The 57671-nt window shown below is 47.1% G+C and carries 47 protein-coding genes (2 of these 47 only partly in view); 16 read left to right on the top strand and 31 right to left on the bottom strand.

What is annotated here, in order from left to right:
* Positions 1 to 403, top strand: partial view of a phosphatase PAP2 family protein gene (locus MHI52_RS02985; RefSeq protein ID WP_036607365.1) — the 3' portion only. The gene continues 251 nt to the left of window position 1, outside the view; the window shows 403 of its 654 coding nt (coding positions 252-654); its start codon lies beyond the left edge, outside the window; its stop codon occupies positions 401 to 403.
* A 4-nt stretch (positions 404 to 407) separates the two neighbouring features.
* Here MHI52_RS02985 and MHI52_RS02980 read toward each other — a convergent pair whose 3' ends face one another.
* From MHI52_RS02980 to MHI52_RS02955, 6 genes are all read right to left on the bottom strand, one after another.
* The gene (locus MHI52_RS02980) at positions 408 to 1919 is read right to left on the bottom strand and encodes an HD domain-containing phosphohydrolase (protein WP_405158416.1); all 1512 of its coding nucleotides are present in this window, start codon (positions 1917 to 1919) and stop codon (positions 408 to 410) included.
* A 191-nt stretch (positions 1920 to 2110) separates the two neighbouring features.
* Positions 2111 to 3094, bottom strand: coding sequence for an anti-sigma factor domain-containing protein (locus MHI52_RS02975; RefSeq protein WP_405158415.1), 984 nt, complete (start codon positions 3092 to 3094; stop codon positions 2111 to 2113).
* On the bottom strand, positions 3091 to 3687 hold the full coding sequence (locus tag MHI52_RS02970; RefSeq protein ID WP_036607374.1) for an RNA polymerase sigma factor: 597 nt from the start codon (positions 3685 to 3687) through the stop codon (positions 3091 to 3093). The genes MHI52_RS02975 and MHI52_RS02970 overlap by 4 nt, the downstream gene beginning before the upstream one ends.
* A gap of 1139 nt (positions 3688 to 4826) precedes the next feature.
* Positions 4827 to 5138, bottom strand: coding sequence for a hypothetical protein (locus MHI52_RS02965; RefSeq protein ID WP_017690878.1), 312 nt, complete (start codon positions 5136 to 5138; stop codon positions 4827 to 4829).
* A 263-nt stretch (positions 5139 to 5401) separates the two neighbouring features.
* A complete protein-coding gene (locus MHI52_RS02960) occupies positions 5402 to 5509 on the bottom strand; it encodes a hypothetical protein (RefSeq protein ID WP_017690879.1) in 108 nt (35 codons plus the stop codon).
* A gap of 43 nt (positions 5510 to 5552) precedes the next feature.
* Positions 5553 to 5657: a hypothetical protein gene (locus tag MHI52_RS02955; protein WP_017690880.1), complete on the bottom strand. Its 105-nt coding sequence runs from the start codon at positions 5655 to 5657 to the stop codon at positions 5553 to 5555.
* Positions 5658 to 6100: 443 nt separating this feature from the next.
* Between MHI52_RS02955 and MHI52_RS02950 the strand changes: the two genes are divergently transcribed.
* The gene (locus MHI52_RS02950; RefSeq protein ID WP_405158414.1) at positions 6101 to 7225 is read left to right on the top strand and encodes a PsbP-related protein; all 1125 of its coding nucleotides are present in this window, start codon (positions 6101 to 6103) and stop codon (positions 7223 to 7225) included.
* A gap of 106 nt (positions 7226 to 7331) precedes the next feature.
* On the opposite strand, the gene MHI52_RS02945 is transcribed toward MHI52_RS02950, so the two are convergent.
* Positions 7332 to 7658, bottom strand: coding sequence for an MTH1187 family thiamine-binding protein (locus MHI52_RS02945; RefSeq protein ID WP_017690882.1), 327 nt, complete (start codon positions 7656 to 7658; stop codon positions 7332 to 7334).
* A gap of 773 nt (positions 7659 to 8431) precedes the next feature.
* On the opposite strand from MHI52_RS02945, the gene MHI52_RS02940 reads away from it, so the two are divergent.
* Together MHI52_RS02940 and MHI52_RS02935 are read left to right on the top strand one after the other, a co-directional pair.
* Positions 8432 to 10750 carry a ribonucleoside-diphosphate reductase subunit alpha gene (locus MHI52_RS02940; RefSeq protein ID WP_405158413.1) on the top strand — a complete coding sequence of 773 codons (2319 nt, stop codon included), beginning with the start codon at positions 8432 to 8434 and terminating at the stop codon, positions 10748 to 10750.
* A 407-nt stretch (positions 10751 to 11157) separates the two neighbouring features.
* On the top strand, positions 11158 to 12189 hold the full coding sequence (locus tag MHI52_RS02935) for a ribonucleotide-diphosphate reductase subunit beta (RefSeq protein WP_036607380.1): 1032 nt from the start codon (positions 11158 to 11160) through the stop codon (positions 12187 to 12189).
* 108 nt (positions 12190 to 12297) lie between these two features.
* On the opposite strand, the gene MHI52_RS02930 is transcribed toward MHI52_RS02935, so the two are convergent.
* Complete coding sequence (locus MHI52_RS02930; protein ID WP_405158412.1) at positions 12298 to 12702, bottom strand: DUF6516 family protein; 405 nt, start codon at positions 12700 to 12702, stop codon at positions 12298 to 12300.
* Positions 12677 to 13393, bottom strand: a complete 717-nt coding sequence (locus tag MHI52_RS02925; RefSeq protein WP_127547744.1) for a helix-turn-helix domain-containing protein — start codon at positions 13391 to 13393, stop codon at positions 12677 to 12679. Before MHI52_RS02925 ends, MHI52_RS02930 begins: the two co-directional genes overlap by 26 nt.
* Before the next feature lie 212 nt (positions 13394 to 13605).
* Here MHI52_RS02925 and MHI52_RS02920 point away from each other — a divergent pair, with 212 nt between their 5' ends.
* Positions 13606 to 14580, top strand: coding sequence for an SMI1/KNR4 family protein (locus MHI52_RS02920; RefSeq protein ID WP_405158411.1), 975 nt, complete (start codon positions 13606 to 13608; stop codon positions 14578 to 14580).
* 21 nt (positions 14581 to 14601) lie between these two features.
* A complete protein-coding gene (locus tag MHI52_RS02915) occupies positions 14602 to 15636 on the top strand; it encodes a phosphotransferase family protein (RefSeq protein ID WP_405158410.1) in 1035 nt (344 codons plus the stop codon).
* Between the two features lie 184 nt (positions 15637 to 15820).
* On the opposite strand, the gene MHI52_RS02910 is transcribed toward MHI52_RS02915, so the two are convergent.
* Positions 15821 to 17632: a S9 family peptidase gene (locus MHI52_RS02910; RefSeq protein ID WP_405158409.1), complete on the bottom strand. Its 1812-nt coding sequence runs from the start codon at positions 17630 to 17632 to the stop codon at positions 15821 to 15823.
* 141 nt (positions 17633 to 17773) lie between these two features.
* On the bottom strand, positions 17774 to 18193 hold the full coding sequence (fosB, locus tag MHI52_RS02905) for a metallothiol transferase FosB (RefSeq protein ID WP_036607427.1): 420 nt from the start codon (positions 18191 to 18193) through the stop codon (positions 17774 to 17776).
* A 155-nt stretch (positions 18194 to 18348) separates the two neighbouring features.
* Between fosB and MHI52_RS02900 the strand changes: the two genes are divergently transcribed.
* The 4 genes from MHI52_RS02900 (at position 18349) to MHI52_RS02885 (ending at position 24038) form a co-directional block, all read left to right on the top strand.
* Entirely contained in the window at positions 18349 to 19248 is a 900-nt protein-coding gene (locus MHI52_RS02900; protein ID WP_036607429.1) for a glucose 1-dehydrogenase, read from the top strand.
* Positions 19249 to 19372: 124 nt separating this feature from the next.
* Positions 19373 to 20983 (top strand): gamma-glutamyltransferase family protein, encoded by a 1611-nt coding sequence (locus MHI52_RS02895; protein WP_405159349.1) that lies wholly within the window; start codon positions 19373 to 19375, stop codon positions 20981 to 20983.
* A gap of 368 nt (positions 20984 to 21351) precedes the next feature.
* On the top strand, positions 21352 to 22359 hold the full coding sequence (locus MHI52_RS02890; protein ID WP_405158408.1) for a BMP family protein: 1008 nt from the start codon (positions 21352 to 21354) through the stop codon (positions 22357 to 22359).
* 26 nt (positions 22360 to 22385) lie between these two features.
* Positions 22386 to 24038, top strand: a complete 1653-nt coding sequence (locus MHI52_RS02885) for a methyl-accepting chemotaxis protein (RefSeq protein ID WP_405158407.1) — start codon at positions 22386 to 22388, stop codon at positions 24036 to 24038.
* 917 nt (positions 24039 to 24955) lie between these two features.
* Here MHI52_RS02885 and MHI52_RS02880 read toward each other — a convergent pair.
* The 10 genes from MHI52_RS02880 to MHI52_RS02835 form a co-directional block, all read right to left on the bottom strand.
* The gene (locus MHI52_RS02880) at positions 24956 to 26635 is read right to left on the bottom strand and encodes an NAD(P)H-hydrate dehydratase (protein WP_405158406.1); all 1680 of its coding nucleotides are present in this window, start codon (positions 26633 to 26635) and stop codon (positions 24956 to 24958) included.
* A gap of 203 nt (positions 26636 to 26838) precedes the next feature.
* A complete protein-coding gene (locus tag MHI52_RS02875) occupies positions 26839 to 27471 on the bottom strand; it encodes an NAD(P)-dependent oxidoreductase (protein WP_036607440.1) in 633 nt (210 codons plus the stop codon).
* A gap of 263 nt (positions 27472 to 27734) precedes the next feature.
* Positions 27735 to 29468 carry an alpha/beta hydrolase family protein gene (locus MHI52_RS02870; protein ID WP_405158405.1) on the bottom strand — a complete coding sequence of 578 codons (1734 nt, stop codon included), beginning with the start codon at positions 29466 to 29468 and terminating at the stop codon, positions 27735 to 27737.
* A 5-nt stretch (positions 29469 to 29473) separates the two neighbouring features.
* Positions 29474 to 30940 carry a lipopolysaccharide assembly protein LapB gene (locus MHI52_RS02865; RefSeq protein WP_127547760.1) on the bottom strand — a complete coding sequence of 489 codons (1467 nt, stop codon included), beginning with the start codon at positions 30938 to 30940 and terminating at the stop codon, positions 29474 to 29476.
* Positions 30937 to 31737, bottom strand: coding sequence for a hypothetical protein (locus MHI52_RS02860; RefSeq protein WP_405158404.1), 801 nt, complete (start codon positions 31735 to 31737; stop codon positions 30937 to 30939). The genes MHI52_RS02865 and MHI52_RS02860 overlap by 4 nt, the downstream gene beginning before the upstream one ends.
* Entirely contained in the window at positions 31715 to 34459 is a 2745-nt protein-coding gene (locus tag MHI52_RS02855; protein ID WP_405158403.1) for a lanthionine synthetase LanC family protein, read from the bottom strand. The genes MHI52_RS02860 and MHI52_RS02855 overlap by 23 nt, the downstream gene beginning before the upstream one ends.
* A gap of 117 nt (positions 34460 to 34576) precedes the next feature.
* The gene (locus MHI52_RS02850) at positions 34577 to 34714 is read right to left on the bottom strand and encodes a hypothetical protein (RefSeq protein ID WP_164783248.1); all 138 of its coding nucleotides are present in this window, start codon (positions 34712 to 34714) and stop codon (positions 34577 to 34579) included.
* Between the two features lie 185 nt (positions 34715 to 34899).
* Positions 34900 to 36171 (bottom strand): MFS transporter, encoded by a 1272-nt coding sequence (locus MHI52_RS02845; RefSeq protein WP_164783249.1) that lies wholly within the window; start codon positions 36169 to 36171, stop codon positions 34900 to 34902.
* Positions 36161 to 36538, bottom strand: coding sequence for a hypothetical protein (locus MHI52_RS02840; RefSeq protein WP_127547768.1), 378 nt, complete (start codon positions 36536 to 36538; stop codon positions 36161 to 36163). The genes MHI52_RS02845 and MHI52_RS02840 overlap by 11 nt, the downstream gene beginning before the upstream one ends.
* A 156-nt stretch (positions 36539 to 36694) precedes the next feature.
* Entirely contained in the window at positions 36695 to 37108 is a 414-nt protein-coding gene (locus MHI52_RS02835; protein ID WP_047840325.1) for a GNAT family N-acetyltransferase, read from the bottom strand.
* A 111-nt stretch (positions 37109 to 37219) separates the two neighbouring features.
* Here MHI52_RS02835 and MHI52_RS02830 point away from each other — a divergent pair, with 111 nt between their 5' ends.
* Positions 37220 to 38107, top strand: coding sequence for a hypothetical protein (locus MHI52_RS02830; protein ID WP_405158402.1), 888 nt, complete (start codon positions 37220 to 37222; stop codon positions 38105 to 38107).
* Between the two features lie 977 nt (positions 38108 to 39084).
* On the opposite strand, the gene MHI52_RS02825 is transcribed toward MHI52_RS02830, so the two are convergent.
* The gene (locus MHI52_RS02825; RefSeq protein ID WP_405158401.1) at positions 39085 to 41796 is read right to left on the bottom strand and encodes an S-layer homology domain-containing protein; all 2712 of its coding nucleotides are present in this window, start codon (positions 41794 to 41796) and stop codon (positions 39085 to 39087) included.
* Positions 41797 to 42160: 364 nt separating this feature from the next.
* Here MHI52_RS02825 and MHI52_RS02820 point away from each other — a divergent pair, with 364 nt between their 5' ends.
* Both MHI52_RS02820 and MHI52_RS02815 read left to right on the top strand, forming a co-directional pair.
* Positions 42161 to 44482 carry a helix-turn-helix domain-containing protein gene (locus MHI52_RS02820; RefSeq protein WP_405158400.1) on the top strand — a complete coding sequence of 774 codons (2322 nt, stop codon included), beginning with the start codon at positions 42161 to 42163 and terminating at the stop codon, positions 44480 to 44482.
* A gap of 242 nt (positions 44483 to 44724) precedes the next feature.
* Positions 44725 to 46365, top strand: a complete 1641-nt coding sequence (locus tag MHI52_RS02815) for an extracellular solute-binding protein (RefSeq protein ID WP_405158399.1) — start codon at positions 44725 to 44727, stop codon at positions 46363 to 46365.
* 94 nt (positions 46366 to 46459) lie between these two features.
* On the opposite strand, the gene MHI52_RS02810 is transcribed toward MHI52_RS02815, so the two are convergent.
* From MHI52_RS02810 to MHI52_RS02785, 6 genes are all read right to left on the bottom strand, one after another.
* Positions 46460 to 46699 carry a YezD family protein gene (locus MHI52_RS02810; protein ID WP_036607453.1) on the bottom strand — a complete coding sequence of 80 codons (240 nt, stop codon included), beginning with the start codon at positions 46697 to 46699 and terminating at the stop codon, positions 46460 to 46462.
* 156 nt (positions 46700 to 46855) lie between these two features.
* Entirely contained in the window at positions 46856 to 47731 is an 876-nt protein-coding gene (gene cysW, locus MHI52_RS02805; protein WP_036607456.1) for a sulfate ABC transporter permease subunit CysW, read from the bottom strand.
* Between the two features lie 67 nt (positions 47732 to 47798).
* Complete coding sequence (cysT, locus tag MHI52_RS02800; RefSeq protein ID WP_017690928.1) at positions 47799 to 48635, bottom strand: sulfate ABC transporter permease subunit CysT; 837 nt, start codon at positions 48633 to 48635, stop codon at positions 47799 to 47801.
* Between the two features lie 87 nt (positions 48636 to 48722).
* The gene (locus MHI52_RS02795; protein ID WP_036607530.1) at positions 48723 to 49802 is read right to left on the bottom strand and encodes a sulfate ABC transporter substrate-binding protein; all 1080 of its coding nucleotides are present in this window, start codon (positions 49800 to 49802) and stop codon (positions 48723 to 48725) included.
* 481 nt (positions 49803 to 50283) lie between these two features.
* On the bottom strand, positions 50284 to 52161 hold the full coding sequence (locus MHI52_RS02790) for a rhamnogalacturonan lyase (RefSeq protein WP_101314926.1): 1878 nt from the start codon (positions 52159 to 52161) through the stop codon (positions 50284 to 50286).
* Positions 52162 to 52484: 323 nt separating this feature from the next.
* Positions 52485 to 53540, bottom strand: coding sequence for a lactonase family protein (locus MHI52_RS02785; protein ID WP_339299003.1), 1056 nt, complete (start codon positions 53538 to 53540; stop codon positions 52485 to 52487).
* A gap of 235 nt (positions 53541 to 53775) precedes the next feature.
* Between MHI52_RS02785 and MHI52_RS02780 the strand changes: the two genes are divergently transcribed.
* Complete coding sequence (locus MHI52_RS02780; protein WP_405158398.1) at positions 53776 to 54636, top strand: AraC family transcriptional regulator; 861 nt, start codon at positions 53776 to 53778, stop codon at positions 54634 to 54636.
* 145 nt (positions 54637 to 54781) lie between these two features.
* Positions 54782 to 55465: an S-layer homology domain-containing protein gene (locus MHI52_RS02775; RefSeq protein WP_076254458.1), complete on the top strand. Its 684-nt coding sequence runs from the start codon at positions 54782 to 54784 to the stop codon at positions 55463 to 55465.
* A gap of 184 nt (positions 55466 to 55649) precedes the next feature.
* Here the strand turns inward: MHI52_RS02775 and MHI52_RS02770 are convergent, their stop codons facing one another.
* The 3 genes from MHI52_RS02770 to MHI52_RS02760 all read right to left on the bottom strand — a co-directional run bounded on the left by MHI52_RS02770 (position 55650) and on the right by MHI52_RS02760 (position 57004).
* A complete protein-coding gene (locus MHI52_RS02770) occupies positions 55650 to 56276 on the bottom strand; it encodes a nitroreductase family protein (protein ID WP_074093278.1) in 627 nt (208 codons plus the stop codon).
* A gap of 65 nt (positions 56277 to 56341) precedes the next feature.
* Positions 56342 to 56524, bottom strand: coding sequence for a hypothetical protein (locus MHI52_RS02765; protein ID WP_405158397.1), 183 nt, complete (start codon positions 56522 to 56524; stop codon positions 56342 to 56344).
* Between the two features lie 15 nt (positions 56525 to 56539).
* On the bottom strand, positions 56540 to 57004 hold the full coding sequence (locus MHI52_RS02760; RefSeq protein WP_340983602.1) for an Rrf2 family transcriptional regulator: 465 nt from the start codon (positions 57002 to 57004) through the stop codon (positions 56540 to 56542).
* A 430-nt stretch (positions 57005 to 57434) separates the two neighbouring features.
* On the opposite strand from MHI52_RS02760, the gene MHI52_RS02755 reads away from it, so the two are divergent.
* A protein-coding gene (locus MHI52_RS02755; RefSeq protein WP_340019057.1) for an MBL fold metallo-hydrolase crosses the window boundary here: on the top strand, positions 57435 to 57671 show its 5' portion. It continues 495 nt past the right edge of the window; the window shows 237 of its 732 coding nt (coding positions 1-237); the start codon lies at positions 57435 to 57437; its stop codon lies beyond the right edge, outside the window.

Raw genomic sequence — 57671 nt, 5'->3', positions numbered from 1 at the left:
ATCCATGAATATCTGTGTCTGGATATGTTATCTGATCTACTTCAACTTTCAGACCATGGTACCGCGCCCGGAACTGACGGGTACTGGCCTGGGAGCATCTGTTCTCGGATGGCTCTATAGCCAGGATCGTCCTTATAATTGTTTTCCAAGTATTCATTCTCTTCACTCTTATCTGGTTATGCGTGCTGTTCTCTCGGTTCCAAGTATCCGCAAACCCATCAAGATTTTGGTCGCCGCCGGGGCAGCAACTATTATAGTATCCACGCTAATGATCAAACAACATGTGATCTATGACGCCTTGGGTGCGGTCATACTCGGCGAGTGTGTTCTCACCATCATAACAGGCCTCGCTCTTCACCGGAGACGCAGAAAAGAATCGAAGTGGACAGAGGGGATCAGCTGATCCCTCACTTCGATGGTTTCTGAAGATGCTGTTGTCGTCTCCATTCATCAATAAACAAACCTGCAAAATAGGGGTCCCATTGGGTCCCTTTTCCTTCTTCCAAAATCGTTAGCGCTTTCTCATGACTCATCCCATTCCGGTATGGTCGATCAGACGTCATGGCATCAAAGGCATCCGCTACCGCAATGATGCGGCCAAATAGCGGAATCTCATCGCCTGCCATCCCATCCGGATACCCTTTGCCATCATATCTCTCATGGTGAGATCGTACACCAGGCAGAAAGTCAGCCATGGCATCAATGGGTTCTATCTGGAGCAGAATACTCTCTCCCTGCACGGGATGTGTACGAATAATCGCGAATTCCTCATCGCTTAGTTTTCCATCCTTCAGCAACACCTCATCAGGTATGCCGATTTTCCCGATATCATGGAGCAGGGCTGATTTGTACAATAAATCCGCCTGTTCCTCACTCATTCCGCTCAGCTTACCAATCATCAGCGAATACTCTGCCACACGCATGGAATGTCCTGCCGTGTACTTATCTCGGGCGTCTAAAGCAGCAGCCAGCGTAGAAAAATAACTTTGCAACAGCTGTCGATTGCGCTCCTGTCTCATCTCCAGCCGATTAATCATCATATTAAAGCCGGAGATCAGTGCCGAAAACTCATCCGCATATAGATCCGGGGCTCGTCTGCCAAGATCTCCCCCCTGAATTCGGTTCATCTCATGCGTCAGTTCAGCAACTGGATCACGAACATCACGAATCAACAGCCAACTTCCCACCAGCGCAAACCCCGCGCCCAGAACAACGATGAGAATTCCCCACAGTATGTACTCTTTCGCAAATTCACTGTCCATATACTGAAGTCTGATATATGTAGCCAGGAAAAATAGAAATAGAGGAAATAAGCCAATCAGTGCCGTACTTAGCTGAAATTTACGCTGGATCGATACCAGGATTCGCCCTCCCAGTGAAGGTTCCATCCCGTATTGGACTTTACCTCGATGTCGAATCTCAAGTAACAGGGGTCTAATCGCCCGCACCGTTAGGTAATACTCTATCAGCGCATGCATGATGGCAATCAGAAAGGCACACGCAGCGGCCACGACAGTATAGAAGTAAGGAAATTCAAGCCACCCTGTGGATATCATCCATATTGTTAATCCGGCTGCCGGAAGTGAGAAGCCAAGCATGTGCGGACCCATGATCCGATATATGGTCTGTCCCGGGAAACGATGAATTTTCTCATACATGTGGTTCAATTCGTCTCTCTCGTGATGCTCGGAAGTGAAAAATTGTCTTATGGGGCCAAGCTGTACCCACAGCGTAATTAATTCTGCAACCAGCATGAACAAGAGTGAAATCAGTACAATGAAGATGAGTCGAACAAATTGAATATTGGGTATTTGCAGAGTAGATACCATAACTACTGTACCGACAACAAAAACAGCTGCCAGTGAACCGATCAGATAATTGCGTATTAGGCGAAAGATAAATGAACGGTATGCTTCCAACTGAACCCCTCACTCTCTATGTGCAACCAGTTCTCCCTTGAGACACAGGGAGATTAAGGGTATTGCCTTCTATTTGTTTATCGGTTGCTCCAACTAAAAAAATTAATAAAATCCAATGGATGAGCATCAGAACTGGAAAACACAAAAAGGCTGCTCCACGACGGAGCAGCCTTTGGTGATATATCCTATATTTATCCTTTAATCTTGGCAGCCAGAATCATCGTACCGCGCGGCTCATCTCCCATTGCATCTGGTTCAAGCGTGATGGCAACCGTATCATAGTCGTTGGCCGAATCCAATGTGTAATATACCGCTCCCGTTCCGTCACGACTAAGGAAAGTACCCGCATTCTGAGGGGTATCTCCTTTGATCAACCAGACCTGAAAAGCCTCGTTGCCTTCCAGGTTCGGCAGGTTCTCAGCCTGCACAACCAGGTGAGTGCCTTTGCTGTCAATAACGATGGTTGCGAGACCCTGAGCTACAATGTCCTGCGTTGCAGGATTCAGCTTCACTGCCTCGCCAGTCTGCATGCCCTGTGCGGGCTTCAGAGCTGATGCCAGCTGCTCTTGCAGCTGTGCATTCTGCGCCTGTGCCTGCACCAGTTGCTCTTGCGTAGCCGACGAGCCCGCCGCTTGCTGCGTCAGCGAGTCGATCTGGCTCCGCAGCTGCGCCGTGTACACGCCCAGTAACAGTGCCGCGGCCGCAAGGCCGGCACTGGCTATGCGCCAGGCGCTGCTGCTGCGCGCACGCGCGCGCGCTTGTGGCTGCCATGGCTGTGCCTGGGCAGCCTCTTCCACCCGGGCCGCAGGCACCACCGTTACCGGCGGCAAGCCTGGCCCGGGCTGCGCCGCACGTTTGTGCTGCGGCGCAAGATCCTCCTGAAGCACCACGGGTGCTTCAGGCTCTGCAGGAGCAGCCGCTGGCTTCGCCTCGGCGCTCTCCTGCACATGTCCGAGCACGTTGCCCAGCACACGTGCTCGCATGCCTTGCGGCGGTGCTACAGGTTCCGCCGCAAGTGGCAGGAAGCCAGTCACTTCCTGCAATTCCCTTACCTCCTGGCGGCAAGGTTCGCAAGTTGCCATATGCGCTTCAAACGCCGCCACTTCCTCTGCTTCCAGTCCGCCCAGCACATACATCGGTGCCAGATCAGACCACTCCTCATGTCGTTCTATCATGGATGTATGCCCTCCCTTCCCGCGTCCGGATGCAATTCAGCATCGGCCAGCAACTTTTGGAGCTGTCGCATGGCAAGCCTGACACGGCTCTTTACTGTACCCAGCGGAATCCCGAATCGGCTGGATACTTCCTGCTGGGTTAATCCCGCATAATAAATCGATTCTATAACTTGTTGCTGATCACCGTTTAATTGGGACAACGCCTCTTTAATCCGGGTACCTTCCCATTTACGCTGCACTTCTTCTTCCGTGTTCGTATGTTCATCGGCATAGGCCGCCAGTGTCTCGTGTTCAACTGAAGTAGTCGCTGCCCCTTTTGATTTCCGCCTCAGCATGTCCACTGCAATGTTACGCGTAATCGCAAACATCCATGTGGTCAGCTTCCCCTGTGAGGCATCGTAACGTTCGGCATTATTCCAGACCCGCATAAAAAGTTCCTGAACGGTCTCTTCTGCCGTCATGGGATCACCAACGATCCGGTAGGCAAAAGAATACACCGCTCGCTCATAACGGTCATATAAAAGCTCCAGTGCGGAGGCATCACGTTCCGCGATCTGCCGCATTAACCTGCTGTCCTCCATCGATTCAGTCATGCGAGGGCCCCTTTCTGTTTCTTCCCTCTTATTATAACCTACGCAGAATCTTTTGAAGAGGATTACCCCTATGAAGAAATAGTTTGAAAAATTTTCTGTATCTTTTCAAACTAACCTTTCACTTTCCAACTTAAAAACAGTCCGAAAACATGCTGCTCTGGTCGCGCTTTCCTTTTTATTGCAAAAAATTACAACCTGTGGTATACTATAAGAGTTGTATTAAACAACCTCATATGATTTCTGTCTTCTTTAAACCCCGGAATATTTTCTTCATGCTGCGACCGCAGCGAACTATAAGCACAATTAACCTATGAAGATTGAAGAACCTGAATCACAATAACCCGGTAGTACAGAGTTTCACAAGATGTTCCCATTCACACTGGCGCGGTCATCGGAGCCGCAAGGACAAAAGAGAGGTAGGGCTTTTGTTGTTTTGGATATCACTTATTCTTGAGAAGATTGAAAACATACACAAAGCACCCGGAATTGGGTTCCGGGTGTTTATCCATGTCTACATATCCAATTTAGTAACATCTACAGACAATCGCCCCCACCACTGAGAAAAGTCTTCCTTTCACTTATCAGACTAACCAGATAAATTCGGCTCTGCTTTTAAAACTTTTTCGTTCTCCCACTGGCTACACTCCTGGATACTTCCTTCCTTACTTCTTACTTCTTACTTCTTACTTCTTACTTCTTACTTTTCCAATTGTGCAAATAACCCCGGCTTATAAAGCAAATGTTTACACTCACCAGACGCTAACGAATCCTGCACACCTTATATTGGGGATTTCTGTGCTATGTAAAATCTAACGAATCTCAGCCACGTTAATCCATGTCACTTCATGAATATAGGCTCCAAACATGCCCAGGTTCAGATAATAAGACGTCTACGATTCGTTAAACTTTTGAAATGGCAAAAATGCATGGAATAGCGTCTGTGGAGTTCGTTAAAGAAAGTAATCCCCACGCTCCTTCACTTCTAAATAACAAGGGACACCGCAGGATGAAATCCTACGCTGTCCCGCTCTGAATCATAGGTACGTTATGCCCCAACTTGGAACTCAAACTCGGAGTTTATTTGGAGCACCTATCGCAACGGTCCACGATCAGCAAAGTCTCCTTGCACTCACAAATCCTTAGATAAACATCGTTTTGGAGATGATGACCAGCAAGATGAACAGTACGAGGATCGTACCCATGGAACCCCAGCTTCCGCCGCCATGACCATAGGATACTCCACAACCCTGTTGATAACCATGCATCATTGGAGCCTGATTGGCATGGTGTCCGTATCCATAGCCATATCCCATTGGCATTGTTCCACAACCATATCCATACCCATGCATTTCATGACCTGTGTATTGGTATCCTTGCATATGCTCATAACCTCCCATATGTCCGTATACGTGTCCCTGTCCGTTCGGTGAATTCGGTTTTACTTCGCTCATTGTTCATTCCTCCTTAACATTTGCCTACACCCCTAAGCTATGTATTCAGCCTACCTCTGGACCGGGCTATTGCCCTCATTTTGACAAAATGGGCGTTTAGCCATGAGGTACCTTCCCCATTTTCGAAGCATACGCCATCCTTCCTTTTCTTGAATTCCACCAATTCTTCCGTTCAACCACAAGCTATCTTATATGCCTGGCTCTCCACCATGCTTGTCCTCTAGAAAAAAAACCCCACCGGTTGCCCGGCAGAGCTCGCCATATTATACCCAGAAAGATTTAGTGATGATTACGAGAAGAATGAACAGAACCAGGATTGCTCCAGTCGATGTCCAGCCGCCGTATCCTACGCCTTCAACTACGTTGCTCATGCAGAACCCTCCTTTACAAATATATTAGGGTCCAAGCGGTTTATTAGATCAAGAATGCTTTAGAGATGATGACCAACAAGATAAAGAGAACCAAGATCGCGCCAGTCGATGTCCATGCGCCGCCGTATCCACCTACTACTCCACTCATGTAAACCCCTCCTTTGATTTGAGGTACAGTTCACTATATGCACCAATCACACATGGGACCGGGCTCAGGTCGAAAAATGGGCTGTTTTTTTACCGACTATTCGTTAATTTCACCTACATAAAGGGTTAGTTCTTAAGTCGGAATGTTATGTTCATATATGTTTAAGTCATAAATAAATCCCACGGTTATATCAGCCCAATGTATGTACTATCGTTCAAAATGGATACCCATACGGTATATTATTAGCTTTTAACTTGTTAAATACAGATAAATTACCTTTTTAGTAATTATGAATACTGAAATATTTATTTATGTTATTATTTTACTAATAAAGTAGAAAGGAGTTTCTATCCTCACCACCTAAACTAGATTATCCCAAACGAAATGATGACCTTAGAAAAAATCCCAACCGATGGGAAGCACATTAGGAGAAATTAGACATAATGAAGAAACTTATTACGATTTTGGCATTAGCCACATTGCTTACTGCTTGTGGTAATTCAGAAACAAACACAACAACCAATAGCCAAACGACCGAAGCATCCAAGGCAACTGAAACTGTCTCAACAGAAGCAAAAGCTACGAAATACACTACATATAGTGGAGAAGGATTTTCTTTTGCATATCCTGAATCCTGGAAAAGCGTAGATACAAGTCAAATGAATGCTCCATCCATTAAAGCTGCTTTTTCAGACCAATCTTCGGCAGCCACATTTGCAGATAATATGAATCTGACGATTGAGGCCAGCTCAACCGGTTCAATTAATCCTGAAGAATACGCCAATAATATAGTGGATTATTACACACAAAGCGGTTCAAGCATCGGCATTTCCGATTATAAAAAAACCAGCTACACAAACAAGCCTTATAAAGAATATAGCGCTGGTGTCTTGGAAGGAGCCTATAAGCATTCCTCGGGTACAGATGTTATCCTTGTGCAGTATCTGATTCCGACCAATACAGAACTCTATACCATGACGTTGACCTACGCCAAGGATACTTATAATCAGGATGAGATCAAAGATATCCTTGATTCCCTAAGCATTACTACTTCTCTGGAGCAAACAGCACCAACTGCAACAACTGGAAATTCATCTGCCACAGCATCAGCAGCGGATTTCTTTAATGAGTTAACTCCGTACATTACAGAAGACACAGCCTTTATGGAGCAGGCATCTTATGATTTCTTTGGTAAACATAACGATGTATTCCCAGCCATTACGGCAGAACTAAGTAAAAAGGTACAGGGGCTCGTTGACTCCAATGTAACGACCCGTCATCTGAATAAAAATGTAGCCAACTATTACAATACTTTCGTACAAGTTAACGGGGAAGTCATTTCCGTTGAAGAAGATAGCTCTCTCGGAGCAACCTTCTCTATCGTTCATGTCATGGATGAGAACGGAAACGATATTATAGCGTTGTACCCTGCAACGACTGGAGATCTGCTTGACGGCGATTACGCTACTGTGATCGGTGCTCCAATTACCAACTTCTCTTTTGAAAATGTTGGCGGTGGTTACACCAACGCCACGTTGATTGGAGCCTCATTGGTAGTTGCAGATTAATTAAAATGTTAAATGAGTATACAAAAAGACCAGCTTAATGAACGTTAAGCTGGTCTTTTTGTCTTTCAGTTTATAGATGTCAGAAATTCACGTTAACTATAAACCATTAATTAGGTCTTGCCTGAAGTGACGTCAGTTTATCCTGAACCGATTGTAACTTCTGTATACTTGAGGCATCCGGTTTATCACGACGGTCGTCAATTTTGACGGATGTGGAAACACGCTGAGCTCCTGACAAAAACGGTGCTTCATGCAGAGCCGCAATTGCTGTAAAGATCTCGTTAAGCGGTCCCTCAATAATGGTGCTCATGGAAGTTAACTGATATGTAATGCCCCGTTGATGTTCCAATACCTTTTGCATGTCCGCCACATAACTGCTTAGACTGGTTGTACCCGTTCCGATTGGAATTACAGTCACTTCTGCTATTGCCATTTTGCTCCGCCTCCTCTGGGCCCCGTGAACAACCGCTGCCGCTAATTTTAGTCGATTTTTGACTATTTTTATTCTACCAGTTGAATGCGTTACAATTCAAACTGACGTGAAGACGTCATTCAAATTGTTCAAAATTTTTTTTTGATAAATCTTCAAATCTTCCAGTCCTTTTCCTTTGCGGATTCCTGGCTTAAATGGTATACTCGGAATTACGTTTTACTGTATCGGCCCACTTTACAAACACAATATGTTGGGTTACAGTATGTTGACAGCTACAAAATGTAGTAACACTAGATTTCTCCGCTTCTATTAGTCACCTTCTGCATTCTCGCGAAAAACAGGATGGAATCACCTCCAAAGGCACGTCCCTGTAGGTGTAAATCGCTTTCTCGAAACAGAGTTGACATGGAGGTTAACGGGGCTGTTTGGACTGCATCCGGTATCCTCAAACTACAGGCACATCTGCAATAGACCAAAGCTTACATAAGCACCCTTTTCTGTCGATATCCAGAACTTCTAAGACAGTAAGGAAGCCAGAGCATCCATGGGCATTTTCAGCCGCGAGGCGGGAGAATGCTTTTTATATGAGCATGTTCTGAATTGTGCTGTTTTGTGCTCCTAAAGTTGAGCGATTTAAGACATGAACTTGTCACCGCCGTTTCAGTCTGCCAAAAGCAACCTTTACCTTTTTCTCACCGTAAGACAACACTCAATTCTTTATATAAAGAATTTCTCCAATTTATCTCTTTAACATGCGAAAGCGAGGAATATTCATGCCACAAGTTGTGACCAAGCCGAACAACCGCCAGCTTGCCTTTGATGATATGCGCATCTCGGTATATGCCGACCGTACTCTGGAAGGACTGGAAATGCTGGACAAGGAACGTCTGGTACGTGGGGTAAACAGCAAGCTCCGCCGTGATGAAGTTACCGGAGACGAAATCAGCAACGCTTTTATCATGAGCGCACTGGAATTGGTAACTAAAGAGGAGCCTAATTGGAAATTTGCAGCGGCGCGCTCCCTGCTCACTTCCCTTTACAAAAAAGCGGCTACCAACCGCAGATACAAGTCTTACCCGGACGAGCCTTATGGCGCATTCCACCCTCTTCTTGTAGATCTCGTGAAGAAAGGTATCTACCGCGAAGAATTACTGGAATGTTACACCAAAGAACAGATCGACGAACTTGCTGAGTGCATTGACTACCGCAACGATCTGCTCTTCGATTATATCGGCTTGCTCACACTGGCAGAACGTTACCTCGCTCACGATTTTGACGGAAAAGTAATGGAATTGCCGCAAGAGCGTTACATGGTTATCGCCATGTTCCTAATGCACCAAGAGCCTGCCGAGAGACGTATGGATCTCGTCAAGGAAGCATACTGGGCCATGAGCAACATGTACATGACTGCAGCTACTCCTACGATGTCCAATGCAGGTAAAAAAGTAGCCGGTCAACTCTCCAGCTGCTTCATTGATACGGTGGACGACTCACTCGAAGGTATCTTCGATTCCAACACGGATGTAGCTCGTCTGAGCAAAATGGGTGGCGGCATCGGCGTTTACCTCGGCAAAGTCAGAGCTCGTGGTTCGGATATCCGTGGTCACCAAAATACAAGTTCCGGTGTAATCCCTTGGATTCGCCAACTAAACAATACAGCGGTCAGCGTAGACCAGCTCGGTACGCGTAAAGGTGCCATTGCCGTGTACCTGGACGTTTTCCACAAAGACATTCTGGCCTTCCTCGATCTGAAGCTGAACAACGGTGACGAGCGTATGCGTGCGCATGACGTATTCCATGGCATCTGTCTGCCTGACTTGTTCATGGAACGGGTGTCTAGCCGCGGCGAATGGAGCTTGTTCTGTCCACACGAAACAAAGAAAGTAATGGGCTGGAAGGACGAGAATGGTCGTGCACTCGGACTGGAAGATTTCTATGATGAGTCCTTTGGCGAAGGTGCGTTCCGTGATAAATACGAAGAAGCGGTGAATCACCCATTGCTGTCCCGGATTACAGTACAGGCGATTGACATCATGAAGCGTGTACTGAAATCCCAACTGGAGACAGGTACGCCATACATGTTCTACCGGGATACGGTTAACCGCTCGAATCCTAACCGTGCACACGGTATGGTATACTCCTCCAACCTGTGTACCGAAATTATGCAGAACCAGTCTGCCACTGTAATTGAAAAGGAAGAACTCGTAACCAAGGATGGACAAACTCGCATCGTGATTTCCAAAGTGCCTGGCGACTTTGTTGTCTGCAACCTGAATTCCATCCATCTGGCACGTGCTATACCTCATAATGTATTGGAGCGTCTCGTTCCAATTCAGGTGCGCATGCTGGACAACGTTATCGACATTAACAACATTGAAGTTCTACAAGCCCAATATACCAACAGTCAATATCGAGCAGTCGGTCTGGGAACGTTTGGACTTCACCACCTGCTTGCTCTCGAAGGCATTCATTGGGAGTCTGACGAAGCTGTAACGTATAACGATAATCTGTATGAAAAAATTAACTACCTGCTCGTGAAATCCAGTATGGAGCTGTCTAAAGAAAAAGGACATTATCCGAAATTCAAAGGTTCCGATTGGGAAAGTGGTCATTACTTCGACCAACGCGAGTACACATCAGGTGAGCGCGTAGGCGAGTTCGTGACAACCGAACAGTGGAAAGAACTTCAAGCCGAAGTACGACAAAACGGTGTACGTAATGCCTGGTTGTTCGCCATTGCACCTAACGGTTCCACGTCCATTATTGCCGGTTCAACGGCTAGTATTGATCCGCTCTATGAGCTGTTATCTTATGAAGAGAAAACAACTTACAAAATTGCCAATCCGGCTCCGGATCTGTCCGAAAAAACAAGCCCTTATTACCAAACAGCGTTCCAGGTGGACCAACATGCTTCCATTAATATGGCGGCTGCCCGTCAGCGCCACGTCGATCAGGGACAAAGTTTCAACTTCTATGTTCGACCAGATATTAAAGCAACAGAATTCCTGGAATTGCATCTGCACGCCTGGAGAGCCGGCATGAAATCAACTTATTATGTTCGTAGCCGTGCATTAACGATTGAAGAATCTTGATTTTTGCACAAGTTACGCTTTTATCCATGATAGAGAAGATTTACTAGATTCGAGGTGACCACCAGGGCATCCTGTTTTGATTGCAAAATGGCGTTGCCCTGGTTCTTTTTTACCTAAAACACGATCACAGCATCGCAAGATGTTGATATAGATGCCACATTATACAACCCTAATATATATAAAAGAATTAATGATTACACGATAACGAAGAGGACAGAACAAAGCTGAAGAAGCGGAGCTAAAAGCTTTCTGAAAGAAAGCTACTTCGGAAGCATACACTTCGCCTTTATCACCGGATTTTCCCCTTTAAAAGAGGGAATCAAAAAATCAGGGGATAACAGCGATCGGAAGGTTGTTCTGTCATCGTAGTTATACAGTGCAAATTCATTCAAGGAGTGAACGGAACAATGCAAGTACAGAAAATTTTTAACACCGAAGCCCCTAACCAATCAACCCGTATTATTGAAGGTGAATGCTCCGGTATCCTGAACTGGAACGACATTCGTATGCCTCATATGTACAAATTGTACAAAGTACTGCTACTTAACCACTGGATCGCAGACGAGATTCCAATGTCCAAAGATGCTTCCCAGTTTGCTCAACTGGACGAGGAAGAGCAACGTACGTTTAAAATCAACATCTCTCTGCTCGCGGTACTTGATTCTATGCAAACGATGTTTGTTGGTGACGTAAAACGTTACTTTACCGATTCTTCACTCGAAGCGATCTCGGCCATTATCGGACAACAGGAAGTCGTTCATAACCAATCCTACTCCTACGTTCTGTCTTCGATCGTATCTGATCGGGAGCAAAAGGAAATTTTTGAATATTGGAAACATGATCCAGTCCTGCTTGACCGTAACCGTTTCATCGCAGACATTTACCAAACATTCCGTGACGAGCCTTCTCCACAGACGTTCTTCCAGGCTATGGTCGCCGATCTGGTACTCGAAGGTATCTTCTTCTATAGTACGTTTGCGTTCTTCTACAACCTGGCCCGTGACCAGAAAATGATGGCAACCAGCCAGATGATCTCGTATATCCAGCGGGATGAAAACCAACACTGTTACTTCTTCGCTGAAGTGTACAAACAGTTGCTGGTGGACTTCCCTGAACTGAACACACCTGAGAACATGGACTACGTATACACAACCATCCATCGTGCTGTTGAGCTTGAAACCAACTGGGCACATTACACACTCAGCAACGTGCGCGGTATTGACCTGAACGAGTTGGAAGATTACATCAAGTACATCGCCAACAAACGTCTGCGTCTGATGGGTATGGAAAAAGCATATGAAGGTGTGGATGTAAACTGCATGCCTTGGATCAAACCATTCTCCGATGAAGCTCTGAATGCAACCAAAACAGACTTCTTCGAAGCTAAATCCCGTAACTACGGTAAAGTTGGCGACGATAACGGATTTGACGATTTGTAATAAAGAATAGATTATAAAAACAACACTCCCTGAACTGTGGCTATAATGCCTAAGTTCAGGGAGTGTTGTTTAATTCGTATGTACAAACATCATATTAGCGTTGAACTATTATAATTTAATAGAGATATTTCTTAATCTAATAAATTCAAGAATCGTATATAATTCTTGAAATTTTTCATTATTCAATCTTCTCTCATTTACCGTATGAATATGAAACGGGTCATACATCGTAATATTAGCAGGTGTTTCATCAGGATGATAATGAGCATGGAATTTCATAATCAACTCTTTTTGATCATCATACCAATCATACCAATATAACTCGATGAATCCCCCGTTTCGATCTATCTCCTCTACACAGTACATCTTCGATAAATCATTAAAGACAATTGTTTTACGAATAGTTCTAGCACTGCTTGGAAGACCCTGGGCACCATCTCGAATCTCCATCATAATATCTGAAAAATCATTCTCAATAAAACGAAAATTACTTTTCGGTATCTTTAAAGCCAAGACGCTGCCTCCCCAAATGGTGTTTCCAAACTTGTGCATCGGTTTCTTCTTCAGGTGTTAAGTTCAATTTAGTTCCGAGTGTCCGTTCGAATTCCCCTTTGTATTTATCTTCATATAAGGCAATTTGCCCTGTGTGGTAATCCAGGTCACTGACTTCTATTGTGGATTGGCGTTCTGCCTCTTCCTTTTTCCACATAGTCACAATCTCTTTAATCGTCGTTCTCTTACCTGATCCATATACATATGTAGTATCGTCTGGGATGAGATTATGTTTGTTGGACCCGGCTCTTTGAATCCCCATAAAACGGCCTTGATCAATCCAGTTAAAAATCGTCGTAATACTCACTCCAAAAAATACAGATAATTCTTTAGGAGTATAAGAATGTACAACTTCAATAGAAGGAATAGAAGGAACACCACTGTCTGTAATTCCTGTCGGTACATCCACTGCTTGACTTAACGCATGTTTGAGAAGAGTAACATACTTTTCTCTAAAAATATCAGCATCTTCAAAGATAGATTCATCCAGGTTACGAACAAATTCAGCATTATTTCTGACTGCAAGTGCCAGCACTTTGAACAGTAAAATACTATTATCCGAATTACTCAAGCTCTGAACTAACTCAGAAGCAATCTCATCCGTGTTCTGACTAAATATATTCTTCTCAACTCTTGTGATTCCCATATCCATCTCACCTCACACTCCTAGTATAGGATAGTAAAGTTTAACTTTCAACATCATACTTAAACAAAGTTAAACACAAATTAAACTTTATAGATCAAACTTAAAGTATACTTAAACAGTATGCTACGAAGAGCTTGATTTATACATTCTCCAACCAACACACACTTATTATATAATGAAAGAGATTCATACCCCTCCTACGGAAGTGAGGCCTATTCATGGAAAGAGAACTGCTGGATCAAATCAACTTGTGGCATGAGCAGGACCAATTCAGTCTCATTATTGAACATATTGAACGAATCCCCGTCTCAGAGCGGGATTATGATCTGATTGGTCAACTCGCCAGAGCCTATAACAATGACGCACGTTACCGCGAAGCCATTCAACATTTGTTGTCTGTCCAGGAGCGTGGAGTAAACGACCCGCTCTGGCAATACCGTTTGGGTTATGCATACTGTCATATAGCGAGTTATGAACAGGCATTACTGGCTTTTGAGAGAGCTGATGAACTTCTGCCCCATGATGAATCTACCCTTGAATTCCTTCGCGAGATTCGTCCCGAAGCGGACAAGATGCGTCAAGATCGCCAGCGTCATGAAGAGGAGCTTGCCGCATTCGAGCAGAGCGGTATACAGAACCATCTAAGAGCCGCTTCAGGGACTTATGATCCCGCAACGTTCTGGGTACAGAGTGATTATGCCCAGGAAAATCATGTATCAAAACCTTTTGATGAAGAAGAGATTTTGACTATTGAGAAGGAATTGGGTTACAAGTTGCCCGCTTCCTATATTCAACTGATGAATACGCAAAACGGCGGTATCCCTGCGCTCACTGTATTTCCCACCAAAGAAGCTACTTCCTGGGCTGAGGATCACATTGCCATTTCAAGCATTATGGGAATTGGACACGATAAAATATACGCACTCGCTGGTGAGCTGGGAAGTCGGTTCATGATCGAAGATTGGGGATACCCCGACCTGGGGATTGTGATCTGTGATTGTCCATCCGCTGGTCATGATGTTGTTATGCTGGATTATCGCTTCTGCGGCCCTGAAGGTGAACCCTGTGTAGTTCATGTCGATCAGGAAAATGATTATGAGATTACATATCTTGCGCCCAATTTTGAAGCTTTCATCCGTGGATTGGTCGATGAGGATACGTATGACCTGTCTGACGAAGAGAATGAGGATTAACACCCAGGAGGGTCTGGCCATATGACAACCCGTATATATTTTGGTTCCAATCAACTTGGCGAAGTGGCCGCAGTTTTATTACAGGATGCGCTGAATGAGCTTGACCTGGGAACTCTTGAAGATTATCGACGAACGGATAAAGGTGTTATGGGTCAGACACTGCTCATTCGCTCTTCCCGTGGAGAGTATATTCTAAAAGGCAATCCTTTATATGCAGGACAGTTACAGGAAGAAAAGTTCTTTGTAGAACAACTGGCAAAACATACGTCCATTCCTGTCCCTGATCCATATTTATTACATGAAGATACCCATCTGCTAGGCTGGAGTTATGCCATAATGCCACGCCTGCCCGGGAATCACCTGTATGATCCAGCATTCCAGGCTTCGCTGTCACAGCAAGATCAGGAAGAGATTGCCTGTATGTTTGCCCATACTTTGGCTGAACTGCACCGCTGGAAGGTGCCTGATGCCGGGGAATATGATCCTGTAGCACAGCAGATTGTTTCCTTTGCAGGCGATTATCTGGACTGGTTGTACGGAACCATTCGTCACTGGTTACATGATGCTGAACAGTACTCGGTGATTACGGATGAAGATGTTCAGTGGGTGGACGAGCAATTCAAAAATGCTGAACCGGCATTTCGGTCCAGAGCTGTTCCGTGTTTTGTTATGGGAGACTTCAAGGTCGAGAATATTCTGATTCAAAATCTGGACGACCGTTCTTCAGGGTGGCAGATTAGTGGTTTGTTCGATTTTACAACGGCCTATTTCGGAGACGGAACAGCAGACCTCACCAAAATATCCACCAGGTATGTTCGTGAGGGTCAACCAGAACTGGCCGCACAGTTCCTTCGCTGCTACCGGGATCTGGTCTGTGCAGCAAATGAGGAGAAATGCCAACACTTCCGCACACGTCTCCGCATGCATCTGCTCTATCAACGTATCTTGTGGTGGGGGGAAGCCAAAGCGACAGGACAAGTGACGTGGGCAGCCGACCTGCCTTTTGCACAGTGGGCGCAGCAGTCCATTAATTCGATTGTCGCATTGTTAGATTAGTAGATTAGTTAGTAGATTTGGACAGGTCGCTCAATGGATAGCGGCCTTCCAAACTAACATATGTATCGTTCCATACATAGCGCCCAACATGCGGGCGCACGTATAAAACCGCCAGAGATCATCCTTGATCTTTGGCGGTTTTCCTCATCTCACTATATTTAAGTCAACGATGGAATCTCTCAACTTAAGCTTGTGCAACGGGTGACTCCTGATGTTTCTGCAAAAACTCCAGCATCCGGCGGTACACAAGAATCTCGTTTGTTTTCCTGGAGAAGCCATGACCTTCATCATCCAAAACGATGTATTCCACATCAAGTCCCTTCGACTGGAGCGCGGCCACGATCTGATCGGATTCGGCCTTCACGACCCTTGGATCATTAGCACCCTGAATGACCAACATTGGGTTCACCATCTGATCGAGATACGTAATCGGTGAATCCTTCGTTAAACGTTCGCGGTCACGGACCGGATCACCCAGCCAGTTATCCATCATCGGTTTCCAGTCTTCCGGCACGGATTCCAGGAATGTGAACAAGTTACTTGGCCCAAAAATATCGACCGCTACCCGAAACAGTTCCGGATGGCGACCTGCCAATAACAGGGTCATATATCCCCCATAACTTCCACCTACCACAAACAACCGCTCTGGCGAGGTAATCCCCTGATCAAACAACCAGTTGATTCCGGCAACACAGTCCAGCCTTGGGCCTTCGCCCCAATCCCGCTCAACCAATTTAACGAATTCCGCACCATACCCGGTACTGCCCCGGAAGTTAGGTGCAAAGATATGATAGCCCTGAGCGAGCATCATCTGGAACATCGGCCGAAAAAACTTTGCTTCGGAAGATTGCGGCCCACCATGAGGCCAAAATACGGTGTAACCATTGGCCTGCTCTGGTTTTGCTTTGAACAAGAGAGCTTCAATCTCCAGTCCGTCGTAGGAGTTATACTGAATAACGTCAGGGTACACGAGATCACTTGGGTCCAGTCCGGTTACCCGATTGGCAGTCAGCGGCTCCCAGGACTCAGCACCTGCTATTTTGCGATAAATGTTATGCGGTTGGATCGCTCCACGTCCGAGGATATACACATTGCCAGCCTTTGTAACGTTCACCTGCTCTATCGTATCCAGCGGCATCTCTATGCGCCGAGGCTCATCGGCATTTTTGCCCAATACGTACATACGATTCTCCGGCCCTGTAAGTGTCCAGAAATATAAGGTCTCGGAAGCCTGATGCCAGCGGATAAACTCCACATCTTCCCCTTCGATTCTGCACAATAAGCGGAATTCGCGGGTATCGATACGGTATTCAGCCACATAGGCGTATGCGGAGTCATCATTGGTAATGAACAGAAGACGATTATCATCTGCAAAAATCAGATCAGATACCTGACTATAACGTTCTGAGACTGGCAGAATCACCATTTCTTCATTGTTACGATACAGATGCGCCGTCTGATACGTATTGGAGTACATTTTTAAAATGACATAACTCATCTCGTCAGGACTTACAGCAACCAGGCTGCTCGTAACCTCTTCTCCACTGTATAACAGTTCATCTTCCCCTGTCTCCAGATCGATGCGGCGTGAATTCAGATAATTCGGATTACCCGCGCTGGTAACAAAATAGAGACGTTGTCCATCCTCGGACAACTCAGCGAAATAACAGCGATCATTCGGTTCCGCCGGAACCACAGGCAGTGGAACACCACCCTCGGGTGGGAGTGCATATAGATGATAGTTCTCATCTCCATCCCGATCAAACGCGGTAAGAAGATGACGCCCCTGTGGGTCTGCTTTGATAAATTGACTGCTCTGATTCAAGTACGTTAAAGGATACGGGTATCCTCCAGGCAAATCCATCGCCCAAATATTCGGCTGACCGTTCAGATTGCTGTCCATGAACAAACGTTTCTCGTCTGCCGATACGGCAAAATGCGAAATACGGTACGTCTGAAAATATTGCTCGACATCCGGTTTAGGAAACTGAATCATGACAAACCTCCTTGGAATTGAACCAACGAATTTAACATTGGTAAATTAAGGTACCATTTGTCCATATTATAGGTAATGCCAATGTTTAGACAATAGATATGTGAGTTATAATTCCAGATTTTCTCGATTTGCACATGAAACTCACGTATAAAAGGTCATATGATCTTTGTCTTCGCGATAATAATCCAACCTTTGCTTCATCGTACCTGTATGCAGTTCAAACAAATGACCATCCGGGTCGGTAAAATAAACGGATAATGCATCCCGCGGATCTCTTGGCCTTCCGGGAAGAATGTCTGCCCCCGCTGCTCGCAGCTGCTGCACAGACGCGTCGAACTCCTCTTCTGTAACGGTAAATGCAATATGGGTATAGGTTCGTTCCGTATAGTTGCGAATAACATCCTCCTGATTCAGGGCAATCCAGAGACCGGCAAGCTCAAAATAAGCCAGTTTGCGTCCTTTTACCTGAATTTGGGCACCGAGAGCCTGCTCATAAAAGGTAATGGCCCGCTCCAGATTGGATACGGAAAAACACAAATGATTAATTCCTTGAATATTCATGTGGCTCCTGACACCTCCATCGATTTAAGGATCTATCCTTATTATGGTATATTCTGTGCAAAAAACAACCGCTCTGCTGTTTCCCCCCGCACCTTCTTCTGGGCGAATGCATAGGTTATCCGTATCAATGAACGTTCGAGGAGGATGTAAAGCGAATGAATCCTGTCTATCCTTTTTATGGTGAGAAAACGGTATGCAAGGAGCAAAAGCTGGCATTTCCACCCCAGCATCAGGACCAGCAACCTGGTCTGGAAACCCTGATGGTGCCTGAACCGATCAGTGAAGATCCTGCCTATATCGGTAGCTGCAAACTCCAAGGTAAAGTTGCCATTATTACGGGTGGTGACAGTGGAATCGGCCGGGCGGCCGCCATCGCTTTTGCCAAGGAAGGTGCGGATATCGTCATTGCTTATCTATATGAACGGACAGATGCCGAAAGGACTCGTGAACGGATCGAAGAACTGGGACAGCGTTGTCTCTTAATCGAGATTGATCTCCGCTTAAAGAAAAACTGTGAAGCCGTCATTCGCACAACCATGGAAACCTACGGGAAGATCGATATTCTGGTCAACAATCATGGCGTACAGTATGTGCAGCCAAGCATCGTTGATATTACAGAAGAACAGCTGTATCACACCTTTCAGACCAATGTGTTCGCTTATTTCTTTCTGATTCAGGCCGCTCTCCCCCATCTGTGCAGAGGTGCCTCCATTATCAATACGGCTTCCATTACAGCATATAAAGGCAACACCCAACTGATCGACTACTCTTCTACCAAAGGAGCCGTCGTATCGCTGACTCGTGTACTCGCCCAATCGCTCGCTGCACAGGGAATCCGTGTGAATTCCGTCGCCCCGGGACCCATCTGGACGCCGCTCATCCCTGCCAGCTTCTCCGCTGAGGATGTACAGGTATTTGGAACAGATACGCCCATGGGTCGAGCTGGTCAGCCTTACGAACTGGCGGCAGCCTACGTTTATCTCGCTTCCCGCGATTCATCCTACGTCACAGGTGAATGCATTCATGTAAATGGCGGCGATATGGTAACGACATAAACTGATGTCAGGTTGGATTTGGCAGGTGTGGCAGGATATCGGTTGTCCAGTTGCGAAGAGGGTTAGGAGTATGATCCGGTTATGCCGGAGCCTGACATCTAGCGACAAGGAGCTGAACAACCTGATGAACTTCGATCCACTCTACCAACCGTACCCCTCTTACCGCGTGCCTGTGTATGCGAAACAAGGCATGGTCGCCACGTCTCAGCCACTGGCTGCACAAGCCGGTCTGGATGTATTGAAAAAAGGCGGCAATGCCATCGATGCCGCCATTGCAACTGCGGCAGCACTCACGCTGCTGGAGCCAACGTCCAATGGCATTGGAGGCGATGCTTTTGCCCTCGTCTGGACCGAGGGCAAACTGCATGGCCTGAATGCCAGCGGCCCCGCGCCTCAGGGCATATCCATTGAGGCGCTTCAAGCGGCAGGCCATACGGAGATGCCGAAGCTTGGGGTTGTTCCGGTGACGGTGCCTGGCGCACCGGCGGGTTGGGCTGAGCTGAGCCGCCGTTTTGGGCGACTCACGCTGGCGGAAGCGCTGGAACCGGCCATCCGCTATGCGGAGGAAGGTTATCCGCTTGCGCCTGGGCTGGCCCGCCACTGGGCAAGGGCAGCCGAGATCTATGCACGCCAGGGTGATGCGGAGGCAGGGCGTGCGTGGTTTGAGACATTTGCTCCAGGCGGGCGTGTTCCCGCAGCTGGAGAGATGTGGCGCTCGCCGGATCACGCGGCGACTTTGCGCCAGATTGGCGAGAGCGAAGCGCGAGACTTTTACGAAGGAGAACTGGCAGAGCGCATTCATTCCTTTATGGCAGAGCACGGTGGTTATCTGACTCGCGAAGATCTGAAGGCTTTTCAGCCGGAGTGGGTTGATCCCATCTCCGTCTCCTATCGTGGTTACGATGTATGGGAGATTCCGCCGAATGGACAAGGATTGATTGCTCTCGCGGCGCTTAATCTGTTGAAAGGTTACGAGTTCGACGAGAAAGAATCTGTTCAAGCATATCATCAGCAACTTGAAGCCATGAAGCTGGCATTTGCCGATGGGGAGAAATATATTACTGAAGAACGCAAAATGGGTGTGACGGTGGAGGAACTGCTGTCCGAGGCATACGCGGAAGAACGGCGCAAACTCATTGGTGATACCGCACGAGCACCTGAGGCAGGTGATCCACGTGCAAGTGGAACGGTGTATCTGGCTACGGCTGATGGTGAAGGCAACATGGTTTCGTTTATCCAGAGTAACTATATGGGCTTCGGGTCTGGACTCGTTGTTCCGGGAACAGGCATTGCTTTGCAGAATCGCGGACATAATTTCTCACTGGACCCTAATCATGCCAACGCCCTGGAGCCAGGTAAACGAACCTATCACACGATCATTCCGGGGTTCCTCACCCGTGGCAGCGAAGCGGTTGGGCCATTCGGTGTCATGGGTGGTTTCATGCAACCGCAGGGTCATGTGCAGGTGGTCATGAATACAATCGATTATCACCTGAACCCACAGGCCGCTTTGGATTCTCCGCGCTGGCAGTGGACGAAGGGCAAAACAATTCTCGTGGAACCGGGTTTCCCGCAGCACATTGCACAGGCACTCGCCCGCAAAGGACATGATATTCAAGTGGCACTCGATCCATCCCAGTTTGGACGCGGTCAGATCATCTGGCGCAACCCGGACAATGGCGTATTATGCGGGGGTACGGAAACCCGAGCGGATGGCTCGATTGCGGCTTGGTAAAACTCGCGTAATTTTTATAATAGGATAATCACCTTATCATTCGTATAGGGTGAATTTTTAAGGCACAACAGAGATGATTCATGTCATCTCTGTTGTGCCTTTTTGGGACTTTTAACGTCAGTAAACAACATACTGTAGATATTTATGTACCCTTTTAACCAAAGAAATGTAAAAATAATGTGTAATTTATGAAAAATATTTATTTTTTCGTAAATTTTCACTACATACCATAAATCACAGTGCCTTTCTAACCGATATAGATAAAGGGAAATCCTCACCATACGTGTCATCATGTACACGTCATTCCCTGGAGCTAAGGAACCATGCAAAACAGAAAAATGCGACTACAGAAATGAGGGTACCAACACATGAAAACAAACAAGAACAGACGCGCAGGTCTAGGTCTCACCATAATGATGATCCTGACGGTACTGATCCTGGGGGCATGTTCAGCCAACAATACAACAACGGCAACAGACACAAGAACAAAGGTTGGGATCGTGCTTACGGAAGTGGGTCTGGGTGACCGTTCTTTTAATGATGCTGCTTTTGATGGACTGGTTCAGGCCAGAAATGAGAAAAGCATTGTCTTTGACTATCGTGAACCGGGCGACAATGCCGAAGCTGCATTTGAAGAGTTTGCGCAAGCCAAATTCGATCTGGTTATCGGCCTGAGTGATGCTGTCCAAGCGGATATGGAGAAAGTTGCAGCCAAATATCCTGACCAGCAGTTCCTCATGATTGACAGTCAGTCCGAACTGCCTAACATTGCCTCCATTTCATTCCGGGCGGAAGAAGGAAGTTATCTGGCAGGTGTTATTGCCGCTATGGCTTCAACGGAAGATCATGTTGGCTTCCTTGGTGGAATAGAGATACCGGTCCTTCGTAATTTCGAGCAGGGTTTTAAACAAGGTGTTCTGGCTGTCAAGCCGAATGCAACCGTTGATGTCGTCTACGCAGGGGACTTTGGCAATGCCGAGCTGGGTGAACAACTGGCTACAGAGATGATTCAGGAAAAGGGCGCTGACGTGATCTACGTTGCTGCCGGTCTCACAGGCGTAGGCGCACTGACGGAGATTCAGAAATTAGGGAAATACGCCATCGGTGTAGATACCGATCAATTCTTTTTGGCGGAAAAATCCATTCTTACGTCCATGCTGAAAAATGTGGATGTCTCTATCTATAATGCCGTTAACACGTTTGTTCAAAACAATCATACCTTCCCTCAAAAGGAAATCGTGGAGGGGCTGGCGGAGAACGCCGTGGGTCTGACTGCTCTACATAATATCACGCTCAGTGATGAACAACAGCAAACCTTCGAAGATCTGAAGGCAAAGATCTCTTCCGGTCAAATCAAAATTACGCTTGATCAATAACCCATCGGATACAAGGAGGTACGCACATGAAACTACAGGGAAAACTGATACTTAATGCTCTAATTTCACTACTTCTATGCCTTGTGCTAGTCGCTTATATCATCATGCAATTGCTCAACATGAATGCCAAAAATCAAAATCTGGTACCAGCCATGCTCAAGGTGAGTGAACTGAACGCCAATCAGATTCAGACCCAGCAAGCGCTGGATGTCTACTCATTCTCCATGACAGCAGGAAACCAGGACGCCGTGCTTCGCTTGCTGGATGAAGGCCAAACGATGATTCAGGAGCTTACGGACGGATTGCTCGAAACAGATCAGCAGTTACAACTTATTCAGTCCATCGAGACAAAATTAGAAGCTCTCAACCAGGGAGCCACCGAAGCGATGAGTGCGATGAACAGTGCGGAAGCGAAACGTTACAGCACTCGGGTTCGGGGCATACAGAATGATATCTATTCGTTAGATGAGATGACTCGGGATCGTTATGATCAATATACCGTCGATTTGGAACGTGACATTCAGCAAACGTGGCAAACCGCTCTGGTAGGAGCCATCGTATTGCTTGTCGCCGTGATGCTGTTTAATATGTATACTTCACGTCAGATCGCCAAGCGTATTCGAACACTCAAAGACGCTGCGGGACAAATTGCGGACGGTGACCTAACCGGACAATTACCGGAATCTCGGGGCAAAGATGAACTCGATGACCTGAGTCGCTCCTTCGGTATCATGACTTTTAATATCCGCGGCATTATTCAGTCGATTGGTGAAGCGGGTCATCGTGTCGATTTGATGGCGCAAGATATTGACCGTGGCAATGATACAGCCCAAGCGATCGTGCAGCAAGTATCCCGCACCACGGAGGAACTCTCGATTGGCAGTCAAAAGATTGCCGAGGATCTGAGTGAAACAGTGATGGTTGTGGACAAAATGCAGTCTACCTTCAATAGCAATCTGGAGGCCACTTCCCAATCGGTAATCGATGGTCGTGAAGTATTAACTACCGTTGAGGAAGGTAATAAGGCTGTAGCGGAGCAACTCCGCTTGGCCGAAGTGAATCGTATGGCGATGGCCGAGGTAGAACAAACGGTGCGGGAACTGGAAGAAAGCGCGGTTCGGATCACTACGATGACGGCATATGTATCGGAGATTGCCAAACAAACGACCATGCTCTCGTTAAATGCCTCCATAGAGGCTGCTCGCGCTGGAGAAGCTGGACGTGGCTTCGCTGTTGTTGCGGGCGAGGTGAATAAACTCGCCGAACAATCTGCGCAATCGGTCAAACATATCTATGCGGCTGTGGGCGAGATCACAACCTCCATGGACAAGGTGAAGAACTCTGTAGCACAAAGCATGCAGTTATTCGGCGAACAGGAACAAGCCACTGGCCAGACTCGCGAATCCTTCTCTGCTATTCGTGAAAGTGTGGAGCGCATTAGTACGGGTATCCATCAGCTTGCTGAGGACATGCAACAATCCAATGAACTCAGTACACAGGTGCAACAGGCCATCGAAAATATCAGTGCCATCACCGAGCAGTCGGCTGCCAGCAGTGAAGAGATCACCGCCTCCACGTCGGAACAACAACGTTCCTTCGCTGATGCAAGTATCAAGGTGAAGTCATTGCGTGATATTAGTGCAGAGATGCATCAGGAACTGCTGCGATTCCGGCTGTAAGCAGGATGCCGCGAGAACTTGGGCCAGACGTAGGTCGGATGTCGTTTAGATGCAGGTTAGATGCAGATTATAGGCATGTTATGGGCAGGTTATAGCCGAGCCAGGATCAGGTAGCATGAACATACAAACAAATAAAGGGGAGCCTCCGTCATGCATCATGACAGGGCTCCCCTTTTCAGTAACTAATCGTTGTTTCATCCAACCATTAATTCGTTTCAAAGATATGAAAGTATATAAATTGAACTAAACATTTACACGAAACGGAGAGGACAGAAAGAACCAGAAGAAGCGGAGCTAAAAGCTATCTGAAAGAAAGCTGCCTCGGAAGCATATACTTCGCCTAACAGCTTTTTGAAAGAAAGCCGTCTCGGAAGCATACGCTATCCCGGATTTCCTAATTTATAAAAAACTGGGGATAACAGCGATCGGAAGGTTGTTCTGTCACCGGAGTGTCCAGTGTAAATATTCTTTAGTTCAACTTATATAGATAATAAGACATCAGCGTTTCAGATCCAAACGTTTAACGAACCGTGCAAACCTTATTGGGCCATTAATTGCAGATTATAAAATCTAACGAATCTCAGGCATTCTATTCCCTAATTTAGTCCGGTTTTTCAGGTGTTTTATCTGAAATACACAGAAATAACGTGGATGAGGTTCGTTAGCTTTTGCTCCTCGATGTAAACCGTGGTATAAGGTGTATCAGGTTCGTTAGGGCACTGGGAATGGGTAGTGAGTACTGAGCAATGGACAATAGGCATCGGGCATTGATCATTTAGCATTGAGCAATGGACATCGGGCACTCATCTACTTTTGATGCGCTGGTGCGCTGATTCGTTGGATTACTTGCAGTTTGAAAATGAATCGGCATAGGTAGTAACCCAAAACCAAGAGCTTGTCCCACACCTGCCCCATCCTCACAGTGCGTCGATGATGTCTCCGGCCAGCAGGGACGATGGGTCACCGCGCAGCAGTGCTGCACGTTCAGCGGCCTGTCCGTGAAGATATACGCCGAACGTGGCGGCTTGCTCCGCGCTGAGCCCTTGGGCAAGCAGACCGGCGATGATGCCGGTCAATACGTCTCCGGCACCGCCAGTCGCCATGCCGGCGTGCCCGGTGGTGTTGATGTACGCCTCGCAGGATGGCGTTGCGATGACCGTTCGCGCTCCTTTGAGCACAAGGGTCACGCCCTGCTCGCGGGCGTATTTTGCAGCGTGCCCAATGCGGTCACGCTGCACCTCTTGGGTCGACATGCCCAGCAGTCGGCCCATCTCGCCAGGGTGCGGCGTCAGAATTGTCGCCGCACTTCGCTGGCCCCAGTCGCGAGGCCCATGTGGGCCAGCGTCTGCCAGCATGTTGAGGGCGTCCGCGTCGATGACGAGCGGACGATCCGTATGTTGCCACAGACGGCGCAGCCAGTCTGTGTCGCCCTGGAAGCGGCCAAGGCCTGGGCCGGTCGCGAGCACGTCGCGGCTCTCTGCGAGACGCAGCACGGCGTCGGCGGAAGCCGCGTTCCATTCGCCGCTGTCGCCATCGGAGGCGGCAGCGAGCATGAGCTCGGGCACGGTGCCGATGACATACGGCAGCAGTGCCGCGGGCAGCGCCCATGTAGCGAGCCCGCAGCCTGCGCGCAGCGCGGCCTTGGCCGAGAGCAGGCCAGCGCCGCTCATCGGCAGACTTCCTGCGGCCAGCAACACGTGGCCGTAAGTGCCCTTGTGGCCGTCCGGTGCCCGGAGACGGCCTATATCCACGCGCAGCGCACCGCGCAACACCTCGTCCGTCAGCAGACGGACCGAGGGGCCATGCTCTGGCGCAAGCCGCGCGGGAATGCCGATGGCGCGCACCACAATGCGCCCCGCGGCAGAAGCGCCCGGGTACTGCACCAGCCCGCGCTTAAGCAGCGCGAGACATACGGTCACCCGAGCTTGAATGCAGGGCTTGTACACCTCTCCGGTGTCGGCGTTCAGCCCGCTCGGCACATCCGCGGACACGACCGGCTTGCCGCTGTCGTTCGCCGCCTCAATCAACGCCGCGTAATCTCCCCGCGGCGCCCCCCGCGAGCCGGTGCCCAGCAGCGCATCCACGATGCCTGTGCACCGGCTGAAGTCCACGGCTTCGCGCCCGTGGACAAGAGCAGGGATGCCAAGCTTCGCGGCGGCATCCCGTTGCACTGCGGCTTCGCCCCGCAGTGCATCAGGGGCATCGGCGTAGACCAATGTCACGCCAAGCCCTGCTTCAACCAAATGGCGCGCGGCCACCAGCCCATCGCCGCCATTATTGCCCTTGCCGATCAGCATGTACCACTGCTGATCTCCCGGGCGCTCCATCACCAGCGCCGGATCGGCGATGATGTCGCCACCATAACCTTGCCGATCGCCGGGCCCGGTGTGTGCCCGCCTCGCATCGGTCTGGCTGCTATAGCCAAGCTGCCCTGAATCCACAAGCGGGCCTTCTGCCTGCCCTTCCCGGCACAGCTTGATGACTTCCTCGGCTATGGCGCGGCCTGCATTCTCCATTAGACTGGCAGCAGGAATACCCAGCTTATGAATGGTATACTCGTCCACAGCTCTCATCTGTTCAGCGGTTACGATAAACAACGTTCATCCCTCCCCGAGACAAGCTCATCTCATACTTGAAAGTAGCAACTTTACACCTAAACGCTGCATCTTATAAGTGTATCGCTATCTTTCCTCTTACCTCATCCAGTTACCACTGTCCACTCGATACATCATCAAAAAATCTATCGATCCCGTGTACGAGACCTTCAGAGTAAATTATCCATTCCAAAGCCTGTCTACGCTTAATAACCTACCGTAAACCGAGCTTGGATAAATTGCGGGTCGTCCAGTTCGTCCACCAAAGCCGCTGCAAAATCGCCAACGGAAATCGAGCTTTCCCCGATATCATCCGTAATCACCCGGTTCATGCCAACCCGGAACTGGCCTGTGCGACGTCCTGTTGTGATTGTCGCAGCAGGGCTCATGTAGGTCCAGTGAATACCCGATGCTTCAATCAGGTCATATGCTTCTGCATGGGCTTTTGCCAGTGGTTTGACTTCTTCCGGGAATCCCGGCGTATCCATCAGCATATCACCAGAATCAGTTAGCAAACTTCCTGCTCCACCAACTACAACCAGACGTCCTGCTTTTGCCCGGCGCACACCCTCGATCAACGAACGCGTCACTTCCAGCATCTCTTCTTCTCCACCAAACTTCGGTCCATATGCACTCACAACCACTTCTTGACCCGCTGCAAAATCAGCCACCTGATCCGGGTTAAGCAGATCTCCCTGTTCTACACGCAAACGCTCATGAACCATCTCAACCTTCGAAGGGTCACGCACCACCGCTGTCACTTCATGCCCACGATCCATCAGCTCCCACAGAATCATCTTGCCAATCGCTCCGGTTGCTCCAAAAATGGCTACTTTCATATGAATTCCCTCTTTTCTGTAGATATCATCTTGTCAACTTACCGTTATTTTAATACTTAATCCTATTGTTATATACCTTAAACGGCTCACGCCATCTTAAACCGGATGTGACATCTTGTAAACGTTAATGTTCATTCTCTTAAGCTCTCCAACTATGCACCAGACCACGAACAACACTTCCCCTACCGCTTTTCCTTTCCATATCATTACCTTAAATATCGCCAAAAAAGCCGCATTTGCGGCTTCAACATCACGTATTTATCTTACGTGGATACTCTACTGCAGGTTAGAAAATCAACAGCCTTCTGCGCCCAGATTCGCTCCGAATAAACCTCATGCGCCATATCCTGTACAATATGAAGCTCAATTCTGCCTACAGCTCCAGACATTTGCTTGTTTTCCATGATGTCCAGATATAACCTCTCCGTCTGTTCTACGGGACATAGTTGATCAGCCTGACCGTGAATGAGCTGGATATCCACCTCACTAAGCCCGGATACATAAGCTGTTGGGCTTCTATCCCGCAGGGCAGATGGATCATGCAAAAGCTCACCGATTTCAGTTTCCAAGAATGATCTCAGCTTCGCTCCGCCGCCTGCGTACAGTCCTTCCAGATCCGTAAACGGTGCACAGGCAACCACAGTACTCCATAGCGCCGGACTTTTACCTGCTACCAGCAATGCCAGATAAGCCCCATAGCTCACCCCATAGAGAGATACGTTTGAATAAGAAGATAACATCTGCTCCCGCATGAATTGGACGACATCTGCATCCACGCCGCCCCAATCGTTCTGAATGCGCATCCTGTAATCCATGCCGAATCCTGAACTGCCGGGATAGTTCAGCCCGATGACCCGCACTCCTGCCTGATATAATCCGCTGATGACCGGACTAAAGCTGTCAAACAGGCAATTATGAGGCCCGCCATGAAGATAGATGACCACCTGTTCTGCATCCTCCGGGTGCATGTCCATGTACGGAATCATGTCATCCCCATAACGAACCCATCCATAGATTACATCGGGTTCCTTGTCAGGATGCTTGCCAATTCTCTCATCTCGCTCAACCGAGAAATGGGGAATCGTACGCGTTTGTTCCGAAAACCGATATATCTCCGGCACCGGAGGACGTACGATAGATTCATATTTTCCGATCAACCCCTGCCTGTCCCTGCTGAGCACAGCCTGTGTCAAGATTCCTGGATAATCATACAGCTCATACCTCTTCTCTCTGTCCAATGTATATTGGACATATTGCCACCTGCCGCAGGTTATCCCTTCGCAGAGAACTAGCTGTTGATGTGGATCGAGCTGCATTCTAATCAGTTCAGAAAAGGGTTGGCTATCCCTTGAACATTCATGCACCCGATCCTCTCCTTGCCTGATCCATCCAGGCTGGAAACCATCTTCCACAGGAATAGAAACGGCTATCAGTTCCCCCTGCTTATCCATCACAGGGTAGGCATACTCCGTATAGGGTATTTCGGATGATGGAAGGATCTCTTCGGAATATGAATACACTCTTCCGAATCCACCAACGTTTACACCAACCTCTCGTGTTGATGCAGACCAGAATACAAATTGCGGGTTGTCCAGATCAGGAGTAACCCATCGCGCCTCATCCTTCTCGGGATCGTAAAGACCTATACGGACAGCTCCTGAACGATGTCTAATGGAAAATAGCAGAATTAATTGCCCCTCTTGCCAAGCGGCCTGCATCACAGGAAATGGAAACTTCACAAACAGGGTTTGAACCAGCCTTGCTTTCTCCTCATCCTCGTATAGATGGAGCCATTTCCCCACCTTGTCCTGTGTAATCACCAGAACACGGTTCCTGCCCATAAACTGAATATGCTGCGTGTGCTGATCTGACCCTATCCCATGTTCAGAAAGGCTCTGCCGACTATCAATCCGGCCTGTATCATCAAGACTGCACCATTCACATGTATTGTCATCATAGCCCAAGAGCATACTCGTTCGTTCCTTATTCACACTCATTCGTGTCAAGAATGGATAGCCCAACCGGATTTCCTCCTCTCATTCCAGTGTTTTAACTGCTCCCATCCCTCCAACTGCGATTCCAGTTTATTGATATACTGTTCCTGCGTGTATGCATCTAGGGGCGTAACGGTCCCCAGTCTGCCTAATGTTTCCCGAATCAATCTGATCTGTGGCAGACTGGCAACCGGCAGCCCCATCATCAATAGACGGTACACCCGGGATGCCCGTTCCTCTGATCCTAGAGTAATCAGCGCGCCAGCGATTTCCACGGCACGACCAAGCAGCTTGGAATGGATAGTGTTTGTCTTCATGCGTAACAATTGAATCAATAGTTCATATTCCTGCTCCTGCTCACCAAGCTGTTGATGCAGTATCATTTTTAATTGCAGTACATGCCCCAGCCAATCTACATACGCATCCACACATAACTTCTCCGCAGCCAGCAACGTCCTACCTGCCTCTGCATAGTGACCTGCCCGGAGCTGCAAGCCCGCAATGTTTAGTAGTGTCTGAATCTGAAAAACTCGCTTATCCGGTCCATCAGGAAGCTGGCGTATACGCTGACCCGCCTGTTGCTCCAACGTAATTGCGCGTTCTACATTGCCCTCCTGCATCTCAATTAATGCTTCACCATTATCAAGCGCAGCCCATTTCCCAGTACGATACGTTTCAGTTAGCTCTTCTTGGGCAATGATTTCACGAGCTTTCGAATAACAGTGTCGTGCTTCAGCATACTGCTTCCCGTTTTTGGTCAACAGCTGACCCAACTCAAACCAGAGTACTGCCTGCTGTGTTGCCGACAAACGTTGAAATAATGAATTATGGTCGAAAAAATGAAAACAGGACCTGTAGCGGGCCGGATCAGCCGATTTGGACAACAAAATCCAGGCCAGCCTATTGTAGAGCGCCAATGCGGCCTCTTTTTCCTTCCCTTTATCCTTACTTACCATTTGTAGATGTTCTTCCAACAAACGTCGGGTCTGATCAGGCGTATCCCTGACAAGGGATACCGGAAGTTTGGGGATGTCCTCAGGATTACTCGCCATGGTTGGATATCGATGAAAAAAAAGAACTACACTTACTCCCCTTAGTTTCTGTCGATACAGGATATAGTGGATGGCTCCCAGATCCGCAGGGTGAAGGTAGGAAGATACTTCAACCAGAACCCATTTCCGATTACTAGGCGTCCACCCTGATCTTTGGAATCTCAATAACGCATTTTTACACGCTACAAGATCATCTATTGGCTGAAATGGATTTAGTTGATAGATCAGCGGGAGAGTAGCATACGGATCACCAACAGCAATTTCTATAGCCTTATCCTGCCAATGCGTTCTCAGTTTGTGAATTTCATGTTTTACCGCATCTGATGTACCTTCAACGACAAACAATCCAGGTTCATGACTCACACGAAACCATTTACTTCTCAGATCATGATAATCGGTACTTTCCAGTGAGACAGGCATCATGAACGTTCACTCTCTTTCGTGATTCGGCATACGTGTATAAGTTCAGGCACCTTTTGTAAATTCAGCGCCGTCATCAATTGATAACTGCCCCGGTTGTTTGCATCAAGTGAAGCTTTAATTCGCTGATCCGGATCTGAACTGCACCGATGGAGACCATATGCAGCAAGCCATCGGGCCCATCCTTGACGTTTCGCTTCTGGTATTGTGAATATATGAGCAAGGAGTACACTCCCAAACTCATCGCTTAACAGGCAGCCCCCAATCTTACTTCCCTCCAGTTCCACAAGCCCGGAACCTTTCAGCAACTTGCCATATACCCCCTGATAAATATCCCCGATAGCTTGACGAGCGGCTTCCCAACCTGGACAGGTAGGATCACTGGCCTGGAGCAAGTGTGCAAGGGAGTCCACCTGCCTCTCCGCAGACATCCAAACCGCATCTTCATTAGGCATAGCCGGCACGGGAACGTCCTTCAACTTGCCGAAAAATCGATACCGATGGGCAAGAACATCCGTCCGGTATCCAAGCTTCTCCCACGGAAATGAGGCAGGAGCAGTTGCATATAGAGAGGACCATGTGATTTTATCCAAAACGGATGACATCCGATCTTCCCAATAAGGATTGGAATGTGCTTCACTCCATAAATCCAATGTATACTGCCCTTCACCCTGATCAATTACCATGAACGAAGATAGGCTTTCGTCGTTTCCAGGTTCAACTGCATAATAGCGATCACCCGTCTTCCCTGATTCGTGCTGGCATTGTGGCAGGATATCAGATATGGATGTTAGCATCATACGCTTTTCCCTCCCTGTTATAATCGAAACCTGAATAAACCAGTGGTTCGGATGCAACAGACGGATAAAACCGGCGTAGCAGGAAGGTATAGATCCCCATATAACCGGTCATATAATCCGGGGAGAAGGACTCCATGTCCTCCAGAGGCCACATCCATATGTCTTCCTGTGGATCACTTCGCAATACATACAAACTCTGTGTATACTCCGCTAGTTTGGTTTCATATCTGCCTGGGAACTTGCGGTTAGCCAAGAGTAGAAAATCTCCATTGCCTGCAATTCCGTGACACTGCCCAAAAGAAGCAAATACCGTTGCCTGTGCCACTGCATCCGCTGCTTGAAGACCAAGTCTGGTACAGAGGGGATCTTGTAAAATATCAGCCGCTGCCATCAAAAATCGACCTATACCCGCCGATCCATTACACCAATGTACCCAGAGTGTATCCGGTTTTTCCGGGGATGCAGGCCACAGGCTCACGCCATTCTGTCCTCCATAACTCGTACGATCAAGTGTATCTACAATTCGCTTCACAGCAGAATAGTACGCTTCCTTTCCTGTACGCTCCGCCAAGGCAAGCAAATAATATCCGATGCCTGCGATGCCATGAGAGAATCCAAGGGAATGATGGCCTTTTTTGTCCGATTTATCTTTCACTTTCCACAAACTAAATGATTCATCTGTCTGCTCTTCTTGTTCCAAAATATAAACACCCAGTTCCTCTGCTCTTGCCAGAAGTTCAGGGCGGCCGCCAATACGGTATATTTCAAGCAGCATCAATCCCAACCCCGCTGCTCCGTGACTAATATTGGTCTGTACTGGCTCACGCCGGGTGATTTCCAATGCCAGATCCTCTGCACGTCGAAGCAACGATGGATCATTTATTCGTTCAGCTGTCTCTGCCAATGCCCAGGGAACAGCGCCATATCCAAAGTATAATGCTACAGGTGTCTCATCTGGAACGTAAGGGTGATTCGTCAATATCCATTCCAATACTTCATACGCATATTGATGGTATTGTCTGTTTTGTGTAATCTGACCAAGCTGATTAAAACCAAAGACCATCCCTGTCCAGCCAAAGTTGAAATTCGCCGGATGAAACATCTTGCTCATGCTGTTTTCCGGGAACAGTTGCAAGGGGTTATTAAAATCAAGAGAAGTATACAGTGTGTTTACCATACGCTCGGCCTGACGGAGTACTTCTTCTGGCTCCATATTGCATTCATTTTTCTCTATTCCATCCATGCTTCCTCCTGAATTGACCTCTTGCTGCTCCAGCAATGCAACCAGTGTTTCACGAATTTCTGATAACTCCACATGTCCGCCAGACATGATCTCGATGCCCAAACTTCCCAAGCCACGAAGTTGTGTATTACTCTGATGATCCAGATAAGCCTGTGCAGCTTCCAGATGAGATTGCTGGTATTTCAGATAGGGATCGATGGATGAAGCCATGTAATAGAAGACGCCTCCCAGTGCATACAGATCATCCGCATAACTGGATCGCCTGCTGTGCTCACGTCCCCGTGGCACATAGCCCGGAGTATGACCGGTCAATGGATCGGCCTGACCCTCATCACTTCTGACATAAGCCAGTTCAAGATCAATCAGGCGTACACTTCCGTCCGTCAGCACAACAATATTGTTGGGCGTCAGATCATTGATCACAATTCCTTTATCGTGACATTGCTGCACCATATCGAGGATATGTATACCCATCCGATGCATATCCGCCCGGTTGTAATCTGCGGCTACATGTCTGCGATGGATATATTCACGCAAGCTGATGCTTTCAAAATACTCCAGAATCAGATAGCGGTTATTTTCAGTACTAAACAGATCAAGCGGCCTTGGGGTAACCCCCGTATCCTTCATCAGATTAAGCACGCGATATTCATTATCCAAATAGTTATGAGCAGAGCGCCCACCACCGTCTACACGCATGCGGTAGACCGCTTCTTTCATGACAGCCTGTTCATAGGATGTGTCAGAGATGAGAAATACTCCTCCCTTGCCGGACTTCTTGAGTACACGTCTCACACGAATATTTCGTATACCAAACTCATTGTTATTGGAATTGGAATGACGAGAAGTTGGCCGATTCTTCTCCATCGCCTGAATCCGCAGTAATTCCTCAGGTTCACCCACCCACTCCGGTTTATACCTGCCAGGTGTTCTTCGATCCTCCTCCAACTTGCCTTCTGGATTCTGGATGGCATACACTTTTGCACCCGAGTACCGGTCATAGTAGAAACGATCAGTGAATGCACCATAACGATAAAATACACACTGGCTACCGAGGTATGCCCGATCTGTAGGAATAGCGGGTCCTTTCAGATCGCTTGTACATGAATGCATTAGCTCAAGTAACTTCAAGAATTGCTTTTCGTCTCGTGCGTAGATGGTGACACACTTCCCCGTCTGAGGGAGAGGTATGGAACCGTTAGATGTTTCAATCAGTTTCAGACCGCTGCTCACTACTTTCCATTGCACATCATTTTCTGTAAGAACAGGTGCAATGCGTCGCAGCAATTCAGCTCCTTCCACAGGGATAACAGACAGATGAATTTTCCAGCCCTGTGCGGGAAGCCTTAATTCTTCCGGTCTAAAACAAATCCAATGGCCGTCATTCGACCATTGGATGGATTGGGGAAGTTCCCGGATTATATGTTCCAAAGCGTTCTCAAAGGCGTCCTTCCTGGGCGTTACGCTTGCGAATTTCAATGAGAATCACTCCTTTTTGGATAAAGTAAGAGGGGGAGGTACAATTATTTTAGTAATGCGCGAAAATCAAAGACTTATCTTTCAAATGATTCAGTGAATAGAGCGTTTAAGGAATTCCTAGCTCTCTACAACAATCGTTTCCGAGCTGGTCCAGCTGCACACTGTACACAAGCTTGTTTCCTCAAACATGTTGTTATCCTCTTCAACCTCTAGTGCCATCAAATCCTGTACAGATAAAATTTCCTTGTTTTCCATGATATATTACCTCCCATTTGTCTCCCCCTCTTATAAACCAAATTCTACATAAAATTTGATATTCCTTCTTTTTAATTGAATTATTTTACATAAATTATTTATAAAACCCATTTATTTCGCCTGATCATGTCAAATTATCGATTCCTCGGACTAAAAAGAGGCACAATGTGACATCAAATTCCAGACTACATCGAGGTCGTTTGTTGCTGGGTACGCTTGCTCCGTTCTTCACGGAAAGGTCGGACAAATAGGCTTGCCATGCCCATACAAATAACAAATGTACCAATCCCCATGTACACCCATGAAGGGTTGTACGTTTCAATGAACCACCCTCCCAGTAACAACCCAAGCGGATTACTAATGCCACTCATCAAGACACCCATACTGTTCATGACACGTCCTCTCTTTTCTTCCGGGGTGGATAAAAGAATGGAAGTCACCAGCGGTACATTCACAAGAGCAAGTCCCATCATCAACAAAAATGAACACGCAATCGCGATATACAGGTTAGGAAACATCGGCATGAGTAGCAAACTTGTACCTGAGATGAGGTAACTGATCAAAAACCAGTGAGCGAGTGAGAGTCGTTTGGCATATTTGCCACTGAGCAGAGAGCCTGCAATACTGCCAGCGGCAAAGGCTGACTGAAGCAGACCGTAGCCTTGTGGCCCGGCTTGCAGCACCATATTGGCAAAAATCGGCGTGAAAATGTGCAGTGGCGCACCTGCAAAATTGATAATGGCTCCAAAGATAATGCAGCAGGCCAAAATTTTACGGGAGAACAGGAATGTAATTCCCTGCATGCTATCTTTGACAAAACCAGAGACTCCTTTTTGCTTCACTACTTTGGTTACAGGGATGCGGATAAAGAAAATGGATATGGCGGATAGCAGAAACGTAACGGCATAGATGAACAGGATGGACTGAACGGAGATGAACGCGATCAATATGCCCCCTATGGCGTATCCAAGTAATTCAATCGTTTTGGAGGAAGAGTTCAGTAGTGCATGGGCTGGAGCTAATTGTTTTGCAGGTTCTGGCAAAATCGCGGGGATGACTGTCTGGGTTGCCGGATTGAACAAGAAACCAAGGATTGCAATGAGCAGATTGGCTGCGTAAATATGCCACGGAAGCATGGATCCTGTCATGAACAAAAGAGCCAATATGCAAGCTACGCCTGCGCGCAATATATCTGTCCAGATCAAAAGTTGCTTTTTCGGCAGACGATCACTGATCGTAGCCAAGGGAATGCCCAAAAATGCATAAATCAAGTACGGCAACATCGGAATCAGCGCGGCAGCAAGTGCCGACTCCGTTAATTGGAGGATATACCACATCGTTGCCATAGAAAATAAAATCTGCCCTGCGCCAGAAATCAATCTACCCACAAGGAGCACAACAAAAGAAGGAAGGCGCAAAACCGCTCGATAGCTGTCGCTGCGAATTTCATTTTTCATCTTTTTCACGCACCTCTCCCTCGTACGTAACAGATTCATCATCACTAATACGATGCAGACGCGTAACCAAACCTGAATCTCGAATGGTCTGTTGTATCTTGGCTTTTACCCGTTCCAGTTCAGCCGTATACTCGCGTATCTCGTTCAATAAGGTCTGATGGGTTCGTATACCCTCCCTAATCAACATTGCAGTCGCATCAGAACGGTTTTTGGCTAATTCAAGAAATACAAGCTGATCTATGATATCAATCTCTTCCTGACTTAATCGAACGGAAACAACTCCCTTGGCTCCCGAAAGATTTTTGTTCGCCTGCTCCACAGATCGTTCCACCATCTGGTTAAACTTAGCTTTCTGGTCATTGTACATATACATTTCCTCCATTCTTCACGAGTGCACCTGTATATCGTAATTTGTAAATCGTAAATTGGTTTTAATTTACATTATACCTGTAAATAAATGGTTGTAAAGCAAAAAACCTTTGGATATCCAAAGGCTCGCCGAATATGTTATTTAACTAGTTCACTAGTCTCCCTGCCTCCACCACATACCCTCCGATTTTGGGCTGGTGTATTCAAATCCAAATTGAGCATAAAGTTGATCAGCCGGAACATCCGCCAACAGGCTGACTAAACCACGGGCAGGTACTGCTTTACGCAGATAATTCATAATCTCGCTCATGATCAGTTTTCCATACCCCATTCCTTGAACATCCGGGTGTACAGCAATATCGACGACCTGAAAGAAACAACCTCCATCTCCAATCACTCGCCCCATGCCTATCAGCATATCCTCTTCACGCAGACATACGGCAAACAGGCTATTCCGTAATCCAATCTCTGCCCCTTCCCTGCTCATTGCACTAAGGCCGGCAATCTGCCGTAAGGCAAGATACTCCACCGCTGCGGGTGGTGTGTGTTCAATACTCACATGATCCATGAATTGTGCCCCTTTCTGCTTGAATTCATCTACTTCCTGTGTAATAGTGAGAGAAAGCTTACGTGAAGCGTGTTTCATGATACGTGAAGTTGGTGCAAAGGAGGAACAAGTGTGTTTCAACGTTGGATTGAAGATCTAACATCGCGCCCAGGCGCTGTGGCTGTGCTGTTTGGAGTCATGGCTTTGCTTCTGGGGATATACATATGGTCTGCCACTGAAGTTCGCCGCAGCCACGAAAGGCGAATGAGAAGGATACGAGATACATTATACATAAGTACAGCCCTCTTGGGACAACTTACCATCCAGGAAAATCGGAATTATGAACGATTGGAACACGAACATGACGATCTGATAACAGCAATGTTAGCCTGCAAAGTTGCATCTTACCTATCTCCTCAGCTACAGGACCAGATCCGTGACTGTATTAAGGATCATGACCCTGCCCGACTTGGACTGATGCACAGAGCACTGGAACGGGAATGCACCGTATTATCGGATGAACTCAGCCGGGATGCTCATGCAGATCATTGGGGCACAGCGGTCTGGACCATCCTTCGGCCCGTAGCCGAACCAGCCGCACTGGCGGCTACAGGGTTTCTGGTTTCAGATCTGGTATTTCGTCAGCGGATGTTCGACGTCCATGTAGACTCATGGGACAGCATCTTGCCATGGATTCGCGCAATTTCCCTGATGATCACCATAATATATGGTTACCTGCTCTGGGCCAGCCCACGACGGGATAGGTCACGTACAGTAACCAAAATGCTCTCCTTGCTGATCGCGCTATGCTCCTTGCTCCATCTGATTGGACTTGTTGCTGCGCCCTACGCACTGGGACTACAGCTGATTATATTCACTTCGGGTTTCGGGTTGACTGGGACACGCTCTCGAAGTGATCGCCCCTACGCAGGACATACGGATCTGGAACCAACGAAGCAAGTCTCTACGGAGATGGAAGGAAATACACGTCGTACATCTGGTACCAACACCGACGAATAACCTACGATTCAGCCGCTTCCGTATGATTAAACTTAGATACCCACATCGATGATACGAGACTTGGCCCTCCCTCGGCTGGATTTTCACCGATCAGGTCGTGTCTCCTTACTCGGCATGCTATACGATGATGGATGTCAGTGTCCCAAAATTATGGAACTCCCGTCTGGATGTTCCTATTGAGTAACGAGTCGATTCTCTAAGGAACACAGGACGTCTTATATTACCTCTACAGCCTCTTTCAAAATTGTAAAGAACCTCAGACACGTTATTTCCCAAAATCGCTCGATAAAAACGCTCTAAAACGCCGTACATTTCGATATAACGTGTCTCAGATTCCTTAGATTTCTGCGGGTGCTTCAAACCCTTAAATAAGACGCCTCATATTCGTTAGCGCTCAATCCCTACTCATGCTCTGTTCCAAGCGCGACTGAGAGGAAACCTCGTGTCCCTCTCGTACGAAGCCAAAATTCTCATTGGTAGTGGAAAATAGGAAAATCGCTTTTGCGACGTCCTAATTGCTTGCTCTTACATTCAGTATTTAGCGCTTGCCTACTCCGGACACGTTCAGATACACTTCGGCTTTCAGCACGTGTTGAAAACATCCCCTATATCCAACGTATCTGTACGCAAAAAGGGCTTAAACTACATTGTAGTTTAAGCCCTTTTCTATAATCTTTTCTTGCGAAGAATTGAACGATATAAAACGAACTTTAATAACTACACAAAAACGGAGAGGGCAGAAATAACGTGAAGAAGCGAAGCTACAAGTTTTCTGTAAGAAAACTACTTCGAAAGCATTCGCTACGCCTAAAGCCTTTCGGAAAGAAAGCTCCATCGAAAGCATATGCTTATCCCCGGATTTTTTCCTTTGAAGAAGGAAAGAATCTGGCATAACAGTGATCGGAAAGTTATTCTGTCATCGAAGTGGCATGTGTGACATTCTTTAGTTCACTTTATATCATGGATAATTACTTCACTTATTTGGCTACAACATGTGCAATGACGCGGCCCTTTTCGTACGTGACAGTCACGTCATAACCATCTGCCGTTACACTGTCGAATTCACCTGTAATTCCATTAGCCGTGATTAACGTAATATCTTTGGAACCTTCAATCTTATAGTTGGACAAGTCGAGTTTGAGACTTCCTCCATCAATATAGAGCTTTCTGCCGACATTCAGCTGACTGTTGTTGTCAGTCACTACCAATTCCAACGTACCGTTATCCATGGTAAAGTTTCTATCTAAGTTGAGTGCTCCGTCGACATCAACGACAACTGTTCCATTTTCTACATACAGATCACCTGTACCAAAAGCAGTTGCAGATTCAGCTACCAGCGTTCCTGCTTGCAGTAATGTTCCGCCAGTGTAGCTATTTTTCCCTGTCAATGTAAGGGTACCTGTCCCCTTTTTCGTGAGCATTCCACTACCGGTGATATCATTTCTCCACCAGTCTTCTGCATTGAAGCGCCCTTTGGAAGCGTCCATATCCACAGTTACATTGTTCAAGAATGCGCCGTAGCCATCCGCAGCCGTGACCAGATCAATTCTACCCCAGCCCTTGGATTCATCCAGAACAGGATATCCAGAGTCAATGGATGTTGTATACAATACTTGTCTGCGTTGCTCATCTGTTAAATACGGTTGACGTGTTTCTAACAGGGCTTCTGCTCCTTGCGGTACAACTGGAGCCAAACCTTTGGTTCCGGTTTGTGGTAGACCGTAAGTCATCTTTTCTCTATAGAAGGCTTTATTGGCATCATGATCTTCCCATTTGTGTTCATCGTAAGCACTCTTGAACGTGTAATCCTCAGTTACGGTGTGTGCATACTCATACAGACTCATATTTTTTTCCTTGGCTGCAGCTCCAAATACTTCTCCTGCATTCTCATAACCTTTCTCTAACACATCTTTGTTCTCAGCCTTATTAAGTGCATATGCAGCCATGGCTGTGGATTGTATTCTTCCTCCGATAACATCAAGCGGTGAGTGCATCCCCGTTACGATTCGATTCTCGCCCAACTGAGCTGCTCTCGTTAACAATTCAGTGAATCGTTCTGGTGTAGCGTATGCCAAAGGAAATACGGATAAGTATGCTGCACTGGTATGTCCGCTCGGAAATGCACCATCTTTTCCTCTTCCATCCTCAGCGATTCGTTTGACATAAGTTAACGCAGGAATAAGCTTAACGTTAGTTTCGTATTGCTGGTAATGTTTTTCTCCTGTTGATTTGGTGCCGCCTGAAGCCAAAGGTACTTCTTTTTTCTCACCTTCGCCCAAGGTTTCCCATACAGGCAGTCCTTTGCTGTCAACAACTTCTTTCACTTCTCCATTGGAATTCATTCTCCACGGTCTAGGGGAAGAGTAGAAATATTTAGAGGGATTAGATGAGGCAGGAATTTTGAATCGAACCAGATCAACTAAATGAACCAAGTCTGCAAGTTCCGTCTTTGCTTCCCAATCTCCAATGCCTTGGCTTTCATCTTCCACTGTTTCTTCGGTCAATACCACATTCATCTCGTCCACCGTTCGTTCAACGTTTGTCTTTGGCTTGATGATATCTACATACGTGTTAGCCAACGGACCAAAGCCCTCCATCACGCTATAGATCTTATCTCTTTGGTCATCATAATAGGCTGCCAATGTCTCTTCACCTGTGCGATTTTGCGTGACCTTTTCTACATATTTGATATTGGCTTCCCAAGTTGCTTTGTTTCGGATCTCTTCATTTGCATATGTTTTCTGATCAGCAACAGCTACGGTTGGATCATTCTTAAAGCCGTCATAATATGGAGTCGGTCCATCTCCATACTTTGCATTTTTCCCGTCAGCTCCAATTTTAGTTGCCGCTGTTCCATCTCTCCAATCCGCTAGGTTCATGGACCATACTTGATCAAAACCGTCTAAAATATCAATAAACGGATTGGTTTCCGCAATATTTTTCAAGGTGTCGTCTCCGGCATTGGCTCCGTGCTTCACGGCGGATAACCGAGCTTCATCTGCTGGGGGATTAACATTCAGAACGGTTGCCGTTCCTTTTGGCTTAGCTGGTTTGGCAGCTGTAGTAGCATCTGTTTCCACAGCTTTAACGAGCGCAGACACCGCTTCGGCACGAGTAATGGAATTAAGCGGTTTGAAGGTTCCATCTGCATATCCGGAGATAATTTTCGCTGCTACCGCTCCACCTACAGCTCCCTTGCCCCACGCCGCTATAGACGATGAATCGCTAAATACATTCGCTGCTGTTTCATTTAACTCCAGATTCAAAATGCCAGCGATCACTTTAGCTGCTTCTTGACGGGTGATCGGATCTTGCGGCTTCATTGTGCCATCGGTGTATCCATCTATATATCCATTTGCATTTGCAATAGAAATTGCTTCGTAATACCATGCACTCTCAGACACATCATTAAAGGTAATTTTAGCTTGTCCGGAATATCCAAAAGCACCGTTTACCAAATTCATAAATTCTGCTCTTGTAATATACGTATTAGGTTTAAATGAATGATCCAGGTAACCTCGAATTAATCCTTCATCACCCCATGCTTGAATATTTGCTTCCGCCCAGTGTCCCTTAATATCAGAGAACTGAATCTTCTGCTCGGCTGCAAAACTTTTCTCTGCAAATGTCGGACCTACCATAGACAACATTAGAAGTAATGCCAGTGACTTTTTAAGTGGTTTTCTCATGGCTTGCAAATACACGCTCCCGTTATGGTAAATTATTTTTTTGCTTCTGCATCTGCAAATGAGTAAGAAAGACTCTATACAGATGTCTGATCTGCCGTTACTGTAGCATTAGGGAGCGTTTCGCATCTATAGAACAAATTCCGTTTTATATCAAAATCGTACGTTCCGGAGCTTATATGCCAAGAAAAATGGAGTTAGATACTACATTTATCAATTAAAATACCTACTTTTGTAAACGCTTTATTAACTGAAAGTAAATTATGGAGTGGGAGTTTGTTAAATTTCGATCAACATGATTTCTAGTCCTCGGCCTGCTATATAATGATGAAGTTGTTTAGAAAAGAGACATGAAGGGGGAAAAAGAATGCATAAGCCATTTCAATCTGTGAGATCCAAGATGGTTCTTTCCTACCTTGCTGTTGTTCTTGTCATTGCGCTTCTTTTCGGCTCCATTCTATACCTCTTCTTCTCCCATCAATACAGCAAAGAGATTCGAATCAATAATCAGCTGTCACTGAAAAGCACTGTCAATTATATTGAGAGCTCCGTTATCCAGAAAGTGAATCAGGTCTATCTGTCCCTGGCACTCGGTAACGCCGCTAGTATCGATTTAGATAGCTTAAAAGGAAACCATAGCAAAATCCTGGACATCGAACAGTCCCTCAAAAATATGGTGCAAAATTACTCCGATCTCATTGAAGCTATTCATGTGTACGATACGAAGAACCACTTCATCGTCTCATCTGTATATGGGCTATTGCTCTATGAGGACAAGCCTTCGAGTGTGGATCATACGACGGATTGGATTGCTGCGATGAAAGAGACTCCAGAAAGCTCCTTATGGATGAAGACTCGCATGGTGCCTCAGGATGCTTATATCCAATCACGGGAACAAGGCAAGATGAGTCCTCTAATTTCCTATGTCCATAGTTACCCGTTTCAATCGTCTGGACAAGACAGTAAGGCCATGATTGCGATTGATATCAAAGAATCAGCGATCAGTCAGATCATTAAAAATATGCTCCCTGCTGACTATGCAAATACATTAATCATCGATCAGGACGGAACCGTCATATCTGCCGCGGACAAAACGTTGATAGGTAGCTCCACGGAGGAGAATCTGACGCAGTCGCTGCTCACCTTTCATACTTCAGATGAGAGCTTCACACCTGTATTTAACTATGACTCTCATGTCGTTACCCAAGATCAATTTAAAGGAAATGCATGGAGAATCTACACAACCACACCTAATGAAAGCTTCTATTATAAATTGGATAGCTTGAAGGAGATTTCGGTTCTTCTCGGTTTATTGGCTGTTGCGGTTGGAATAGCGATGTCGTCCATCTTTACCAGGGCCAACTATAGTCCTCTTAAACGAATCATGAATAACATCAAGAGCCGGATGGATAGCCCAACCAGCTTAAAGCAGGACGAATATCGGTTCATCGATACAACGTTTAACAGTCTGTCCAATAAAGTTGATAGTCTTGAAGAAACTTTACAGGCCAATCACAGAATGATTAAGCATAGTATCATGCTCAATATGTTAAATAACCGATTTACACCCGAGGAACTTACGGAACAGCTCCAGTCTATTCACATTTCAATGGCCTACTCTCGCTTCCGTTGCATCGTCATTGACCCTGTTAATGAGAAGTGGAAGGATCTGCAGCCACGACAGTTGCAGCATACGTTGTATACGATGATCCAGCAACTGGAGATCGCAGAAATGGATGGAACTCAACTGCTGGCAGAGGAATTGCAGGATCACAAAATAGCAGTAATCATCTGTACCAACCAACCCGAAGAACCGCTCTCTGATCACATTGTAGACTTTATTCACGCTGAGGCGAGCAGCAGATTTGGTCTGGACTTTTTACTATCGTTAGGCGGATGGGTAGAGCACTTCACGAAGATTCACACAAGCTATCATCAGGCGAATACCCTGATTCGATACAGCTACTTCTTTCCCGAGCAGTCTGCCATTCAGGATCTTGATCTTCTGAACAGGGAAGCCAGCAGTCTGGAGATCCCGGAGTCATACCTCGTAAACTTTGAAAAGAAATTGCAGACTCGGGATGTGCAAGGTACGGTTCAGGCCATTCAGGAATTGGTTGCGACAATAAAAGAAGGCCCCTATTCAGCCGAATACAGTCGGATCATCTTATTAAAAACGGTATCTATTTACGCTGAGTGTATTAATCAGGTGCGCCTGCAACCCACCGAGGCGAGTTCATTGAATATGTACAAGCAATTTTCATTGTTCTACAATATCAACCGATATTCGGAATGGATGATTCATCTCGTGACCGAATTTGTGATGCAGATGGAGAAGCGAAGCGAGGTACGAAGTGTGGATACCATCTCGGCTGTCAAAGCCTATATTCACGAGCACTTATCAGGCGATCTCACGCTGGATCATGTCTCAGAGCAAGTATTCATCAGCCCTAAATATCTGAGTAAACTTTTCAAGGAAGAAACCGGGATTGTTTATTCCGAATATGTTACGAATCAGAGAATGGAACGCGCACGGGAACTCATGACACAACGCGAAATTACGGTTGAGCAGGTCGCAAGTACGGTTGGTTACCGTACCCCAGCTTATTTCATTAAAAAGTTCAAAGAAATTCACGGCTGTACGCCAAAAAACTTCATGCGCAATCTAATGGAACAGGGATCTATATAGGGTCAATTAGGAATATTTACACGGACACTCCGATGACAGAACAACCTTCCGATCGCTGTTATTCCCAGATTTCTTCGATCCCTTTTCTAAAAGGGGAAATCCGGGAATAGCGTATGCTTTCGAAGTAGTTTTCTTACAGAAAACTTGTAGCTTCGCTTCTTCAGGTTCTCTCTGTCCTCTCCGTTTTTGTGTAAATGTTAAATTGAAGCTATATAGAATTTAAAATTAGTAAAGGAGCTGCTATGAACATCAACCATTTAAGAACGCTATGTTTATATTCCGCAATGCTCCTCCTTATCGTATTTACAAGTGGGTGTACCTTTTTAGGAAGAGAAACAGCACAAGTGCAACAGCAAGACCATCTAGCAAGCGCTGAGAAGGATACAGCACCGCAGTATACGATATCCTGGACCATGCATCAAAATATCCCTGTTCCCGAGGACGCGGAAATGATTGCATATATTGAGGATCGGTTTGATGTCGATCTGGAGGTGTGGAATCTTGAGAACAAGCGGTACGAGGAACTGCTGGACCTGGAGCTTGCTCAAGGGAAAATACCCGATCTGTTCCGAATCAGACAACCGCATGATCTACTTAAGTATCAAATGCAAGGGGTCTTAGCGGAAATCTCCCCGGAAGTCCTTGAACAATATGCGCCAAATATCGTACAGCGAATTCGTGATTATGATTCACATTACCTAGAGTATGGAAAAATAAACGGTGGCTTATATGGAATTCCGGCCATTAATCAGACCAACATCTATCGAACCCCTGTTGTATACCGAGAGGACTGGCTTAAGCAGCTTGGTCTGGAGGTGCCAAAGACATTAGATGAATTTGAAACGGTTATGTATGCCTTTGCCAAAGATGATCCAGACGGAAATGGTAAACAAGATACGTATGGCCTATCCAGAGAGGGCTTAAATGTCGTGTTTGGTGCCTTTGGACAGGCCGTTTTCACCGAGCAACTGTATTTTAATGAAAAAAACAACCAACTCGTGATCGGTGCTTTGGAGCCTGAGATGAAAAAAGCCCTGACTTATATGCAAAAGTGGTATCGGGACGGAATTATCGACCCTGAGTTCATAACCGGTGAAAATAAAGGCGGCTATAAACATCTATCCCATGCTTTTATTAATGGAAAAATTGGGATGACCTCGATGGGCAACTATTATCATTGGAATCAAGAGGGAGACTACAGTGTCCTTAATGAAAATGGCCAAGAAACCCCTGTGGGAGCCTCGTTCAATGTTAATGAGCTGTTACAGAAGAACGCAACTGCAGAGGTTGTATTTGGTTCTCCTGTTATTGGTCCTGATGGACATAGCGGTTCAAAAGGGAACAATCTACTGATGAATTTTATTGCTATAGGAGCTGAGGCTGCGAAGGAGCCGGGAAAACTGGAGAAAATTTTGGAGATACTCGATTATGTAAGTGCCAACCCCGATCCGGAGGAGCAGATCAAAATGGAGTATGGCCTTCCAGGAAAACACTGGAATTGGAGCGCTGAAGATTCAAACTCGTTCCATTTACTTTACCCATACAACAGAATGGAGAATTATATTAATATGATCGGCTCAAGTATCGGCATGACGGTTCCAGGTACACCCTCGGATAAACGTGAACAGTGGGCTGCATCTGCAGGGTTGACGGAGAATGGTATCTATAATCGCCTGGAGGTTGCAACCCCTGCCCTGATTCAATATTCATCTGAATTGATTCGCATGAGAGACAGAGCGTACATCTCCATCATCACTGGCGATCAGCCTGTGGGGTATTTCGATAACTTTGTGGAAGAATTCATGGATGCAGGTGGGCAACAGGTACTGCTTGAAGCGAATCATTGGTATAACGAGCATCTAGAGGCAAGTCGTGCACAATAGGTAGGATGATTTGGAACATGTATTTCCCATGAGCTTCTGAAAAGTATACATTTGTGTTCTTATGCACCTATCTTCGCTTCCTTCACGTCACTATCTATCCCTTCGCACTCGCATTTGATCCGCGTAGTGAACGGGCTGAGCTGCTTCGTGCCGTGCTTCCGGATTTGGAGGCGCTGCCTGAGGGCGTGTTTTCAAAACGCTTACGTTCGGTCCGCTCCATCTGCACAATCTGACCTTCGTGCACCACGATATGCAATGAACCAAACTCCATGTCATTCAGCTGTCCGGCAATTCGGTCCAACCATACCTCATCCACTTTTAACGGCTTAGCCATAGAGCCGCCTCCTCTTCTCGGGCTATTGCCCGCCATATTCCTAAGTACGCTGTCATCCAACGGATTTATAAATCATTCTTATCCAACCTATATACTTGGTTTATACATTAGCAGGGCTTCCAGTAGCTGTCAATCTGTATTTTCTTCTTCTCATAATCACTTTTCTGAAACGGCTTTGTGTCCAAGCCAGCTCTTGAGCAGCAACGTGGCCAGAGCCAGAATCAGGAGCAGGGAAGCTACGGCAAATGAAGCCGAGAATTGATATTCGTTATACAAAATCTCGACATGAAGTGGTAACGTATTGGTCTCCCCGCGGATATGCCCGGACACCACAGATACGGCTCCGAACTCGCCCATAGCGCGGGCATTACACAGAATAATACCGTACAGCAGTCCCCATTTGATGTTGGGCAAGGTTACACTCCAGAAGATTCGCCACCCGGAAGCACCTAGCGTAACCGCCGCTTCCTCTTCCCGGGTTCCCTGGTCCTCCATTAGTGGAATCAACTCCCTCGCTACGAACGGGAAGGTAATAAACAGCGTTGCAATGACAATGCCTGGCAGCGCAAAAATGATTTTGATATCATGTTCGGACAGCCACGGCCCTAACCACCCATTCGAACCAAAGACCAATACAAAGATCAACCCGCCCACCACAGGCGAGATGGAAAAGGGAAGATCAATCAGGGTGATCATAAGTCCCTTGCCCTTGAACTGGAACTTGGTAATGACCCATGCAGCGGCCACACCAAATATCGTATTCAGCGGTACGGTAATCGCCGCAACCAATAACGTGAGTTTCAGTGCAGACATGGCATCCGGCTCGGTAAGAGCCGCGATGTACACACCCCAACCCTGCTTCAACGCCTCCATGAGCACAATGGCCAGTGGCAAAATAAGCAGCCATATGAGTACCAGGCTTGCCAGTCCGATTAACAACCATTTGACCCATGGAGCCTCCGTTGTTGCACGGTTAGTTCCACGCCCGGTCTTTACGGGTGGAACAGGGCTCAGTGGAACGGACCCCGCCATATGCTGCACCTCCTTTGGTTTGGGTGAGTGACGTCTTTTAATATCCTTATTCCACCATGCTTCATTGTCATGCTCTGCCCGCCTTTCGGCTCCAACGTTGCAAGGAATTAATGATCAGTAGCAGAATGAAAGAAACCAGAAGTAGCAGCAAAGCTACAGCTGTAGCACCTGCATAATCGAACTGCTCCAGCTTGGCCATGATCAGCAAGGGAGCAATCTCCGTTTTCATCGGCATATTACCTGAGATAAATACAACCGAGCCATATTCACCAATCCCCCGGGCAAAAGCCAGAGCAAAACCCGTCAGCAGCGGTGGAATCAGATCCGGCAGCAGAATCGTGCGGAATATCCGCCATCTTCCTGCCCCCAGTGTGGCAGCCGCCTCTTCCACCTCAGCCTCCAGCTCCTCCAACACCGGTTGCACCGTGCGAACTACAAACGGAATTCCGATAAACATCAGCGCCAACGTAATCCCGGCCTGTGAATAGGCGAGCTTGATGCCCAAAGGTTCTACAAACTGCCCAATCCAGCCATTGCCGGCATAGATCGCCGTAAGAGCAACCCCTGCTACCGCTGTCGGCAAGGCAAAAGGCAGATCAATGACCGCATCAAACAGCCTTTTGCCCGGGAATTCATACCGAACAAGCACCCATGCCAGGAGTAACCCCAGCACGAGATCAATCAGCGCCGCTGCACCTGCGGTCAGGAAACTGACCTGGAAGGAAGCCAGCACCCTGGGATTGGTCGCAACCTCAATCATGGTTGCCCACGTCAGCCCTGTGGAGTTAAACAACAGCGCAGCCAGTGGAATAAGTACAACCAGGCTCAGGTAGAACACACTGTAACCCATCGTTAATCCAAATCCCGGCAATGTGCGTCTTCGCGCCACCATCACCTTGCTCATGCACGTTCATCCTCTCTGCCTTCAGCCGGTAAGGCTGGTTGGCCGCTCACAGCGCGATTGATCGGGTGTTCATTGAACAGAGCAACCTTAGCTGCCTGGAACATAGATCTGGTCGAAGATGCCACCGTCATTAAAATGTTTGGCCTGAGTATCCCGCCATGTGCCAAATACATCTTTCAACGTGAACAGTTCAAGCGCCGGGAACTGATCCTTGAATTTTTCCTCCACGCTGTCCAGCGTTGGGCGATAATAATTTTCAGCAGCAATTGTCTGTCCTTCTTCACTGTACAAATATTTCAGATAGGCATCCGCCACGTCACGGCTCCCTTTTTTGTCTGCATTTTTGTCCACAATTGCAACGGGCGGCTCTGCCAAGATACTAACCGAAGGCACGACAATGTCGAATTTGTCCGGACCCAGCTCTTTTACCGATAAAAAAGCTTCATTCTCCCAGGCAAGCAAAACATCACCAATGCCACGTTCAACAAACGTTGTCGTAGACCCGCGAGCACCCGAATCCAGCACAGGCGCATGTTTGAACAATTCACCAACAAATTCCTTCGCCTTCTCTTCATCATTGTTATTATGCTTAAGGGCATATCCCCATGCCGCCAGATAGTTCCAGCGCGCTCCGCCGGACGTTTTGGGATTCGGGGTGATGACTTGGGTATCCCCTTTGATCAGATCATCCCAGTCCTTGATGCCTTTTGGATTGCCTTTACGCACAAGGAATACAATCGTAGAGGTATACGGAGAGCTGTTATGCTCGTATTTGTCCTGCCAACCTTCGTTAATCAGACCTTTATCTTCAATCGCATCAATATCGTATCCCAATGCCAGCGTCACCACGTCTGCATCCAGTCCGTCAATAACAGAACGGCTCTGTTTACCCGAGCCCCCATGGGACTGCTTGATGGTCACTTCCTGGCCCTTCTCTTTCAACCAATGCGCCGCAAACGCTTTGTTATATTGCTCATAGAGTTCCCGCGTTGGATCGTAGGAAACATTCAGCAGTTCGATGGCCTTGGCCCCTTCTGTGCCGCCTTCCGCTCCCCCCGATGTTCCTGCCGCACTGGACCCGCCGCTATCCGATCCGCATGCTGCCAGTACCCCTGTTAACACCAGTGCCAGACCAACCAAAATACCCTTGTGAATTCTCTTTTTCATAAATAACACTCCCTCCGATATAGATCTGCATGATTACCTCAGGCCGGCTGAACAGGATCAAACGCCCCGTAAAAAACAAGAAGACGGAGGAACCCCCGCGCACTTCTCCCCATAAAGTCATGCCGGCTTAAGGCCGTGCATGCTCCATCCGGAAAGGATGCGCTGCGGTGTTCCTCCGTCTATACGGTGAGAACGTTATTCTGTTCAGGTTGCATGGTTGCATCTGTCTGTAAAATGACCGTTTTCACAATGAAAACAGATTCATTTTTATTATTCCTACCTGTTTAGTGAGTTATATACGTATAATAAAGGCAGTCTATATACCTGTCAAACGTTTTTTCCGATTTTTACCGTATTTCTGGGCTATTGGCAAAAAAAGAGGAACAACGAACCCGCGTCCGTTGTTCCCTTCAGCGAATCCCATACTTCGCTGGCTATTGTAAACATAAACGGAATTGGACGGCCACACCTTGTCCATTCCTCATCTGCCCGCATACCGGATATTGGGTACTGGTGGTGTGCTCATGCCTTCTCCCAGATAAAAACCGGTGTGTGGCGGTTGGTTGTAGGCTACATTTTGCCAAGCGACGCCAAGACGGTACACCGGATCATGCATCAGCGTATAGATGCGTTTGTCCGTAACTGCTGTAGTGGTATAGATCCGCAGTGCTGAGCTGTCATTCGTCCGCCATACCACTTCTTCTCTCCAGTCCCCGAACAGATCGGCCTGCAGATTCGGCGTAGACTTGGTTCCGTTATTGGAAGATACGCCGGAAGCGGTGAGCAGGTTCATCGTTGTGCTGTTGGCATAGTTCCACTTATCGATTCGGTTGCTGTCCAGCAGTTCACGGAGCAGATCCCCATCCCACCAGATTCCAAAATTCGTGGAGGAAGGCAGGGTTGTCCCAAGTTTCTGCCCTTTGGCTGTATACAGACTGCCGTCTGCCCATACTTCGGCACCTTTATATCTTGGATCGATATCTGCCGCCATGCCACGTCCAATATCCTTTGTTGTTTTGACTCCCCAGATTAACTGGCCTGTACCTGCATCACGGAATTCCACTCCGGCATTGGATGGTGTCTCATGAACCTGAAATACCTCAAGTCCAGGGCGGTCCGGGTCGAGGTCACTCAGATGCATGGCATCGCCATGATGAAGTCCTGTTGTGTACAATCCTTTGCCGTTGTCATCCACCGCCATGGCACCATAAACGATCTCGTCTTTCCCATCTCCGTCTACGTCCGCCACACTCAGATTATGATTGCCCTGCCCGGCATAACCCGAGTTACCGGAGGTATTGGAATCAAATGTCCATTGTTTGGTCAGCTGTCCATTCCGCCAGTTATAAGCCACGAGCACTGTGCGGGTGTAGTACCCACGCGCCATGACCAGACTTGGGCGCTCTCCATCCAGATAAGCAATGGCGGCAAGGAATCGGTCCACCCGATTGCCGTAGTTATCTCCCCAACTGGATACATTGCCACGAGCCGGTTCATAGTTCACCGTGGAGAGCGCTTTGCCAGTCTGTCCATTGAAAACCGTCAGGAATTCGGGACCAGACAACACATAACCGCTAGAATTACGGTAATCCTTGCTTGCATCCCCGATGACCACGCCAGTGCCATCCTTGGTGCCATCGGCTGTTTTCATCGCAACTTCGGCTTTGCCATCACCGTCGAGATCGTACACCATGAACTGGGTGTAGTGAGCACCCGCACGGATATTTTTGCCCAGACTAATCCGCCAGAGGCGTGTTCCGTTTAATTTGTAGGCATCGATAAACACTTCCCCGGTATAACCACTCTGGGAGTTATCCTTAGAGTTGGAAGGGTCCCACTTCACAATCAATTCATACTCACCATCACCATCCAGGTCACCTGCGCTGGCATCATTGGCACTGTAGGTGTAGGCTACTCCATCGGGCGTTGTCCCACCTGCGGGTACACTAAGAGGAACAGACAGATAGTTGTTGCCCCACACGCTCGCTGCCGCTGAAGCAGCCTGCTCCGTTCCACTGACGACAGCGCGAACCGTATATTTGGAACTGCTTGTCCCGCTTGCATCCTGAAGGTTGGTGCTGTTTGTTATGGGCGATGCGTTCACCTTGGTTCCATCCCGATAGACGTTAAACGATACATTTGAACCTTCCGTACCCAGAAGCCGCCAACTGATAAACACACCTGTACCTGTCTTCACAGCCACCACTCCGCGATCCAGATACTCCATCTGCCTTGCACCCGCTGCATGTGTTACCGGTGTGTTGCCCAATCCAAGCGAAGTAACCAGTAACGCGGAACTCAGCAGGGATACTCCCGCTGTACGTAATGTGCGCTTCCACAATGATGAACGATTTCCCATAAACAATTGCCTCCCCAATTGGTTTGGTAAGCCCGATGCCCTTGTAGCGCCATCTTTTATGTAAGCGCTTTAATATATTTATTTTAAATTAAACATATAATTCCATCTATAGGTCTAATTTAGTAATTGGATGGTGGTACATGAAATAAGCCAAAGGATTTATCCTTTGGCTAGCCGTTGCCCGTTCTTCGATTGCTTCGGTCGACTGGACTCACAATCAACTGACTCACGGATATGAGGCGATTCCCATGTTCTCATAAAAAGACTAAAAAAAGCTGTAAAACCATGTATTTCTCCATGATTTCACAGCTTATAGACAACTTTTATACCACAGGAGCAATGCATACGGGACGAGGCAGTTCCAGCTTGAACCCGTTATGCGTCAGGCGTCCGTCTTCTTCACTGATCTGGAAACCTACGAGGTTATTGCTGTCCTGATTCGCCACGACCAGAATCCCACCTGGCAAAATATTAAAGTTACGCGGTGTCTGCCCAATCGTGGACGTCCACTCTACGGCTTCCAACTTACCGCTCTCTTGGTCAATATGATAGAGCACGATGCTGTCATCTCCCCGATTGGATGCATACAGGAAACGTCCACATGGAGATACACGGATGTCTGCAGCCGTACCCTCTCCTTTATGCCCTTCTGGAAGTGTGGAAATGTGTTGCACCGTAGTGAACTCCCCTCTGCGCTCATCGTACAGGAATGCCGTAACCGTGTTGTCCAATTCGTTGATCACATAAGCCCACTTCGAGTTGGGATGGAACACAAGATGCCTTGGCCCTGCGCCTGGTGGCTGATCCATCTCACGATGGGTAACCAGACGTCCCTCTTCCAACCGATACACAATGATCTGATCCAGACCGAGGTCACATACGACAGCATACTGTCCGGACGGATCGGGTTGAATGGAGTGTGCATGCGGCCCTTCCTGGCGTTCTTCGTTGATTCCACTTCCCGTGTGCTCCACCCATGCACTCATCTCACCAAGCGTCCCCTGATCGCCAACCGGGAATACATTCACACTGCCGCTGCTATAGTTGGATGAGAACACCCACTGACCATCCGTGGAGACAGACACATAACATGGAGAAGCCCCTCTGGTCTGTTTTCGATCCATCAGGTGCAGCTCACTCGTTGCCGCATCTCTCCGATAAACCAACACCTCTCCCTCGTCCGTTTCACTCGCCACATACAGACAGTTTCCATCCGGGCTTAGCGCCAGATAAGACGGATTATCCACACCATCCATGTGATTGACGATTCGCATCTCTCCTGTATCCGCATTCAACGCACATAGGAATATTCCGGGTTCATCCGCTGACGCATACGTACCTGTGTAGAAAAGTGTTTCCTGTGTTTTGACTGGCTCCATATCTAAATCTCTCCCTTATCTTGTATATTCACTGTTCTGATTCTTCCCACTGGTATGTACTTACCCAATTCACGGGCAACTGCTTCACTTCCTGTAACGTGGCTTTCTAAATCGAGAACAACCCCGGTGAGCGCTCTCATATCTGGCATTGACTCCCTTATCGTCTCTCACCATAATACAAAGTATGAGACCTAACAACAGACCACCCCTACTGCGTAAATCTGACGGATTTCGTATGCAAAAACTCATTGTGCTGCCGGACTCCCTGTTGCAAGAAACCGCAGCTTATCCGGTCACGTCCGGATTATATGTTACCGATATCGGTTACTTTCACGAAGCGGAGCATCATTACCGTGATCGTCCCGATGGTTGTGAATCACACATTCTGATGTACTGTGCCCAAGGCACAGGCTGGTATACGATGGATGGCAGCAAGACTTATGATGTCAGCCCGGGAAACCTCGTTATATTACCTGCACATGTCCCTCATGTGTATGGTGCCAACGCAGCTGAACCATGGAGCATCTTCTGGATTCATCTGCGTGGGGAACACGCTTTATCCTACATAGAACCCTTGTTAACTCATCATATTACTACCATGCCACCGACCAAGGCTCAGAAATGGCTTGAGCTGTTCCATGAATGTTACGGCGCGTTAGAGACGGGTTACTCCATGCAGACGATGACATATGCCTCCCAGATTATCGGTTATATGCTTGGTATGCTCGCTTATGGACCGGAGACGACAGGAACAGATGGTGGGATCGTGAGCAGCAAACGTGCGGCCGAACAATCCGTTCAATATATGCTGAAGCACCTAGAGAATGGAATCACCCTCAAGGAACTGGCAGCTCACGCGCGGCTGTCTGTCCCTCATTACTCTCAGTTATTCAAGCAAGCTACAGGGCATTCGCCCATCGATTATTTCCTGCGGCTGAAGATTCAGCATTCCTGCCGCTATCTGGATTTTACCGATTGGACCGTGAAGCAGATCAGCTCCGAGCTTGGATTCAAAGACCCGTACTACTTCTCCCGTCTGTTCAGCAAAATGATGGGACGTTCACCCACGGATTATCGAAATAAATCCAAAGGTTAGAGGCAGTGCCTTCACTTAGCCCTATCTGAATGATTATGAATTCAGTTGGAAAATTCCAGCAACCTTTTGAACAGAAGGGTCGTCTATAGGGGCAAATAACTTTTATATAAAGGGATCATCCCTAGAAAAGTGAGGCGAGCCTATCATGAAAAAAAATATACTTGCTACATTAACTGCGGGAGCTCTGCTCACGCTGTCTCTAAGTGCAGGCCCGATCAACGCTGCGCAGGCCCAATTCACGGATATTCAAGGTATCGCAGGAGCAGACAAAATCGAATCTCTCCATAAAGATGGATTCATCAAAGGTGTGAGTGACAGCTTGTTCAAACCTGAACTGGAGTTAAATACCGCTCAGGGCATTCAACTGATTGCGGACGGCCTGAATCTGAATCTGGACACGATTCGTTTTATCAAAATGCCGGTACCAAGTGACTACTTCTCTGCTGTAAAAGATGGCGTATGGTACAGTGATGCATTTATCCGCGCACAATATAATGGCATTCAGATGTCACAGAATATCGATCCGTCCAAACCGCTTACTCGTGAACAATTCACACTGTTCCTGATGCAAGGCATCGAGGCCAAAGGCGGTCTGCCGATGATTAATATCAAACCTGTGGACATTACCGACGAAAAGGAACTTACGCCAGAGTATCAAGGTGCCATTCAGCGTTCACTCGTTCTCAAAATCAATGAACTGGATGCCGACGGAAACTTCAATCCCAAACAAACGATTACTCGCGCCGAAGCAGCAGTGATGATGTATAACGCAATCGAGTACATGGAATCGTTCCATGCACCACAAATCCCGGAAACACCTGAGAAGTAATCATTTCATGATGGAAGCTAAGAACTCACTTGAGTGGTGAATCCGCTCGATTGGAGTCACCGTGAGTGGACTTTTCCATACAACCCCAATATGCCAAACAGCCGCACCTTCCCTCAACAGGAAAATGCGGCCGTTTGTATTATACCTATATCACTGATGCAATCATCAGATTTAACTTTCTAACTTAGAAAGAACCTTTAACAACTACCTCAGACAACGGTAAACGTCCTGACGGGCGAGCTGGCTGTGCAGCTTTACCTACAGTAATCAACAATGTTGGCACAAATCGTGCAGGAATGTTGAATGTTTCGATCAGTTTTTGTGGATTATATCCACCGATTGGACATGTATCGTAACCCAGGGAGCGTGCAGCAATCATAATATTTTGGGAAGCAAAAGATGCATTGCGGATCGCTTCATCGCGAGCGATTTGCGGGCTTTGGTAAGCACCGTTGATCTGTCCAACCAATGCGTCACGAACCTCAGCAGTCAGTGCGCCTGCTTCAACAGCTTGATCGTAGATTACGGTGTTACGGTTTGCTTCCAAATCTCCAAGAACAGCAATCGTAACCGAACTTTCCACGATCTGACTTTGACCGTAAGCAACTGGCAGCAATTTCGCTTTGTCTGCTTCGGATTCAATCACGAGGAATCTCCAGTGTTGCAGGTTCCATGAAGATGGTGCTTCCGCAGCTGCTGTCAGAATCGCATTGAGATCAGCTTCAGGCAATTCAAACCCTTTTTCGTACTTTTTGACAGCATGGCGTTCGCTAATAACGCGAAGTGTTTCATTTTTTTCAATGCCTGACATGTGTTCCACTCCCCAGAATCTAGTTTGTTTATACTTCTTTTACTTTCGCAAGGTGATCTCGAAGTTTACTCTACCAGGGATTTTCCTTCCGAAAATAACATCAGCGCAGATAATCTCTCCTCATCTGTGTTCAGGTTATGCCCGGAATCGCTTGAGAACATCAATGGATCTTTCACCGGAGCATACGCCCATGCCGTAACTTGTCCACCATGCCTGACTAAACCAAGACCATATTCATGGAGGACCATTCGTTGTGGACTCCGTCAGGACTTCTCCTTTGCAGATAATCTCTTCAGCGATAAGTTCAACGTTTCCCCATGACCTATGCGTTCTTTCACATCCTGAATGGATATACGATCAAAATAAGCGCTGAGCGCCTCTTCGCCACCATTATAAATGTTCCCCATCACATCCTGCATATTGGAAGATACCACGCATGATGAACCGGACTCCCCTGAGCACCAGCTGGGACCGAGTGAACCACCAGCTACCAGTCTGTACAATTCTCCAAGCTTGATCTCTTCACTCGGACGGCTAAGCAAGTACCCACCATGAGCACCTTCCTTGGTCGTCAGGTAACCATGCTTGCGCAGAACACTAAGTACCTTACGGACTCTGGCCGGGTGTGTACCCACACTCTGGGACAAATCTTCACTATTGGCCATACACTCATCTCTCATCGACAGAAAAACAAGACAATGCACCGCTATGGTAAATTCGCTGTTCATAACTTACTCCTTCCCGGCTTACAACACCGATGAACTCCAACTCAAGGTAAGTATAACTGTCATTATATGAATAACAGTTATGTTTGTCAACTTTCATCCCGGATGGGGATCAAAGGTGATTTTTCCTGTTATACCAATACTTACAGCTCATCAACATAATTAAGCTAGGATGAACATCCCGTCTTCATTTTAATCCAAAAAGAACAAAAAAGTGAGCCTTCCGCTACGCGAAGGGCTCCAATAAGATAGACATATGAAAGGGCTTACGTGATTATTATAATCGGTAATCCACAATTTGAAAACGCTTTTTTTGTAAAGTGCATCATTATTTTAATTTTTTTTTATTTGAATAAATTAAACAACAGGTATTGCTAAAACTAATCCAATTAGTTATTATACTAATACCATTAGTTTTAAGGAGGGTTTAACGATGCGTATTACCCGAGAATTTGATGTCGTTCAAGTTACGTTTTTCCCAAGACTCTTCCCTGTGAACGTATACCTGGTTGAAGAGGAAGATGGTTTAACCCTGATTGATGCCGGAATACCGGTCAGTCTTAAGGGGATTTTGGCAACTGCCCAGTCCCTTGGAAAACCCATTACCAAGATCATTCTGACTCACGCGCATAGCGACCATATTGGTGCGTTGGATCGTCTCAAAGAGGCA

The organism is Paenibacillus sp. FSL H8-0283, assembly GCF_045040675.1.
Taxonomy (GTDB): Bacteria; Bacillota; Bacilli; order Paenibacillales; family Paenibacillaceae; genus Paenibacillus; species Paenibacillus amylolyticus.
The sequence above is the reverse complement of the archived record's forward strand: the minus strand, read 5'-3'. Positions and strand labels throughout refer to the sequence as shown.

What these genes read in the sequence shown, in the direction of transcription:
- MHI52_RS02950 (WP_405158414.1), top strand. Translation starts at nt 6,101, where the DNA reads ATGAAGAAACTTATTACGATTTTGGCATTAGCCACATTGCTTACTGCT.
- MHI52_RS02835 (WP_047840325.1), bottom strand. Translation starts at nt 37,108, where the DNA reads ATGGATCATGTGAGTATTGAACACACACCACCCGCAGCGGTGGAGTAT.
- MHI52_RS02825 (WP_405158401.1), bottom strand. Translation starts at nt 41,796, where the DNA reads ATGAGAAAACCACTTAAAAAGTCACTGGCATTACTTCTAATGTTGTCT.
- MHI52_RS02790 (WP_101314926.1), bottom strand. Translation starts at nt 52,161, where the DNA reads ATGGGAAATCGTTCATCATTGTGGAAGCGCACATTACGTACAGCGGGA.
- cysW (WP_036607456.1), bottom strand. Translation starts at nt 47,731, where the DNA reads ATGGCGGGGTCCGTTCCACTGAGCCCTGTTCCACCCGTAAAGACCGGG.
- MHI52_RS02945 (WP_017690882.1), bottom strand. Translation starts at nt 7,658, where the DNA reads ATGGCAATAGCAGAAGTGACTGTAATTCCAATCGGAACGGGTACAACC.
- MHI52_RS02895 (WP_405159349.1), top strand. Translation starts at nt 19,373, where the DNA reads ATGAACTTCGATCCACTCTACCAACCGTACCCCTCTTACCGCGTGCCT.
- MHI52_RS02900 (WP_036607429.1), top strand. Translation starts at nt 18,349, where the DNA reads ATGAATCCTGTCTATCCTTTTTATGGTGAGAAAACGGTATGCAAGGAG.
- MHI52_RS02875 (WP_036607440.1), bottom strand. Translation starts at nt 27,471, where the DNA reads ATGAAAGTAGCCATTTTTGGAGCAACCGGAGCGATTGGCAAGATGATT.
- MHI52_RS02810 (WP_036607453.1), bottom strand. Translation starts at nt 46,699, where the DNA reads ATGGCTAAGCCGTTAAAAGTGGATGAGGTATGGTTGGACCGAATTGCC.
- MHI52_RS02955 (WP_017690880.1), bottom strand. Translation starts at nt 5,657, where the DNA reads ATGAGTGGAGTAGTAGGTGGATACGGCGGCGCATGGACATCGACTGGC.
- MHI52_RS02960 (WP_017690879.1), bottom strand. Translation starts at nt 5,509, where the DNA reads ATGAGCAACGTAGTTGAAGGCGTAGGATACGGCGGCTGGACATCGACT.
- MHI52_RS02820 (WP_405158400.1), top strand. Translation starts at nt 42,161, where the DNA reads ATGCATAAGCCATTTCAATCTGTGAGATCCAAGATGGTTCTTTCCTAC.
- MHI52_RS02940 (WP_405158413.1), top strand. Translation starts at nt 8,432, where the DNA reads ATGCCACAAGTTGTGACCAAGCCGAACAACCGCCAGCTTGCCTTTGAT.
- MHI52_RS02770 (WP_074093278.1), bottom strand. Translation starts at nt 56,276, where the DNA reads ATGTCAGGCATTGAAAAAAATGAAACACTTCGCGTTATTAGCGAACGC.
- MHI52_RS02870 (WP_405158405.1), bottom strand. Translation starts at nt 29,468, where the DNA reads ATGAGTGTGAATAAGGAACGAACGAGTATGCTCTTGGGCTATGATGAC.
- MHI52_RS02865 (WP_127547760.1), bottom strand. Translation starts at nt 30,940, where the DNA reads ATGATGCCTGTCTCACTGGAAAGTACCGATTATCATGATCTGAGAAGT.
- MHI52_RS02785 (WP_339299003.1), bottom strand. Translation starts at nt 53,540, where the DNA reads ATGGAGCCAGTCAAAACACAGGAAACACTTTTCTACACAGGTACGTAT.
- MHI52_RS02890 (WP_405158408.1), top strand. Translation starts at nt 21,352, where the DNA reads ATGAAAACAAACAAGAACAGACGCGCAGGTCTAGGTCTCACCATAATG.
- MHI52_RS02760 (WP_340983602.1), bottom strand. Translation starts at nt 57,004, where the DNA reads ATGAACAGCGAATTTACCATAGCGGTGCATTGTCTTGTTTTTCTGTCG.
- MHI52_RS02775 (WP_076254458.1), top strand. Translation starts at nt 54,782, where the DNA reads ATGAAAAAAAATATACTTGCTACATTAACTGCGGGAGCTCTGCTCACG.
- MHI52_RS02765 (WP_405158397.1), bottom strand. Translation starts at nt 56,524, where the DNA reads ATGGTCCTCCATGAATATGGTCTTGGTTTAGTCAGGCATGGTGGACAA.
- MHI52_RS02925 (WP_127547744.1), bottom strand. Translation starts at nt 13,393, where the DNA reads ATGGATATGGGAATCACAAGAGTTGAGAAGAATATATTTAGTCAGAAC.
- MHI52_RS02885 (WP_405158407.1), top strand. Translation starts at nt 22,386, where the DNA reads ATGAAACTACAGGGAAAACTGATACTTAATGCTCTAATTTCACTACTT.
- MHI52_RS02965 (WP_017690878.1), bottom strand. Translation starts at nt 5,138, where the DNA reads ATGAGCGAAGTAAAACCGAATTCACCGAACGGACAGGGACACGTATAC.
- MHI52_RS02920 (WP_405158411.1), top strand. Translation starts at nt 13,606, where the DNA reads ATGGAAAGAGAACTGCTGGATCAAATCAACTTGTGGCATGAGCAGGAC.
- MHI52_RS02780 (WP_405158398.1), top strand. Translation starts at nt 53,776, where the DNA reads ATGCAAAAACTCATTGTGCTGCCGGACTCCCTGTTGCAAGAAACCGCA.
- MHI52_RS02795 (WP_036607530.1), bottom strand. Translation starts at nt 49,802, where the DNA reads ATGAAAAAGAGAATTCACAAGGGTATTTTGGTTGGTCTGGCACTGGTG.
- MHI52_RS02935 (WP_036607380.1), top strand. Translation starts at nt 11,158, where the DNA reads ATGCAAGTACAGAAAATTTTTAACACCGAAGCCCCTAACCAATCAACC.
- MHI52_RS02975 (WP_405158415.1), bottom strand. Translation starts at nt 3,094, where the DNA reads ATGATAGAACGACATGAGGAGTGGTCTGATCTGGCACCGATGTATGTG.
- cysT (WP_017690928.1), bottom strand. Translation starts at nt 48,635, where the DNA reads ATGAGCAAGGTGATGGTGGCGCGAAGACGCACATTGCCGGGATTTGGA.
- MHI52_RS02815 (WP_405158399.1), top strand. Translation starts at nt 44,725, where the DNA reads ATGAACATCAACCATTTAAGAACGCTATGTTTATATTCCGCAATGCTC.
- MHI52_RS02970 (WP_036607374.1), bottom strand. Translation starts at nt 3,687, where the DNA reads ATGACTGAATCGATGGAGGACAGCAGGTTAATGCGGCAGATCGCGGAA.
- MHI52_RS02910 (WP_405158409.1), bottom strand. Translation starts at nt 17,632, where the DNA reads ATGATTCAGTTTCCTAAACCGGATGTCGAGCAATATTTTCAGACGTAC.
- MHI52_RS02845 (WP_164783249.1), bottom strand. Translation starts at nt 36,171, where the DNA reads ATGAAAAATGAAATTCGCAGCGACAGCTATCGAGCGGTTTTGCGCCTT.
- MHI52_RS02850 (WP_164783248.1), bottom strand. Translation starts at nt 34,714, where the DNA reads ATGGAAAACAAGGAAATTTTATCTGTACAGGATTTGATGGCACTAGAG.
- MHI52_RS02915 (WP_405158410.1), top strand. Translation starts at nt 14,602, where the DNA reads ATGACAACCCGTATATATTTTGGTTCCAATCAACTTGGCGAAGTGGCC.
- MHI52_RS02860 (WP_405158404.1), bottom strand. Translation starts at nt 31,737, where the DNA reads ATGATGCTAACATCCATATCTGATATCCTGCCACAATGCCAGCACGAA.
- MHI52_RS02840 (WP_127547768.1), bottom strand. Translation starts at nt 36,538, where the DNA reads ATGTACAATGACCAGAAAGCTAAGTTTAACCAGATGGTGGAACGATCT.
- fosB (WP_036607427.1), bottom strand. Translation starts at nt 18,193, where the DNA reads ATGAATATTCAAGGAATTAATCATTTGTGTTTTTCCGTATCCAATCTG.